60 protein-coding genes and 1 pseudogene (1 of these 61 running past the window's edge) are annotated in these 54,455 nt (G+C 62.3%); 33 read left to right on the top strand and 28 right to left on the bottom strand.

Going from position 1 to position 54,455, the window contains the following annotated elements; genetic code table 11:
* The 3 genes and pseudogenes from kce to NKI20_RS21780 all read left to right on the top strand — a co-directional run.
* Positions 1–355: pseudogene (kce, locus tag NKI20_RS21790) on the top strand (3,5-dioxohexanoate:acetyl-CoA acetone transferase); it begins 567 nt to the left of the window's first position.
* A gap of 205 nt (positions 356–560) precedes the next feature.
* Positions 561–1,073, top strand: a complete 513-nt coding sequence (locus NKI20_RS21785) for a GNAT family N-acetyltransferase (protein ID WP_352834089.1) — start codon at positions 561–563, stop codon at positions 1,071–1,073.
* The gene (locus NKI20_RS21780) at positions 1,070–2,098 is read left to right on the top strand and encodes a histone deacetylase family protein (RefSeq protein ID WP_352834086.1); all 1,029 of its coding nucleotides are present in this window, start codon (positions 1,070–1,072) and stop codon (positions 2,096–2,098) included. The genes NKI20_RS21785 and NKI20_RS21780 overlap by 4 nt, the downstream gene beginning before the upstream one ends.
* 18 nt (positions 2,099–2,116) lie before the next feature.
* Here NKI20_RS21780 and NKI20_RS21775 read toward each other — a convergent pair whose 3' ends face one another.
* The 3 genes from NKI20_RS21775 to NKI20_RS21765 form a co-directional block, all read right to left on the bottom strand.
* Positions 2,117–3,382: a cysteine desulfurase-like protein gene (locus tag NKI20_RS21775; RefSeq protein ID WP_352834083.1), complete on the bottom strand. Its 1,266-nt coding sequence runs from the start codon at positions 3,380–3,382 to the stop codon at positions 2,117–2,119.
* Between the two features lie 51 nt (positions 3,383–3,433).
* Positions 3,434–4,501 carry an aldo/keto reductase gene (locus NKI20_RS21770; RefSeq protein ID WP_352834080.1) on the bottom strand — a complete coding sequence of 356 codons (1,068 nt, stop codon included), beginning with the start codon at positions 4,499–4,501 and terminating at the stop codon, positions 3,434–3,436.
* 117 nt (positions 4,502–4,618) lie between these two features.
* Positions 4,619–5,080, bottom strand: coding sequence for a hypothetical protein (locus tag NKI20_RS21765; RefSeq protein WP_352834077.1), 462 nt, complete (start codon positions 5,078–5,080; stop codon positions 4,619–4,621).
* 385 nt (positions 5,081–5,465) lie between these two features.
* On the opposite strand from NKI20_RS21765, the gene NKI20_RS21760 reads away from it, so the two are divergent.
* Positions 5,466–5,630: a DUF1127 domain-containing protein gene (locus NKI20_RS21760; RefSeq protein WP_023759496.1), complete on the top strand. Its 165-nt coding sequence runs from the start codon at positions 5,466–5,468 to the stop codon at positions 5,628–5,630.
* Positions 5,631–5,689: 59 nt separating this feature from the next.
* Here the strand turns inward: NKI20_RS21760 and NKI20_RS21755 are convergent, their stop codons facing one another.
* A complete protein-coding gene (locus tag NKI20_RS21755) occupies positions 5,690–6,196 on the bottom strand; it encodes a DUF1993 domain-containing protein (protein WP_352834075.1) in 507 nt (168 codons plus the stop codon).
* A gap of 134 nt (positions 6,197–6,330) precedes the next feature.
* Between NKI20_RS21755 and NKI20_RS21750 the strand changes: the two genes are divergently transcribed.
* Positions 6,331–7,383, top strand: coding sequence for a DUF1176 domain-containing protein (locus NKI20_RS21750; RefSeq protein ID WP_352834072.1), 1,053 nt, complete (start codon positions 6,331–6,333; stop codon positions 7,381–7,383).
* 31 nt (positions 7,384–7,414) lie between these two features.
* Here NKI20_RS21750 and NKI20_RS21745 read toward each other — a convergent pair whose 3' ends face one another.
* From NKI20_RS21745 to NKI20_RS21710, 8 genes are all read right to left on the bottom strand, one after another.
* On the bottom strand, positions 7,415–8,587 hold the full coding sequence (locus NKI20_RS21745; protein ID WP_352834069.1) for an epoxide hydrolase family protein: 1,173 nt from the start codon (positions 8,585–8,587) through the stop codon (positions 7,415–7,417).
* Between the two features lie 100 nt (positions 8,588–8,687).
* Positions 8,688–9,545, bottom strand: a complete 858-nt coding sequence (locus NKI20_RS21740) for an alpha/beta hydrolase (RefSeq protein WP_352726614.1) — start codon at positions 9,543–9,545, stop codon at positions 8,688–8,690.
* Between the two features lie 238 nt (positions 9,546–9,783).
* Positions 9,784–11,394 (bottom strand): NTP transferase domain-containing protein, encoded by a 1,611-nt coding sequence (locus NKI20_RS21735; RefSeq protein ID WP_352485710.1) that lies wholly within the window; start codon positions 11,392–11,394, stop codon positions 9,784–9,786.
* A 66-nt stretch (positions 11,395–11,460) separates the two neighbouring features.
* On the bottom strand, positions 11,461–12,198 hold the full coding sequence (locus NKI20_RS21730) for an XdhC family protein (RefSeq protein ID WP_352834064.1): 738 nt from the start codon (positions 12,196–12,198) through the stop codon (positions 11,461–11,463).
* 6 nt (positions 12,199–12,204) lie between these two features.
* Positions 12,205–12,543, bottom strand: coding sequence for an XdhC family protein (locus tag NKI20_RS21725; protein WP_352629110.1), 339 nt, complete (start codon positions 12,541–12,543; stop codon positions 12,205–12,207).
* Between the two features lie 61 nt (positions 12,544–12,604).
* Complete coding sequence (locus NKI20_RS21720) at positions 12,605–13,849, bottom strand: vWA domain-containing protein (protein ID WP_352834061.1); 1,245 nt, start codon at positions 13,847–13,849, stop codon at positions 12,605–12,607.
* 3 nt (positions 13,850–13,852) lie between these two features.
* A complete protein-coding gene (locus NKI20_RS21715) occupies positions 13,853–14,782 on the bottom strand; it encodes an AAA family ATPase (protein WP_352602640.1) in 930 nt (309 codons plus the stop codon).
* Positions 14,779–15,306, bottom strand: a complete 528-nt coding sequence (locus NKI20_RS21710; protein WP_023759506.1) for a flavin reductase — start codon at positions 15,304–15,306, stop codon at positions 14,779–14,781. Before NKI20_RS21710 ends, NKI20_RS21715 begins: the two co-directional genes overlap by 4 nt.
* A 181-nt stretch (positions 15,307–15,487) precedes the next feature.
* Between NKI20_RS21710 and NKI20_RS21705 the strand changes: the two genes are divergently transcribed.
* A complete protein-coding gene (locus NKI20_RS21705; RefSeq protein WP_352602643.1) occupies positions 15,488–16,561 on the top strand; it encodes a branched-chain amino acid ABC transporter substrate-binding protein in 1,074 nt (357 codons plus the stop codon).
* Positions 16,561–17,586 carry a P1 family peptidase gene (locus NKI20_RS21700; protein WP_352834056.1) on the top strand — a complete coding sequence of 342 codons (1,026 nt, stop codon included), beginning with the start codon at positions 16,561–16,563 and terminating at the stop codon, positions 17,584–17,586. The genes NKI20_RS21705 and NKI20_RS21700 overlap by 1 nt, the downstream gene beginning before the upstream one ends.
* Positions 17,587–17,600: 14 nt before the next feature.
* Here NKI20_RS21700 and NKI20_RS21695 read toward each other — a convergent pair whose 3' ends face one another.
* Positions 17,601–17,855 (bottom strand): DUF2171 domain-containing protein, encoded by a 255-nt coding sequence (locus NKI20_RS21695; RefSeq protein WP_023759509.1) that lies wholly within the window; start codon positions 17,853–17,855, stop codon positions 17,601–17,603.
* 135 nt (positions 17,856–17,990) lie between these two features.
* Here NKI20_RS21695 and NKI20_RS21690 point away from each other — a divergent pair, with 135 nt between their 5' ends.
* From NKI20_RS21690 to purB, 3 genes are read left to right on the top strand one after another with little or no spacing between them, the layout of a single operon-like run.
* Positions 17,991–18,716 (top strand): DUF2259 domain-containing protein, encoded by a 726-nt coding sequence (locus tag NKI20_RS21690; protein WP_352834052.1) that lies wholly within the window; start codon positions 17,991–17,993, stop codon positions 18,714–18,716.
* 56 nt (positions 18,717–18,772) lie between these two features.
* Positions 18,773–19,237, top strand: a complete 465-nt coding sequence (locus NKI20_RS21685; protein WP_352834049.1) for a hypothetical protein — start codon at positions 18,773–18,775, stop codon at positions 19,235–19,237.
* A 59-nt stretch (positions 19,238–19,296) separates the two neighbouring features.
* A complete protein-coding gene (purB, locus tag NKI20_RS21680; RefSeq protein WP_352834046.1) occupies positions 19,297–20,604 on the top strand; it encodes an adenylosuccinate lyase in 1,308 nt (435 codons plus the stop codon).
* Between the two features lie 55 nt (positions 20,605–20,659).
* Here the strand turns inward: purB and NKI20_RS21675 are convergent, their stop codons facing one another.
* Positions 20,660–21,472 (bottom strand): VOC family protein, encoded by an 813-nt coding sequence (locus NKI20_RS21675; RefSeq protein ID WP_352834043.1) that lies wholly within the window; start codon positions 21,470–21,472, stop codon positions 20,660–20,662.
* A gap of 252 nt (positions 21,473–21,724) precedes the next feature.
* Here NKI20_RS21675 and NKI20_RS21670 point away from each other — a divergent pair, with 252 nt between their 5' ends.
* Both NKI20_RS21670 and NKI20_RS21665 read left to right on the top strand, forming a co-directional pair.
* Positions 21,725–22,273 carry an RBBP9/YdeN family alpha/beta hydrolase gene (locus tag NKI20_RS21670; protein ID WP_352834040.1) on the top strand — a complete coding sequence of 183 codons (549 nt, stop codon included), beginning with the start codon at positions 21,725–21,727 and terminating at the stop codon, positions 22,271–22,273.
* A 242-nt stretch (positions 22,274–22,515) separates the two neighbouring features.
* Positions 22,516–23,622, top strand: coding sequence for an acyltransferase family protein (locus tag NKI20_RS21665; protein WP_502898145.1), 1,107 nt, complete (start codon positions 22,516–22,518; stop codon positions 23,620–23,622).
* A 55-nt stretch (positions 23,623–23,677) separates the two neighbouring features.
* Here the strand turns inward: NKI20_RS21665 and NKI20_RS21660 are convergent, their stop codons facing one another.
* Together NKI20_RS21660 and NKI20_RS21655 are read right to left on the bottom strand one after the other, a co-directional pair.
* Positions 23,678–24,451 carry an HpcH/HpaI aldolase family protein gene (locus tag NKI20_RS21660; protein ID WP_352834034.1) on the bottom strand — a complete coding sequence of 258 codons (774 nt, stop codon included), beginning with the start codon at positions 24,449–24,451 and terminating at the stop codon, positions 23,678–23,680.
* 170 nt (positions 24,452–24,621) lie between these two features.
* Entirely contained in the window at positions 24,622–24,942 is a 321-nt protein-coding gene (locus NKI20_RS21655; protein WP_023759518.1) for a DUF1476 domain-containing protein, read from the bottom strand.
* A 275-nt stretch (positions 24,943–25,217) separates the two neighbouring features.
* Here NKI20_RS21655 and purC point away from each other — a divergent pair, with 275 nt between their 5' ends.
* The 7 genes from purC to NKI20_RS21620 all read left to right on the top strand — a co-directional run bounded on the left by purC (position 25,218) and on the right by NKI20_RS21620 (position 29,039).
* Complete coding sequence (gene purC, locus NKI20_RS21650; RefSeq protein WP_023759520.1) at positions 25,218–26,012, top strand: phosphoribosylaminoimidazolesuccinocarboxamide synthase; 795 nt, start codon at positions 25,218–25,220, stop codon at positions 26,010–26,012.
* A gap of 44 nt (positions 26,013–26,056) precedes the next feature.
* Entirely contained in the window at positions 26,057–26,299 is a 243-nt protein-coding gene (purS, locus tag NKI20_RS21645; protein ID WP_023759521.1) for a phosphoribosylformylglycinamidine synthase subunit PurS, read from the top strand.
* 18 nt (positions 26,300–26,317) lie between these two features.
* Entirely contained in the window at positions 26,318–26,572 is a 255-nt protein-coding gene (locus NKI20_RS21640; RefSeq protein ID WP_352602661.1) for a hypothetical protein, read from the top strand.
* Positions 26,569–27,237: a phosphoribosylformylglycinamidine synthase subunit PurQ gene (gene purQ, locus NKI20_RS21635; protein ID WP_023759523.1), complete on the top strand. Its 669-nt coding sequence runs from the start codon at positions 26,569–26,571 to the stop codon at positions 27,235–27,237. Before NKI20_RS21640 ends, purQ begins: the two co-directional genes overlap by 4 nt.
* 87 nt (positions 27,238–27,324) lie before the next feature.
* Positions 27,325–27,990: a glutathione S-transferase family protein gene (locus NKI20_RS21630; RefSeq protein ID WP_352602663.1), complete on the top strand. Its 666-nt coding sequence runs from the start codon at positions 27,325–27,327 to the stop codon at positions 27,988–27,990.
* The gene (locus tag NKI20_RS21625; RefSeq protein ID WP_352834028.1) at positions 27,987–28,394 is read left to right on the top strand and encodes a hypothetical protein; all 408 of its coding nucleotides are present in this window, start codon (positions 27,987–27,989) and stop codon (positions 28,392–28,394) included. Before NKI20_RS21630 ends, NKI20_RS21625 begins: the two co-directional genes overlap by 4 nt.
* A gap of 3 nt (positions 28,395–28,397) precedes the next feature.
* On the top strand, positions 28,398–29,039 hold the full coding sequence (locus NKI20_RS21620) for a Pr6Pr family membrane protein (protein WP_352834025.1): 642 nt from the start codon (positions 28,398–28,400) through the stop codon (positions 29,037–29,039).
* Between the two features lie 65 nt (positions 29,040–29,104).
* On the opposite strand, the gene NKI20_RS21615 is transcribed toward NKI20_RS21620, so the two are convergent.
* On the bottom strand, positions 29,105–29,356 hold the full coding sequence (locus NKI20_RS21615) for a DUF1127 domain-containing protein (RefSeq protein WP_352834022.1): 252 nt from the start codon (positions 29,354–29,356) through the stop codon (positions 29,105–29,107).
* A 93-nt stretch (positions 29,357–29,449) separates the two neighbouring features.
* Between NKI20_RS21615 and NKI20_RS21610 the strand changes: the two genes are divergently transcribed.
* From NKI20_RS21610 to NKI20_RS21580, 7 genes are all read left to right on the top strand, one after another.
* Positions 29,450–30,868 (top strand): aminotransferase-like domain-containing protein, encoded by a 1,419-nt coding sequence (locus NKI20_RS21610; protein WP_352834019.1) that lies wholly within the window; start codon positions 29,450–29,452, stop codon positions 30,866–30,868.
* 120 nt (positions 30,869–30,988) lie between these two features.
* Positions 30,989–33,220 carry a phosphoribosylformylglycinamidine synthase subunit PurL gene (gene purL / locus NKI20_RS21605; protein ID WP_352834016.1) on the top strand — a complete coding sequence of 744 codons (2,232 nt, stop codon included), beginning with the start codon at positions 30,989–30,991 and terminating at the stop codon, positions 33,218–33,220.
* A complete protein-coding gene (locus NKI20_RS21600; RefSeq protein WP_352834013.1) occupies positions 33,217–33,729 on the top strand; it encodes a hypothetical protein in 513 nt (170 codons plus the stop codon). The genes purL and NKI20_RS21600 overlap by 4 nt, the downstream gene beginning before the upstream one ends.
* 133 nt (positions 33,730–33,862) lie before the next feature.
* On the top strand, positions 33,863–34,096 hold the full coding sequence (locus NKI20_RS21595) for a BolA/IbaG family iron-sulfur metabolism protein (RefSeq protein ID WP_023759532.1): 234 nt from the start codon (positions 33,863–33,865) through the stop codon (positions 34,094–34,096).
* Positions 34,097–34,123: 27 nt separating this feature from the next.
* Positions 34,124–34,858: a class I SAM-dependent DNA methyltransferase gene (locus NKI20_RS21590; RefSeq protein ID WP_352834010.1), complete on the top strand. Its 735-nt coding sequence runs from the start codon at positions 34,124–34,126 to the stop codon at positions 34,856–34,858.
* Positions 34,859–35,026: 168 nt separating this feature from the next.
* On the top strand, positions 35,027–35,362 hold the full coding sequence (gene grxD / locus NKI20_RS21585; protein ID WP_013532137.1) for a Grx4 family monothiol glutaredoxin: 336 nt from the start codon (positions 35,027–35,029) through the stop codon (positions 35,360–35,362).
* 152 nt (positions 35,363–35,514) lie between these two features.
* Positions 35,515–36,783 (top strand): multidrug effflux MFS transporter, encoded by a 1,269-nt coding sequence (locus tag NKI20_RS21580; RefSeq protein ID WP_352834006.1) that lies wholly within the window; start codon positions 35,515–35,517, stop codon positions 36,781–36,783.
* Here the strand turns inward: NKI20_RS21580 and NKI20_RS21575 are convergent.
* From NKI20_RS21575 to ttcA, 3 genes are all read right to left on the bottom strand, one after another.
* Entirely contained in the window at positions 36,780–37,187 is a 408-nt protein-coding gene (locus tag NKI20_RS21575; protein ID WP_352834003.1) for a UCP034077 family protein, read from the bottom strand. The two genes, NKI20_RS21580 and NKI20_RS21575, sit on opposite strands and share 4 nt — an antisense overlap.
* Before the next feature lie 83 nt (positions 37,188–37,270).
* Complete coding sequence (locus NKI20_RS21570) at positions 37,271–38,098, bottom strand: inositol monophosphatase family protein (protein ID WP_352726584.1); 828 nt, start codon at positions 38,096–38,098, stop codon at positions 37,271–37,273.
* Complete coding sequence (gene ttcA, locus NKI20_RS21565; RefSeq protein ID WP_352726583.1) at positions 38,088–38,975, bottom strand: tRNA 2-thiocytidine(32) synthetase TtcA; 888 nt, start codon at positions 38,973–38,975, stop codon at positions 38,088–38,090. Before ttcA ends, NKI20_RS21570 begins: the two co-directional genes overlap by 11 nt.
* A 66-nt stretch (positions 38,976–39,041) precedes the next feature.
* On the opposite strand from ttcA, the gene NKI20_RS21560 reads away from it, so the two are divergent.
* On the top strand, positions 39,042–39,170 hold the full coding sequence (locus tag NKI20_RS21560) for a hypothetical protein (protein ID WP_352833999.1): 129 nt from the start codon (positions 39,042–39,044) through the stop codon (positions 39,168–39,170).
* On the opposite strand, the gene rpsD is transcribed toward NKI20_RS21560, so the two are convergent.
* The gene (gene rpsD, locus NKI20_RS21555; protein WP_224664054.1) at positions 39,167–39,784 is read right to left on the bottom strand and encodes a 30S ribosomal protein S4; all 618 of its coding nucleotides are present in this window, start codon (positions 39,782–39,784) and stop codon (positions 39,167–39,169) included. The two genes, NKI20_RS21560 and rpsD, sit on opposite strands and share 4 nt — an antisense overlap.
* Positions 39,785–40,160: 376 nt before the next feature.
* On the opposite strand from rpsD, the gene NKI20_RS21550 reads away from it, so the two are divergent.
* Positions 40,161–40,370: a hypothetical protein gene (locus NKI20_RS21550; RefSeq protein WP_352833996.1), complete on the top strand. Its 210-nt coding sequence runs from the start codon at positions 40,161–40,163 to the stop codon at positions 40,368–40,370.
* 121 nt (positions 40,371–40,491) lie between these two features.
* Here the strand turns inward: NKI20_RS21550 and NKI20_RS21545 are convergent, their stop codons facing one another.
* From NKI20_RS21545 to NKI20_RS21535, 3 genes are read right to left on the bottom strand one after another with little or no spacing between them, the layout of a single operon-like run.
* Positions 40,492–40,680, bottom strand: a complete 189-nt coding sequence (locus NKI20_RS21545) for a DUF3008 family protein (protein WP_023759541.1) — start codon at positions 40,678–40,680, stop codon at positions 40,492–40,494.
* 60 nt (positions 40,681–40,740) lie between these two features.
* Positions 40,741–41,529: a glutamate racemase gene (gene murI / locus NKI20_RS21540; protein WP_352602689.1), complete on the bottom strand. Its 789-nt coding sequence runs from the start codon at positions 41,527–41,529 to the stop codon at positions 40,741–40,743.
* Entirely contained in the window at positions 41,522–42,436 is a 915-nt protein-coding gene (locus tag NKI20_RS21535; RefSeq protein ID WP_352602691.1) for an RNA methyltransferase, read from the bottom strand. Before NKI20_RS21535 ends, murI begins: the two co-directional genes overlap by 8 nt.
* Before the next feature lie 604 nt (positions 42,437–43,040).
* Here NKI20_RS21535 and NKI20_RS21530 point away from each other — a divergent pair.
* From NKI20_RS21530 to NKI20_RS21520, 3 genes are all read left to right on the top strand, one after another.
* Complete coding sequence (locus NKI20_RS21530; RefSeq protein ID WP_023759545.1) at positions 43,041–44,018, top strand: right-handed parallel beta-helix repeat-containing protein; 978 nt, start codon at positions 43,041–43,043, stop codon at positions 44,016–44,018.
* A gap of 216 nt (positions 44,019–44,234) precedes the next feature.
* A complete protein-coding gene (locus NKI20_RS21525) occupies positions 44,235–45,446 on the top strand; it encodes an NADP-dependent isocitrate dehydrogenase (RefSeq protein ID WP_352602693.1) in 1,212 nt (403 codons plus the stop codon).
* Between the two features lie 25 nt (positions 45,447–45,471).
* The gene (locus NKI20_RS21520; RefSeq protein ID WP_352602695.1) at positions 45,472–46,098 is read left to right on the top strand and encodes a glutathione S-transferase family protein; all 627 of its coding nucleotides are present in this window, start codon (positions 45,472–45,474) and stop codon (positions 46,096–46,098) included.
* 52 nt (positions 46,099–46,150) lie between these two features.
* On the opposite strand, the gene NKI20_RS21515 is transcribed toward NKI20_RS21520, so the two are convergent.
* The 4 genes from NKI20_RS21515 to recA form a co-directional block, all read right to left on the bottom strand.
* Positions 46,151–46,630, bottom strand: coding sequence for a DUF2269 family protein (locus tag NKI20_RS21515; RefSeq protein ID WP_352602697.1), 480 nt, complete (start codon positions 46,628–46,630; stop codon positions 46,151–46,153).
* Positions 46,627–47,940 carry an SDR family oxidoreductase gene (locus NKI20_RS21510; RefSeq protein WP_352602699.1) on the bottom strand — a complete coding sequence of 438 codons (1,314 nt, stop codon included), beginning with the start codon at positions 47,938–47,940 and terminating at the stop codon, positions 46,627–46,629. Before NKI20_RS21510 ends, NKI20_RS21515 begins: the two co-directional genes overlap by 4 nt.
* A 9-nt stretch (positions 47,941–47,949) precedes the next feature.
* The gene (gene alaS, locus NKI20_RS21505) at positions 47,950–50,616 is read right to left on the bottom strand and encodes an alanine--tRNA ligase (protein WP_352602701.1); all 2,667 of its coding nucleotides are present in this window, start codon (positions 50,614–50,616) and stop codon (positions 47,950–47,952) included.
* A 293-nt stretch (positions 50,617–50,909) separates the two neighbouring features.
* Positions 50,910–52,007, bottom strand: a complete 1,098-nt coding sequence (recA, locus tag NKI20_RS21500) for a recombinase RecA (protein WP_023759787.1) — start codon at positions 52,005–52,007, stop codon at positions 50,910–50,912.
* Positions 52,008–52,291: 284 nt separating this feature from the next.
* On the opposite strand from recA, the gene NKI20_RS21495 reads away from it, so the two are divergent.
* Both NKI20_RS21495 and NKI20_RS21490 read left to right on the top strand, forming a co-directional pair.
* Positions 52,292–53,236, top strand: a complete 945-nt coding sequence (locus tag NKI20_RS21495) for a carbohydrate kinase family protein (protein ID WP_352833986.1) — start codon at positions 52,292–52,294, stop codon at positions 53,234–53,236.
* 76 nt (positions 53,237–53,312) lie between these two features.
* The gene (locus NKI20_RS21490; protein WP_352726567.1) at positions 53,313–54,230 is read left to right on the top strand and encodes a pseudouridine-5'-phosphate glycosidase; all 918 of its coding nucleotides are present in this window, start codon (positions 53,313–53,315) and stop codon (positions 54,228–54,230) included.
* Positions 54,231–54,455 lie beyond the last annotated feature (225 nt).

The raw sequence follows: 54,455 nt of genomic DNA, 5'->3' as shown, positions 1-54,455 counted from the left end.
GTGTCGGGACCGCTGTTCATCCAGTTCGTGCTGGGCATTCTGGGCGGCATCGGCGCCGATCCCGACAATCTCGTCCATATGATGCGGATCGCCGACAAATTGTTCGGCGACGGCTACCAGTTCTCAGTGCTGGCCGCCGGCCGTCAGCAGATGCCGCTGATCTCGATCGCAGCAGCCATGGGCGGCAATGTCCGTGTCGGCCTGGAAGACAGTCTCTATGACGGCCGTCAGCTGGCGAAGTCCAATGCCGATCAAGTGCGCCGCATCCGTGGCATTCTCGTCGCTGGAGGTCGCCACCCCCGCCGAAGCGCGCGACATGCTGGCGCTGAAGGGTGGCGATCGGGTGGCGTTTTGAGAATCACTGAGATGGTTGCGTCCAGCCCGGCCCCCCTCTGTCCTGCCGGACATCTCCCCCTCAAGGGGGGAGATTGGCCGTCACAACGGCTTTCGCAAATCTCCAACGTCAGGGGATGGGCGGCAAGGCCAAAGCTGCGAATCTCCCCCCTGGAGGGGGAGATGTCCGGCAGGACAGAGGGGGGCGCCTGGGCGCCCTGCCTGTCGTGAGCAAACCATCAGAAGTCCGCCTTCGCCCCGGCCGCGTGGAGGACGTCGATACCATCCACGCATCGATCCTGAAACTTGGGACCCACATCGGGGCACCGGAAGAGATCATCTCCACCGCCGACGATCTCCGCCGCTATGGCTTTGGCGAAAAACCCGCCTTTTCGACCCTGATCGCCGAAGTCGGCGGCGAGTTCGCCGGTCTCTGCCTATATTTCCCGATCTTTTCGACCTGGATGGGGAGGCCTGGTGTCTATGTGCAGGACCTCTATGTCGAGGACCGTTTTCGCGGCCGCAAGATCGGCGAGCGGCTGCTGCGGCACGTTGCGGCGCAGTGCCGGAAAGACGGCGGCGCCTATCTCCGACTTTCCGTCGACGCCGACAATGAGGGCGCCAAGTCCTTTTATGAAAGGCTTGGCATCGCCTGGTCGAGCTACGAGCAGACGCAGAAGATCACCGGCGAGGCTTTTTTCGCCTTCGCCGATGCGACCGAAAACGGGGAGCAGGAATGAAAACCTTCTATGCCGAGGAACAGAAGCGCCACGATCCCAAGGCCTTTCTTTCGAGCGGTGCGGCGCAGCCCAATCCGGAACAGCCGGACCGCGTTGAGAGGTTATTAGCCGGCGCAAAAGCAGCCGGGTGCGAGATCGTGCGGCCGCGCAATCACGGGCTCGGACCGGTCGCAGCGGTGCATACACCGGAATATCTGGATTTCCTCGAGCATATCTACGCTCGCTGGCAGCGCATCGAGGGCGCGTCGGCCGAAGTGATCCCCAACATCCACCCGATCGCGCGCAACGGCTCCTATCCGGCCTCTGCGGTCGGCCAGGCCGGCTACCACATGGCCGACACCGCTTGCCCAATCTCGGGCGAGACATGGCAGAGCGCGCTGTGGAGCGCCTGGAGCGCGGTCGAAGCCGCCGAGGCGGTGATTTCAGGCGCGTCGGCCGCCTATGCTCTGTGCCGCCCGCCCGGCCACCATGCCTTTGCCGATGTCGCCGGCGGCTTCTGTTTCATCAACAACTCGGCCGTCGCCGCGCAGGTCTTGCGCAGGACGGCTTCGCGCGTCGCGATCCTCGATGTCGACCTGCATCACGGCAACGGCACGCAAGGGATCTTCTATGCACGGCCCGATGTTCTCACCGTCTCGCTGCATGCCGATCCGGTGCGCTTCTATCCGTTCTTCTGGGGCCACGCCGACGAGCGCGGCGAAGGGCCCGGCCTCGGCTACAATTTCAACCTGCCGCTGCCGCGCAAATCCACTGATGCGGCGTTTCTCGAAGCACTCGAGGTGACATTCCAGCGCATTCGAGCCTTTTCGCCCGACGCGCTGGTCGTGGCACTCGGCCTCGACGCGTTCGAGGGCGACCCGTTCGGCGGACTTTCTGTGACGACACCGGGTTTCGCGCGCATCGGCGAGGCCATTGCCAAGCTCGGCCTACCGACGGTGATCGTCCAGGAGGGCGGTTATCTCTGCGACGAACTCGGCGACAATCTCACCGCCTTCCTCACCGGCTTCGGCTGCACGTCGCGGTGACCTCGTTGCGAAAGCGCGTCAGGGTCGTTCCTGCCTGAGCATGGCGATGACCCGGTGCACGCTCTCCAGCGTCTCGTCGATTTCGGCCGCCGTATTGTAGTGGGCAATGCCGATGCGCACGACACCTTGCTCAGCCGGAATGCCGAGTTGGTGGACGATCTCCCAGGCATAGTTGTGGCCGGACCACAGGAAAATGTTTTCGGCGTTCATCTGCCGCACTATCGTCTCCGGCACGATGCCGTCGACGGTGAAGGAGACGGTCGGCACGCGCTCGCCAATCCGCTTCGGATCGGTGATGCCGTGGATGGTCAGACCCTCGATATCGGACAGACCTTCGATCAACCGTTGCGCCAGCGGGTTTTCGTAGGCGATCGAGACTTCAAATGCCTTGGCAATCTTCTGCCTTCGCGATCCACCCTCGCCCCATGCCGTGCCAAGGTCGGCAAAATAGTCGACCGCGGCCGTGAGACCGGCCATCAACTCGATTTGCGGCGTGCCCAGTTCGAACCGCTCCGGCAGCCCATTCGACGAGCAGCGGCATTTATAAGGTTTCAGGCCATCGATGACGTCGCGCCGCCCCCACAAAATGCCCATGTGCGGACCGAAGAACTTGTAGGCCGAGCAGATCAGGAAATCGCAGCCAAGCTGCTGCACGTCGATCAGGCCATGCGGCGCGAACTGGACGGCGTCGACATAGACCAGCGCACCGGTCTGTTTCGCAATGGCGGTCAGCGCCTTCACGCGATTGATGGAACCGGTCAGGTTGCTGGCATAGTTCAAGGCGACCAATCGCGTCCTGTCTGAAAGCAGGCTAGCGAGCGTTGCCTCTTCGACCTGCCAGCTCTTTTCGTCGAATGGCAGCCGGCGCACGACAAGACCGAGATCCTCGGCCAATTGCAGCCATGGCGAGACATTGCCCTCATGGTCCATGCGGGTGAGGATGATCTCGTCGCCGGGCTGCATCGCGCGGCCGAGCGTGCGCGACATGTGATAGGTCAGCGTCGTCATGTTGGCGCCGATGATGATTTCCTCGGAGCTCGCCGCACCGAGGAAATCGGCCATCGCCTGATGCGCGTCGTCGACGACAGCTTGCGCGGCAATCGTCGTTTCGAAATAGCCGCCAAGGTTGGCGTTGGTGGCCAAGAGACAGCGCGAAACGGCATCCGCTACTGCCTGTGGCACCTGCGTGCCGGCAGGGTTGTCGAGATAGATGCGGCGACGGCCCTTGTCGGTCAGGGACAGCGCCGGAAATCGTTCGCGGACCAGCTCTATCGGAAAATTCATTGTCGCCCGCTCCCTTGGAATTATCGAGTATTCGGCCACATCCAATCCCGTTCAGGGACAGGGATTGCCGACCCGCTGATGGATCGCATCCACCGCCTTCTGCATCTCTTCGGTCCAGACGATTTCCACGGAAGACAGCGCCATCTCGAGCTGCGAAAGGGTCGTCGCGCCGACGATGTTGGAGGTGACGAAGGGCCGGCTTGAGACATAGGCATTGGCAAACAATGCCGGCTCCAGGCCAAAGGAGCGCGCCAGCTCATTGTATTCGAGCTGCACTTGCGCCGCGTTGGGCGTCTCATAGCGCTGGCCACGATTGAACAGCTGCGAGCGCGACCCTTGCGGGCGCGCGCCATGATCGTATTTGCCGGTCAGATAACCCTGCGCCAGCGGCGAATAGGGAAGCAACGATACCTGCTCGCGTTCGCAGACCTCGGCGAGGTTCACCTCGAAAGTGCGGTTGACGAGATTGTAGGCGTTCTGGATCGACGCAACGCGCGGGCCGATCCCTTTGTCAGCCTCGGCAAGGAAACGCATCACGCCCCAGGAACTCTCGTTCGACAGGCCGAAATGGCGGATCTTTCCCGCCTTCACCAGATCGTTGAACACGGCAAGCGTCTCGGCGATCGGTGTTTCGTCGGCCGGTGCGCCGACAGAATCGGCGCGCGGCGATACAGCACCGATGCGTGTCGGATTGGCGCCCCAAGGGATGTCCCGTTCCGGCCAATGGATCTGGTAGAGGTCGATGTAGTCGGTGCCGAGCTTGGCCAGCGATTTTTCGATGGCGTCAAAGATATCGGCGCGCACCAGTCGCGACGGCCTGTCGCCGCGAAACCACCGGTTGGCCGTGCGACCGACGACCTTGGAGGCAAGGATCACCTTATCGCGGTTGCGGTTGGCCTTCATCCAGCTGCCGATGATCTTTTCGGTCCACCCTTGCGTCTCCGCCTTGGGCGGGATCGGATAAAGCTCGGCGGTGTCGATGAAATTGACGCCGCGCGAGAAGGCCAGGTCCATCTGCGCATGGCCCTCGGCCTCGCTGTTCTGCTGGCCCCAGGTCATGGAGCCCAGGCAGATCTGGGTAACAAGAAGATCGGTCCGACCGAGACGGCGTTTGTGCATGGAAATCTGCTCCGGAGGAAAAGGGTGCGGCAGCGCGGGGGAGGAAGCCCCATCCTACGGAAAGCAGAGGCACTCTCCAAGCCTCGCCAGACCGACTTTTGCGTGAGCCAGCCGCGTTCAGCGGCGAGCGGCGGCCACCGCGCGCCGCTTGGCCTCGTCGATCAGCATATTGGCGACCTGCATGCGGATCATGGCGCGCTGGCGCAGATGCGGCGCGACGCGGTCCGGATGATTGGCAAAGGCAAAACTGCGGCGCATACGGCTGAAATCGGCGATTTGCTTGGGCTGGTTGAGACCAAGTTCGACGGAGATGGATTCCGGATCGATCGGCGGCAGCTCCTCCTCGGGCTTTGGCTCTTCGCCTGCCAGAGCCAGCTTCGCATGATCGAGCAAGGCGGCGAATTCGGACGCCAGATCGGCGCCGGCCTCGCGATATTCGGTGGCGGAAACCTTGATGCGGCCGGAATGGAGTTCATCGGCCACCGAGAGATAATCGAACGGGATGGATGGACGAGCGCGGGCCTCGTCGCCCCCAATTCCGTCGCCCTTGTCGGAGGCGACGAAGAGGTCGTCGAGCAACGAAGCAAAATCACGCTTGGCGCCAGTGCCGATGTCTGCCTCCCCTTGCCCGACTGTGCAAGCTTCAGAGCATATAACCGGCTCGTTAAAATTGCATGCCGTCGATCTTAACGAAGATAGCCGTTGCGCGGGTGCGCCGCTTCAACTCCTCAAGCCCAGAAATGAAAAGCCGGACCGCACTTTCATGCGGTCCGGAATTCGCCAGGAGTGGCGAGGAAGAACGGCCATAGCCAGCATTACGATGCGGTCCGCCAAAAGTTTCGGTCGGTTCAGGAAATGGCGAAAAACTCCGCCAAGACATGGCAGGCATGCAAATGCTGCACTGCACAATCGTCACGATTCAGCTATACTGGTGGCCGTGGAGGACCAATTAGGGGCTTGAATCATGAGTTTCTTCACTGAAATGTTCGCCCGGCCGCGGCCGCAGGAGCATCTGAGATACCGTTCGGCGCTCGCACTGCTCGATGCGATGAGCAACGCCGACCGCGCCGACATCGGTATCAAGCCGGCCGATTTCCCCCGCATCGCCCGCGAAATGTCCGTTCGCTAAACGTATCGAGCCGCGAGATGTCCCGGATCAGTCCGGGACTTCTCGAAGACATCGATCCGTTAGCGCGATCCCAGGAACGTCGCCTTGCCCAGCGGCACGCCGTTGTGGCGAAGGATGTCGTAGGCGGTGGTGAGGTGGAAATAGAAGTTGGGCATGGCCACATGCAGCAGATACTGCAGGCCCGGCATCGAGCTTTCGCGTCCGCCAAGCTTCAATTCGATCATCTTGTCGTCCGAGCCGTCGAACTCGGCCGCCGAAAATGTCGCCAGTAGGTCCAGGGTCTTCGCGATGCGCGCCTGGACATCGGCGAAACTCGCCTCGTTGTCCTCGTATCTGGGCACCTCGCGCCCGGCGAGCCGTGACGGCGCGCCCTTGGCATGGTCGGTGGCGATCTGCACCTGCCGGGTCAAAGCATACATGTCGGGCGCCAACCGCGACGTCAAAAACACCTGCGGGTCGATCTTGCGGTCAATCGCATTCTGTTCGGCGGTCGCAAGCACATTGGAAAGTGCTTTCAGCCTGGCCGAAAACACAGGCACGGATGCCTCATACATCGATATTGCCACGTCAAATCTCCTGTCCGGCCGAACGCCGGCGGATGCGACGTAGCGCCTTCGCACACGATTCTTCAAGACCGCCGAACCAGCGTCACCACGTTGCCGCAATCGCCATGGAATCTCCCATCGAGCGGAGATACCCGATGAGACGCGCCCTTTTCGCAGCGACTGCCTTGCTCGCCCTTGCCCCGATCGGCCAGACGGCCCTGGCCGCCGAAGGTGCGCCGGAAACGCCCTATGTCGACGATCGGTCGAGCGCCGACGCGGTGGTCCGCTCGCTGTACAGCGCCATCAACCGGCATGAATTCGCCCGCGCCTGGGGCTATTTCGGAGATACGAAGCCGGCTAAGGATTTCGGCAGTTTCGTCAAGGGCTATGACGGCACCGACAAAGTCGAGGTCGAGACCGGGGCCGTTTCGAACGAGGGCGCCGCCGGCAGCATTTTCTACAACGTCCCCGTAGCCATCCGCGCCACCGACAAGAGCGGCGGCGAGAAGGTCTTTGCCGGCTGCTATACGCTGCGCCAGGTGAATGCCCAAATCCAGGCCGCGCCGCCCTTCGATCCGATCCACATCGAAAAAGGCGCGCTTAAGCCTTCCACCGCCGATTTCGAAGAGGCATTGCCGCCAAGCTGCGGCGACGGGCCGCCGCCGCCGAGGAAGGACATGGCACTGGAAAAGGCCAAGAAGGCCTTTCTGGCGACGTATGGCGACCAATGCGACAAGCAGTTCCTGGCCGATGAGCCGGAGGTCTTTTCGATCAAATACAAGGACAAGAATGCGCAGCCCGGCGATCCTGACAAGGAAACACGGCTGTTTCATTTTTCGTGTTCGGCCGCCGCTTACAATGAAAATTCGGTCTACTACATGACCGACGAGCTTTCGGCGGTGCAGCAATTGCAGTTCGCCGAACCGGAGACCGATATCCGCTACGAGAACAACGACAGTGACGGCAAGCTGTTGAGCGTGACGGTGATCGGCTTCCACACCACCGGATGGGCCACCAATTCCGACTATGGCCCGGACGCCCATACGATCACCACGTTCAACAAATGGCGCGGCATCGGCGATGCCTCCGACTCCGGCACGTATTTGTTCCGCAACGGTGATTTTTCGCTGGTCCAGTACGACGTCGATGCATCCTATGACGGCGAGGAAAATCCGCAGACAGTTGTCGACTACAACACCGCGCCGTAGGCAAGACTCGATTCAAGAACGCCGCGTTCGTTCACATTCTCGTTTCAGGCCGCGAACGCATTGGCCGAAAGAAGGCGCGAATGTCCTGGACCAGAAGATTCGGTTCCTCCAGCGCAGCGAAATGGCCGCCGCGCGGCATCGGCGTCCATCGCTGCACGTCGAAGACCCTCGCCACCCAGGAGCGCGGCGGCATTGGCAACTCGCGGGGGAAAAGCGCTACCCCAAGTGGCGGCGAAACGCGTTCCTGCGCCTTGAACGCAAGAGGGGAGAGCCGATTCTCCTTGTAGAGCCGCAAGGATGAGGTGAGCGCATTGGTGAACCAGTAGAGAGAAACGTCCGTAAGGAGCGCGTCCATGCCAAAGGCGCGTTCCACGTCACCGTCGCAATCGCTCCAGGAACGGAACTTCTCGATCATCCAGGCTGCGAGGCCGATCGGCGAGTCAGTCAGCGCATAAGTGAGCGTCTGAGGCTTCGTGCCCTGCAGATGGGCATAGGCACCCTCTGTTGCCGCCCAAGCCGCAGCCTTGTCCAGAAAGGCCTGTTCCTCAACGGTGACAGGCGGCTGATCTGCACCCAAGGGTGGCCGATAGCTCCCGGGAATGTAATTGACGTGGACGCCAAGCACGTTTTCAGGAAAGAGCCGTGCCATCCAGGCGGAGACGCCGGCGCCGATGTCGCCGCCCTGACAAGCGAAGCGCTCATAGCCGAGCCCGCACATCAACTGCACCCATAGCTCCGCGATGCGGCCGGAGTGGAAGCCGGGTTCCGTCGGCGCCTGCGAGAAGCCGTATCCGGGCAACGAGGGAACCACAACGTGGAAAGCGTCGGCCGGGTCACCACCATGGGCAGATGGATCCGTCAGCAATGGAATGATGTGTTCCATTTCGATGAAGGAACCGGGCCAGCCATGCGTGATGATCAGCGGCAGCGGCGCCGGTCCGGTGCCCAGCTGGTGGACAAAATGGACATCCAGGTTGTTCACCCTAGCCAGATATTGCGGCAGCCTGTTCAGCCGCGCCTCTTGCGCTCTCCAGTCGAAGCGATCTCGCCAGTAATCCGCAAGGCGCTCCATGAACGGCAGGTCGGCCCCATCGTTCCAGCCTGTTTCGATTAGCGGAACTGGCCATCGCGTTGCGTGAAGACGGTCCTGGAGCTCCTCAAGTTGTTCGTTCGGAATCTGGATATTGAAGGGGCGAGCGTCCATCGCCGTGCTTCCGAGTTGTTGGATCATGTCAGTCTACACCAGCAAGAGGATATCGGCCGAGCCATGATCGCCAAACCCACTGCACTTTGGCCGATATGCATCAAGGCGCCTTCGACAGCATCCAGTTGAGCGTGCCGCGCCAGTCGGTCATGCGGATCGGGGTGCCATGGGTGCCGGTCTCGAAACGGACGAAGCGGGTCGGATACGGATAGGCTTTCGATCTGGCGATGATCGAGCGGAAAAATGCTTCCTGCTTTTCGATCGGGAAAACCACGTCATGGCTGCCCTGGCCGAAGAAGACCGGGACGTGACGCTTGAAGGCGGGGCTTGCCAGGAAACTCTCGTCCCATAGCGAGCCGAGCAGCAGCAGCCCGTTGATGCGCCGGCCGGCATCATTGCGGGCGGCGAGCTTCCAACACAGGGCACCGCCCATCGAGCCACAGGCGACGAAGATCTTTGCGCCCGGTGATTGTTCGGCATAGTGATTGATCAGGGCCGCCACCTGCGCGGCGCCGGTGTCACCGAAATCGGAAAAATCCGGGCTGAGGTAGAGGCCGCCATTGCCGGCCATCAGGTTCTTGAGTCGGTTGAAATTGCCGCCGAAGGTGAAGTCGTCGACGCCTTGCTTGCGGCTGCCGCCCTGCCCGTGCAGATAAAGCACGATGATGCCGGCGCCCTCGGTCTTGCCGACGGCAATATGCCTGACATCGCCGGCATCGGTCTTCAAGAGCAGGTCCTGCTGCACCTTGCGAACGCCGGTGTCGGTGTATTGGGCGTTCACCCGGCGCTCCGGCACCTGGTCACGCTGGTTGATGTCGCGCATCTCGCGATAGTCGATGACGGTGTAAGCACCATTGGTGTCGGACGACAGCGTGGCCGGATAGGCGAAGAGATCGTCCTTGAAGGGTTTTAGTTCGAGCGCATTGGCGTGGGTGGCTGAAGAAACCAAGAAAAGCATTGCTGTGAGGAACGCGCGGCACGCCCCCCTCTGGCCTGCCGGCCATCTCCCCCTCAAGGGGGGAGATTGGATGCGCCTTCGGCTTTCGCCAATCTCCAAAGTTGCAGATCGAGCACCATCGGCGAAACTGCCGATCTCCCCCCTTGAGGGGGAGATGGCCGGCAGGCCAGAGGGGGGTAAAAGCGCCAACATGGAAGATGAAGTCATCCCCTGGCATGCGTAATTCGGCTCGGGTTTGTCAATCCTGCAGCACGCCGCCGGCGCTTTCCAGCGCCTCGCGGGTGTCGACATCGACAGACGCCGCCGCACCGATCTCGACATCGATGACATCGAGCCCTTCGGTCTCGACCAGATGGCGTGCGCCGGTGTCGCCTTCCAGATGGGCGATCGCCGGAAACAGCGAACGCGGCAAAAGCACCGGGTTGCCGCGCTTGCCATTATGTGTAGCGCGAACCACCGAATTGCCGCCGGCCTTGCGGAAGGCGTCGATCAACCTGTCGAGATCGTCGGACGCGACTCCCGGCATGTCGCCGAGAACGATCATCACACCGGCGGAGCTCTCGGGCAGATAGGCAATGCCGGCCTTCAGCGAGGTGGACAGGCCCTCGGCAAAATCGGGATTGTCGGCGAAGGTCACGTCGAGGCCCGCCAGAGCGGCGCGCACCCGCTCGCGCTGATGGCCGGTGACGACAATCGTGCCGGAAGCCTTCGAGCCGAGCGCCCGCTCGGCGGTGCGTTGCACCAGCGGCTTGCCGTCGAACAACGCCAGCAGCTTGTTGGGTCCGCCCATGCGGCTCGACCGACCAGCCGCCAGCAGCACGATGCCGACCTTGAGCTGGCTTTTCGCCGGCAGCGGTTCGCGCGGCTGCGGGCGTGTCGGGATCTCCATCAGCAGCCCGCCGACCCCCATGCCGGCAATATCCTTGGCAGTCACGTCAAGGCCGGCGATCAACCGATCCAGAACCCAGTCGAAGCCGTTCTCCTTGGGACTGCGGGCGCAACCGGGCGCGCCGATGACGCGCTTGCCGTCGAGCGTGCCGAGCACCAGCAGATTGCCGGGATCGACCGGCATGCCCGCGCGGATGACAGTCCCACCTGCCCTCTCGATGGCCGCCGGAACCACGTCGGCGAAATCGCTCATCGCCGAGGCGCCGAAGATCACCACCATGTCGTTGTCTCGCGCCAGCGAGGCCGTGGCTTCCGCCACCGGTGCGATCTCATGCGGCGTACGATGCTCCGCCGTCAGCCTGCCGCCCGTGCGCGCCAGCCGCGCTTCGGTAACGCGCAGCGTCTTGTCCAGCACACTTGGCTTGATGCCCGGCAGAACCGTCTGGATGACGCCGACACGCACCGGCTGGTAGGCATTGACGACAAAGATCTCGCCACCGGCGCAGATTTTTGTCGCAGCATCGACCAGGGCCGAACTGACCGCGAAGGGAATGATCTTCACCGTCGCGACCATCTGGCCTTTCTCGACCGGCGCATGCTGCGCCAGCGTGGCGATGGTGATGGCCGGATCGATGGCATTGAGGGCGTCAACCATCGCGGCATCGACCGTGAAGATACCCGACGCGTTGGCATGGAGATTGACCCGCCCGGTCGCGGCCGACCTGACCTCGATGCCGCGAAAGGCCATACCCTCGGAGATCGCCTGCGCGGCGGCATCCTCGCTGAGGTCGTCGGCAGCCAGCACAGCCGCAACGACCTCAGAAATACCGGCGGCCCGCAACAGCGCCACGTCTTCGGCGCTCAGCCTGTGCGCCTTGCGGAAGCGCCGTTCACCAGCGGTGGTGGCATGCGCCAGCACCGCGCCTTCAGCCGCCTCGATCGGGATAGGCCCGAATTTCACGCCGCCGCGCCCGTAGAGCGCCGCGCGTCCTTTTGGACGCGCAAAGGACGCTCTGCTATTTTGAATCTACGCATCGTGCTTTTCCAAAATCGATTTCGATTTTGGGGCCGATGCGGAGGCATCGAGACCACGCGAGCGAAAGGCGTGGATCGCTTGCGCCAGCACCGCAACCGCGATCTCAGCCGGACTGGCAGCACCAATATCGAGCCCGATCGGCGCGTGAATACGAGCGATCTGATCGGCGGTTGCGCCGAGCGCCAGCAGGCGTTCGACACGCTTGGCATGCGTCTTCCTGCTGCCGAGCGCTCCGACATAGAAGCAGTTCGCATCCAGCGCCGCCTTCAGCGCGAAATCATCGATCTTCGGGTCATGGGTGACGGCGGCAAGTGCGCTGTAGCTGTCGAGCGGCTGGCGCTTCAGAACATCCTCCGGCCATTCGGCATGGAGCGCCACGTCGGGAAAGCGGTCCGGCGTGGCGAAAGCGGTGCGGGGGTCGATGATCTCCACGGGGTAACCGGCGATTTTCGCCATCGGCGCCAGCGCCTGGCTGATGTGAACCGCGCCGATCACCAGGAGACGCGGCTGTGGCAGATGTGCATTGAGAAAGAAGGTTCGTCCTTCGGCCTCGACCGAACCGGAATTGCCTGTGCGAAACGCCCTGGCGATCGCGGCGCCGAGATCGCCTGCGACCTGATCGCCTTCGCGCACGATCCGGTCGCGGCCGTCACCGAGATCGGTGACCAGGATCGCTGCGCGGCGAGCGCGGCGTTCGGCGTTGAGCGTTTTCAGCGCATAGGGATCCATCCGAGATCAGCCCAGTCTTTCCACATAGACCTTGATACGGCCGCCACAGGACAGGCCGACCTGCCAGGCGGTTTCGTCGGCAACACCGAACTCCAGCATTTTTGCCTTGCCGCTGTCGATGACGTCGATCGCCTCGGTGACAACAGCGCCTTCGACACAGCCGCCCGAGACAGAACCGTGGAAATTGCCGTCGGCGTCGATGACCAGATGGCTGCCTGCAGGTCGGGGCGCGGAACCCCAGGTCTCGACCACTGTTGCGATGGCCACGTCCTTGCCGTCCTTCATCCAGCCTTCCGCGATGATCAAGGGGTCGCGGGCCTCATCCAGATAAATGCTGTTTTCCATGACCGTTTCTCCAGAAGTCTGTTTTTCTCGAGGATCTGTTTTTCGGATGAGAAAGATATGGTTATGCGGCATGCCTCGCGCCAGCGTGCATCCATCGGCGCGGATCAACGGATTGTGCCGACTTCTTGTCCAGCGACGCGCAGAGATCGGCCAGCGCATCGAGATTGTGCACCGAGCGGAACTCGTCGACATGCGGCAGCATCGCCTTGACGCCGCGGGCGCGCGCCTGGAAGCCGTCGAAACGCAGCAACGGGTTCAGCCAGATCAGCCGCCGGCAGGATTTGTGCAGGCGCTCTATTTCCTCCGACAGGCCGGCGACATCGTCGCGCTCCAGCCCGTCGGTGATCAAAAGCACGACCGCACCCTGCCCCAGCACGCGGCGCGACCATATCAGGTTGAACTCGGCCAGCGTGTCGCCAATGCGGGTGCCGCCCGACCAGTCCCTGACCGCAGTCGAACAATCGGCAAGGGCGGCATCGGGGTCGCGATGGCGCATCTGACGGGTCAGGTTGGTCAGCCGGGTGCCGAAAACGAACGTGTGCACGCGCCGGCGTTTTTCCGTCAGCGCATGCAGGAAATGCAGGAAGATGCGCGTGTACTGGCTCATCGAGCCGGAAATGTCGGCCAGCACAACCAGCGGCGGATGAACTTCGCGAGCTGAGCGGAATTTCGGCAGGATCAGTTCGCCGCCGGTGCGCGCGGCTGAACGCATCATGGCGCGCGGATCGACGCGGCGACCCTGCGCGTCGGCTTTGAAGCGCCGCGTTCGCACCATGTCGAAAGGCAGCCGCAGCTGCGCGATCGCCTTCTTTGCGTCGGCCATCTCGGTCGCGTTCATCTGGGCAAAATCCTTGCCTCGCAGCACCTCGTTGCCGGAAAAAGTGAACCGGGCGTCGACCTCGATCTCAGGGATTTCCTGGGCTGGCTGGCTCTTCTGGTGGCCTTCGAACATCGCCTGGCTGACGCGGTTCTCGGCTGCGCGGGGCTTCTGCTTTTCCCTGTTGTCAGGCGCCACCGGCGAAAACATCGCCAGCATCTTTTCGATCAGTTCACGCGATTTCCAGAACAGCCGGAAGGCTTCGTCGAAAATGGCGTGATCCTCATGCCTGGACACCAGCACGGCGTGCAGCGTCCAGTAGAAATCGTCACGCGAGCCGATGCCAGCGACGAGAACCGCCTCGATGGCATCCTTGACCGAGGCGGGCCCGACCCGCATGCCGGCCTTGCGCAGAGTGCGGGCGAAATAAACGATATTGTCGGCGATCCGCCCGTCGGCCTTCGCTTGTTTCGGCTCCTGGATCGGCATCGCTTACTCCGCCGCCGAAAGCTCGGCCTTCACCTCGTTGAGGATGCGCCGGCCTTCGCCCTGTTCGATGCGGGCAATGTCGTCCTGGTATTTCAACAGCACGCCGATCGTGTCGGATACGGTTTCCGGATCGAGCGCCACCTTGTCGAGCTCGGTCAGCGCGCCGGCCCAGTCGATGGTTTCGGCGACACCCGGCACCTTGAACAGCTCGATCTGGCGCAGCTTCTGGATGAAGGAGACCACTTCGGCCGAAAGCCGTTGATTTGCCTGCGGTACCTTGCGGCGCACGATTTCCAGCTCGCGCTCGGCATTGGGGTAGTCGACCCAGTGATAGAGGCAGCGCCGCTTCAGCGCATCGTGGATCTCGCGGGTGCGGTTGGTCGTGATGATCACGATCGGCGGCTCGTCCGCCTTGATGGTGCCGAGTTCAGGCACCGTGACCTGGAAGTCCGACAGGATTTCGAGCAGGAAGGCTTCGAACGCCTCGTCGGTGCGATCGAGCTCGTCGATCAGGAAGACCGGAGCAGCCCCCGCCTTGCCGGTCAGCGCATCGAGCACCGGGCGGCGGATAAGATATTTTTCGGAAAAGACGTTGCGCTCCATGGCGGAGCGCTCGACCTTGCCGACCGCCTCCTCCATGCGGATCTCGATCATCTGCGCGGCGTAGTTCCACTCATAGACGGCGGACGAGACGTCGAGGCCTTCATAGCACTGCAGGCGGATCAGCCGACGGCCGAGCGCCTGCGCCAACACCTTGGCGATTTCGGTCTTGCCGACGCCGGCCTCGCCCTCGAGGAACAGCGGCCGCTTCATGCGCAACGACAGGAACAGCACGGTCGCCAGCGACCGATCCGCCACATAATCCGCGCCGGTCAGGAGATCGAGCGTCTCGTCGATCGTCCGCGGCGCGGCGCGCGGTTTCAGCTCGGTCATTCTTTCTCCGTGAAAGCCGGCGCTCCGCTTTCCAGAACGTGGTAGCCGCGGGCGTGGTAGATCAGCGGCCGCAAATTATCGCCCATCCGAAGGCCTGTCACCTTGCCAAAAAGCACACGATGCGTGGCCAGGTCCTTGGTGTCGATCAATTCGCAGTCGAACACGGCGAGCGCACCCTTCAGAGTTGGCGCGCCGGTGGAGATCACGTCCCATTCGCCAAGCGCGAAGCGCTCCTCGACCGGCAGGCCGGTGATGCCGGAAAACCCGATCGACAGCGGCTCCTGGTGCGAGGCCAGGGTGTTCAAAGCAAATTTGCCGTTTTTCACGAACGGCTCATTCTTGGGATTTTCGCGGTTGAGACAGACCAGAATGGTCGGCGGGGTGTCGGAGACCGAACAGGCCGCAATCACCGTCGCACCGCGCTTGCCGGCCGGCCCATCGGTGGTGACAACATGGACGTGGCCGGCAAAATGGCTCATGGCGTCGCGGTAGGCCTGCGGCCCAATTTCGTTCTTCTTCAGCACCGTATATTTTCCATGGTCAGGATCCTACCGACATATATGGCCATACATAGCCTGCCACAAGCGAAGTGCTTGAGCCATATCCCGAAATTCGCGTGTTGCACCAAGGTCGGGCAGGCTTTAGGTCTTGGCGATAAATAGGTGCCAGCAGCATAAGACCGGCACAGAGGACCTCATCGCTAGAATGCGACCCAGGACAAGAACGATAGCGGCGCTGTTCTGGCTGTTTCTGGCCAGTGATGCGAATGCCCAGACGCTGGTGGTCGGCGTCTCAGCGCCTCTCTCTGGACCATCGGCCATTCTCGGCAAGCAGATCGAGGCCGGCACTGGTCAGGCGGCCCTAGCGAACGGCATAGAACTCAAGATCGTGGATGACGCCTGCACTGCGGACGGAGGCGCTGCCGCGGCCAGGGAATTCGTCGCAGCCAAGGTCAATGTCGTGGTCGGATTCCTTTGCACCGAGGCGATCGAGGCGGCGATGCCGATCCTCAGGGATGCCAACATTCCAGTCATTACCGTTGGCGTGCGAACCGAAAGCCTGACCGACCGCCGCGCCAAGACAGGCTGGCCGGTCTTTCGCCTCGGGCCACGCGGCGACGATGAGCGCAACGCCGTCGCCTCCACCCTCACTCATCTGTGGCAAGGCGAGTTGTTCGCCGTCATCGACGACGGCACCATCTATGGCCGCGAAATCGCCGAGACGTTGCGGGCGGCCGCCGAGCAGGCAGCGCTGAAACCGGTATTCGTCGACACGTTCCGGCCGCAGCTCGACAATCAGATTGGCATGATCGGCCGGCTGAAGAAGGCCGGCGCCACGCATGTGTTTGCCGGCGGCGACGGCGACGACATAGCCATCATGGGCCGCGATGCCGCACAGCTCCAGGCCGGCATCGTCTTTGCCGGCGGGGAGAACCTCCGCACACCGACCGGCGACGTACCCTATGCCGTGGGAACATTGATGATCGCACCGCCGGAATGGGCCGATGTCGCCGACCCCAAATTATTGTCGGCCTTTGCCACGCAGAAGGTCGTGCCCGACGGTTATACGCTGCCCGCCTACGCGGCGATCGAGATCGCCAAAACGGCGTCAACCTTGTCCGAGGGCTCGGGCAAGCCACTGACCGAGGCCCTGACCGGACAGGATTTCACCACTGCGATCGGGCAGATCCGATTTGACGCAAAAGGCGACCTCAGCCAGAGCCCCTACCGCGTTTTCCGGTTCGACGGCACGCGCTTTGCGCCTTTGGAAAGCAACTGATGTTTCGCACCGGCCCGCGCAACCTGATCACCGACGTTGCCGGACTGCGCGTCGGCAATGCGTCCGATGCCAAGCTGAAATCCGGCGTGACGACCGTGCTCTGCGACGAACCGACGGTGGCCGGCGTTCAGATCCTGGGCGGTGCGCCGGGCACCCGTGAGACCGACCTGCTCGAACCGCACAATTCGGTCGATGTGGTGCACGCCGTAGTGCTTTCGGGCGGTTCGGCTTTCGGCCTCGACGCTGCATCCGGCGTGCAGGCGGCGCTGCGCGAATGCGGCATCGGCCTGGAGGTCGGAGGCTTTCGCGTGCCGATCGTGCCGTCGGCGATCCTGTTCGACCTGCGCAATGGCGGCGACAAGGATTGGGGCCTTTATCCACCCTACCGCGAGCTTGGCTATGAAGCAGCGCAAAACGCCGCTGCCGATTTCGAGCTCGGCACCATTGGCGCCGGCACCGGTGCGCTGACTTCGGGGCTGAAGGGCGGCCTCGGCTCGGCTTCGACGCTGCTGGACAACGGCATCACCATCGGTGCGCTGGCCGCCGTCAATCCGACCGGCTCGGCAACCATCAGCCGAACTCGCCATTTCTGGGCAGCACCGTTCGAAATCGGCGACGAATTCGGCGGCCTTGGTTATCCCTCGCCGATGCCGGACGACGCGAAGCGGATCCTGCTGAAATACCGCGACAAGCACATGGGTAGACAGATGGAGACCGGCGGCAACACCACCATCGCTATCATCGCCACCGACGCGGTTCTCACCAAGGCTGCCGCAAAGCGCCTGGCAATCTCGGCGCATGACGGCTTCGTGCGCGCCATCTGGCCGACGCACACGCCGGCCGATGGCGACCTGGTATTCGCGCTGGCAACTGGCACGAGTGGCATCGAACTCACGGCCGACGCGGCAATCGACCTCTATGCCGCAGCCGGCGCCACAATGGCGCGCGCCATCAGCCGCGGCGTGTTTGCCGCGACGCCGGCCGAAAACGATCTGTTTCCGGTCTGGTCATCGCGCCTGAGATAAACAGAGGCCCTCGATCATACCCGATCGGATTTTTCTTCCTCGAAGGTCACCGCGACATCGGAATTCGCGGACAGCCACACCTTGTTGCCGTCGACCTCGGCAATGAGGCTCACGGGAACATAATGGTGATGGCCCTTGTGAGCGCCCTTGCCGCTATCGGCCTTAATCAGCTTGATGCGCTGACCATCGACCTTGTCGACGGTGCCGACATGCACGCCATCGGCGCCGACGACTTCCATATGCTCACGAATTTTGCTGGTGTCGGTCATGGTGGTTCTCCATTGGGACTGCCGACGATAACAAATGACGGGCCGATTGGATGCATCGGGCTTTGGCACTGCGCGACGTTTTGATTCCGTCGTGGTAGTGGATGGAGGCGATCACGGCCGAGGGGTGAAGAACCGATGCGAATGCTCTTTCTGTTTGCCGTTGCCCTGCTTGGACAGTTTGTGACATCGATGGCTGCCCGTGCCGGCGACGTTGCCCAACTTGAAATCCTGGGCTTCACCAAGGACGGCAGTGTCTTCGCTTTCGAGGAATATGGCGTGCAGGACGGATCGGGCTTTCCCTATGCCAACCGCTATTATATCGACACCAGCACCGACAGCTTTCTCAAGGGCACGCCGATCCGGGTACGGCTCGAGGACGAGAACGCCAAACTGGAAGCAGTGCGCCTTCAGGCCCGGCAAAAGGGCGAAGCCATTGTCGGTGAGGCGGAACTGAGCGCCAACCGCGGCATAACAGCTGGTTTCAACCCGGTGACCGAGCTTTCGGCCGATCCGCACCGGATAGCGGTCAACCCGCGCCCGATCTTCTCCCCGGTCGATCAGCCGCTCGAGTTCCGCCTCGATGAGCTGGGCATGAACAACACCGAAGGCTGCCAGAGCCAGGGCGAGATCAACGGTTTTCGCTTGCTGCGTATCGAGGCACAGGATGGTGGCACCACCAAGCTGCTGCACGAGGACAAGGCGGTACCGAAAAGCCGGGGCTGCCCGAACGGCTATCGCATTGGCGCCGTGCAAACCTTTTCAATGGACAGTCTCAGCGCCTATGCGGTGCTGATCGCGGTGCGCCAATACGGCTTCGAGGGGCCGGACTTTCGCTGGATCGCGGTGACCGGCCGCCTGTGACATCCCCTGTTCAAACTGCCAGGCGCAATCGCGCCCTGAATCGCCTTCGCCACGCGATGCCGGAACTTCGCATCGCGTTTTTCGGCGCCTTGTTGTGGGCGGTGACGATGGGTGCCAGCGCGCTCGTCAACTTGTTCTTGGACAACTGGGAGACCCCGGCGAAAATCCGCATTGTCACCCTCCTGTTTGCTGTGGGAGCTGCGCTGGCCTTTCCGATCGGCCTGTTTGCCGCGAAGCTGGTCTCGCAGGGCAGGCGCTGGGAAGTCGCCTTCGCAGCAGCCTTCGTGTGCCTTGCCGCAGCAACGGTCGGCCTGACCTCTGGGTTGTTTGCCCTGCAGTACCGCTCCTACTATGCCGAGTGGCATGCACCTGCCTTCACCCACACCTGGGCCCTCCAGTTCGTCTTCACGACCTTGATTGCGCTCTACCAGTTCGTGGTGCTGGGCATCCGGCTTTATTTTCCGCTTGGTTTCGTGGCCTTGTTTGCCGCGAGCGTCTGGTTTGCGCGCCAGCAGCGTTGAGCATTTTGCTCGCCTCTGTTAGGACGCGGGCAAACCTCTCGATACGTCAGGACTGACCGATGATCCCTCGCTATTCCCGGCCGGAAATGGTCGCCATCTGGTCGCCCGAAACCCGGTTTCGCATCTGGTTCGAAATCGAAGCCTATGCGTGCGATGCGCTGGCCGAACTCGGCGTCATCCCCAGGGAAGCGGCCAAAACCATCTGGGAAAAGGGCAGTGCTGCAAAATTCGATGTCGAGGCGATCGACGAGATCGAGCGCGTCACCAAGCACGACGTCATCGCCTTCCTGACCCATCTTGCCGAATTCGTCGGGCCGGACGCCCGTTTCATCCACCAGGGAATGACCTCGTCGGACGTGCTCGACACCTGCTTTGCCGTGCAGCTTACCCGCGCCAGCGACATCCTGCTCGCCGACATCGATGGCCTGCTCGCAGCGCTCAAGCGCCGTGCGTTCGAGCACAAGGACACCGTCACCATCGGCCGCAGCCACGGCATCCATGCCGAGCCGACCACCTTTGGCGTCAAGCTGGCGCAGGCCTATGCCGAATTCTCGCGCTGCCGCGAGCGCCTGGTGCATGCGCGCGAAGACATTGCCACCTGCGCGATTTCGGGCGCGGTCGGCACCTTCGCCAACATCGACCCCTATGTCGAGGAACATGTGGCGGCAAAGCTCGGCCTGAAGCCCGAGCCGGTCTCGACGCAAGTGATCCCGCGCGACCGCCACGCCATGTTCTTCGCCACGCTCGGCGTCATTGCCTCGTCGATCGAACGGCTGTCGATCGAGATCCGGCATCTGCAGCGCACCGAAGTGCTGGAGGCGGAAGAGTATTTTTCGCCGGGCCAGAAGGGCTCGTCGGCAATGCCGCACAAGCGCAACCCGGTGCTGACCGAAAATCTCACTGGTCTTGCCCGCATGGTCCGGTCGATGGCGCTGCCGGCGATGGAGAATGTGGCGCTCTGGCACGAGCGCGACATCTCGCACTCCTCCGTCGAGCGCATGATCGGGCCGGACGCCACGGTGACGCTCGATTTCGCGCTGTCACGGCTGACCAGCGTCGTCGACAAGCTGCTGGTCTATCCCGACAACATGCTGAAGAACATGAACAAGTTCCGCGGTCTCGTGCATTCGCAGCGCGTCATGCTGGCACTGACGCAGGCCGGCCTGTCGCGAGAAGACTCCTACCGGCTGGTGCAACGCAACGCCATGAAAGTGTGGGAGCAAGGCGCTGATTTTCTTGAGGAACTGCTCGCCGACAAGGAAGTGACCGCAGCGCTGCCGGAAGCTGAAATCCGCGAGAAATTCGACCTCGGCTATCACACCAAGCATGTCGACACGATCTTCAAGCGGGTGTTCGGAGAAGCCTGAGACGCGCTTTCTACCCGCACGATACGGGAGAAAGACGCTCTCGCCAAAATAGCAATCAGGCTTTGCCGGGAACAGTCCTGATCACCGTGCCCCAAGGATCTTCGCGGGTAATCGGGCTGGTCACATTGTCTGAACGCATTTCGACCCAAGCCAGACCGGACCTGCTTGGATCGCGGCGACCGGCGCCCGAACTCCGCCAGGCGTTGGCGCCGATGTGGTGGTGGTAGCCGCCGGACGACAGGAACACCGCCTGGCCGCCATATTTGGCCACCGTGTCGAAGCCGAACTCCTGGTTCCACCAGGCCTCGGCGTCTTCCGGTCGGCCGACCCGCAGGTGGACATGGCCGATAATGCTGTTTTCCGGCGCTCCCTGCCAGCCGGCGTCACCCGTCGGCACTTCGGCAACGACCGACGGAATGTTCAATCGCTCTGTCGCCATGGCAATCTTGTCGCCATTCCACTTCCAGTCCTGCGGACGGCGGTCGGCATAGATCTCGATGCCGTTGCCTTCGGGATCGGTCAGATACAGCGCTTCGCTGACCAGATGGTCGGAGGCACCCTCGATAGCGATCTTGTCGGCGATGGCGTGGTTGATCCAGCGGCCGAGATCGGCGCGGCTGGGCAGCAGGAAGGCCGTGTGGAACAGGCCGGCGCTGCGCGGATCATCCGGCTTGGCAGAAGCATCGGCCTCGATGACCAGCAAGGGACGGTTGGCGGCGCCCAACGTAATCGCACCGTCGGCACGGCTCAATTCCTGCAGACCGACGACGCTGCGGTAATATGCGGCAAGACTTTCGGCATCGCGCGCTTTCAACCCAACGCGGGCAACGCTGACCGGCGTGGTGGCGGCAAAGGGCAGTTCACTCATCAAATGCTCCGATCGACCGGCCTGCGGTGAAGCTCCCAAGGCAAGAAGCCCCGCACCGCCAATCATCATACGTCGTGTCAGTTCCAAAAGTGAGGGCTTCCGCACACGGCTGTTTCTTTTCCTGGCCACCTTTCCTCCATCGGTATCGTTCACACAAGACGCGAAGAAGCGAACATCCTGTTCACTATTGTGATCAAGAGCCCTGTTCATGACCCGTTGCACGAAGCGACTTGGCTCGCTATTTCAGGCGCCATGAAGGTCAAGGAAGCAGATATTCTCATCGTGCCGGGCTACACCAATTCCGGGCCCGACCATTGGCAGAGCCGCTGGCAATCGAAGCTGTCGACGGCGCGCAGGGTCGAGCAGGCCGAGTGGTCGAAGCCGGTGCGCGACGACTGGACAACCAGCGTAGCCAAGGCGGTCAACGAAGCCGAGAGGCCGGTCGTACTGATCGCGCACTCACTCGGCGTGGCCACGGCCGTGCAAGCCATCCCGCAGTTCCGCAAGCCGGTTGCCGGGGCCTTCTTCGTGGCGCCGCCCGATGTCGCCAATCCCGAGATCAGGCCGAGGCACCTGATGACCTTCGGCCCCTACCCGCGCGAGCCGCTGCCCTTTCCGTCCATCGTGATCGCCAGCCGCAACGATCCGTTCTGCGCCTTCGATGTGGCCGAGGATATTGCCGGAGCCTGGGGCTCGCTGTTCGTCGATGCCGGCGAGACCGGTCATCTCAACGCGGATTCGGGCTTTGGTCCCTGGCCCGAAGGGTCGATGACCTTCGCCAAATTCCTGACGGACCTGTAATACGTCGCTGTCAAAGCTTCCGCACGGACCCGCCCGGATTGGCCCGGCTGTGCTTGTGTGAACAATAATTTAATGCACATCGGGGTAAGATCTTCGGTGACGGCACACGCTGTTCACCTGGAAGATTATTCTCGTGCGCTAAACGGGCAATTTTCCAAGAAAAAAGGCCCTACTTGCACAAGGATGCTTCACTCGAATTGTTGAGAGGTGTCGCGGCACTCATTGTTCTGAATGGGCACTGTTTGCGTGCTTTTGCGCCGTTGGCGATAGGAGAGGGAGACAAGGCGGCGCAATCGCTCAAGACAAGTCCGGCTTTCATCGCCTTCAATGGCGGCTCCGCCGTCTACTTGTTTTTCGTGCTCTCTTCCTATGTGCTTGTGAAGCGTTATTTTCAGACCCGCGAGGCGCAAGACCTGTGGCTGGGTGCCATAAGACGTTTGCCTCGTCTGGCTGGACCCGTGCTTGTCGTGGTTCTCTTGTCCTGTGTCCTCTTCAAGCTCGACCTGTATTTCTTCGAGGATGCGGCGGCGGTCACCCAATCTGAGTGGCTCGGCAGATTCGGCAATGCTCCAAAGGTGCTGTCGCGGGAGACAGCGAGTTTCTCCGATGCGTTCCTGCAAGGGGCCTGGCGGTCGTTCATTTACGGCGACAAATATTATGACAGCAGCCTGTGGACCATGACGGTCGAGTTCTGGGGCAGCATGCTGACCTTCGCGCTCGCCCCGATCGTCTTTTTCTTCCATGGCCGCGGGACGCTGGTATCCTGGTTTTGCATAGCGACAGGCGCATTCCTGGCGGTACAAGTCAGCTACTTCTTTTGTGCCTTTCCGGCCAGCCTCCTGCTCTATCCGCTTCTCGCCATGGGATTTCGTCCGAATCCCTGGGTGAGAGGCGCCATGGCGATGATTTCCCTGACGCTGCTGGGTTATGCGGGGGATCCGGTAGGCATATATCGGCCCTTTGCACTGCTTGAGGCTATGGTGTCCGATGATGTAGGCCTGCGGCAATCCTGCGTGGCCATTCCGGCCAGCATCATGTTGGTCTATGCCGTGCTGAGTAGGGATGAGCCGCCATCATGGTCTTCGGGCAAGGCAGCACGTTTCCTGGGCGATCTGTCCTTCCCACTCTATCTCGTGCATGTACCCGTCATCTGCTCGCTCGGGTCATGGGTCCTGCTGGCCAGCGGCTCCGCCGCGCTCGGCGCCGCCGCCGCCATACTGGGTTCGATCCTCGCGGCATTGCCGCTGATGGCCTTCAACAATTGGTGGGTCCGTGCACTCGGCGTCCTGTTCAACAAATTCAGACGCAGCACACCGGCCGCGGCGATGACCGCGGCAGCGCGGGCCTGACGACACGATGCTGCAGCGACAATTGGGCTTGTAGCGACAATTGGTCCGTTCGGGTTCAGGACCCGATCGAATCCCTGACGCTGTTGATCAGGGCTTTTGCACCGAGTCCGATCAGCGCGTGTTCCGATCCCATGGCCAGCAGCCGGTAGCCCATCGATACGACACGACCGGCAATTGTCGGGTCGACAACATAGATCGCCGCATATTTGCCGGCCTTGCGGGTGCGCTCGGCGACCGACGCCACTGTCTCCATCATGCTTTCCAGTGTGGAATCGACCGTGGCGCCATTGCTCCAGGCGATCGAGAAATCCGATGGGCCGAGGAAGATGCCGTCGATGCCAGGCGTGTCGAGAATGCCATCGAGCGCATCGAGGGCGGCGCGCGTTTCGACCATGGCGAAGGCCAGCACGCGCCGGTTGGTGTCGCGCAGCCATTCGGCCTGGTCGCCCTTGCCGTGGCGTGGAAAGGCGTAGGTCGGGCCCCAGGAACGCTCGCCGACCGGCGGGTATTTCATGGCGGCGGCGAACAGTTTGGCGTCAGCCACCGAATTCACCATCGGCGCAATGACCGCCTCGGCGCCAAAATCGAGCGCACGGCTCGCCATGTCGAAACGTCCGACCGGAATGCGCACCAGCGCCGGCTTTCCGGCAGCGAGCACCGGCACCAGCCCACGCAGCACGCTATCCTCGTGATGGCCGCCATGCTGCATGTCGAGCGTGACGGCATCAAAGCCCTGCTTGGCGACGATTTCGACGGTCAGGGCATCCGGCACGCCGGACCATGCGGTGAACAGCGTTTCATCGGCTGCAAGACGGGACTTCAGGGACATCTAATCGCTTCCTTGTTAACGACAGCAGTTTCAGCCGGAAACCGCGGCAAAGGCAAAGAAAAACCGCCCGGATAGGCCGGGCGGTCGATTGGTCCAGTCATTCTTTGGTCTGTCGCAGGTTTTCTGTCGCAAAGCCGTTGGCCACTTTTGCGGAACCTGCTTCGGCCGGATCAGGTGTTCTTGATCTCTTCGATCGCCTGCGCCATCAACTCGTCCATGGTGCGGCGGATCTGATGGTCCGACTGATCTACGCCGGCGGCATCGAAATCCTTTCGGATCTTGCGGAACACGTCGTGATCGCCGGCTTCCTCGATGTCGGAAACGACCACTTCCCTGGCATAAGCGTCGGCGTCGGTGCCGGACTTTCCAAGCTTTTCGGCGGCCCACAGGCCGAGCGCCTTGTTGCGGCGCGCCGAGGCCTTGAACCGAAGCTCCTCGTCGAAAGCAAATTTGCGCTCGAAGCCCTCTTCGCGGTCTTTCATGCTGCTCATGGCGTCCCTCCGGGTCAAATTCGATTCGTTGGCGGTGGATATGTGTGTTGCCAAAGCACAAACCAAAAGGTCGCGGGCCGGTCAATACGCTTCGTCGCATGCTGCGCTGCGGCATTTCGGTCCCGAAAGCGGTTGATTGGAAGGATTTGCCGATTGAGCAAACGATGTGATTGGGATAGACCCGGCATTGAACCCTACCGTAAGCCGCACTATTTCAGGCAGACGGACAGGAAATGGCCAATTGCCGCTGTCCGGAACCCCAGAGAAAAAATCAGATGAAAAATCGCCGCCGCATTTATGAAGGCAAGGCCAAGATCCTCTATGAGGGACCCGAGCCGGGTACGCTCATCCAGTTCTTCAAGGACGACGCCACCGCGTTCAACAAGAAGAAGCATGAAGTCGTCGACGGCAAGGGCGTGCTCAACAACCGTATTTCGGAGCACATTTTCAACCACCTCAACCGCATGGGCATCCCGACCCATTTCATCCGCCGGCTCAACATGCGCGAGCAGCTGATCAAGGAAGTCGAGATCATTCCGCTCGAGGTGGTCGTGCGCAACGTCGCCGCCGGTTCGCTGTCCAAGCGCCTCGGTATCGATGAAGGCACCGTTCTGCCGCGCTCGATCATCGAATTCTATTACAAGGCCGACGCGCTCGACGATCCGATGGTATCCGAAGAGCACATCACCGCGTTCGGCTGGGCGAGCCCGCAGGAGATCGACGACGTCATGGCGCTGGCCATCCGCGTCAACGACTTCCTCTCCGGCCTGTTCATGGGCGTCGGCATCCAGCTCGTCGATTTCAAGATCGAATGCGGCCGCCTGTTCGAGGGCGACATGATGCGCATCGTTGTCGCCGACGAGATTTCGCCGGATTCCTGCCGCCTGTGGGACGTGGCGACGCATGACAAGCTCGACAAGGACCGCTTCCGCCGCGACATGGGCGGCCTCGTCGAAGCCTACCAGGAAGTTGCCCGCCGCCTCGGCATCATGAACGAGAACGAGCCGCCGCGCCCCACCGGCCCGGTGCTTGTCGCCTCGACCGACGGCCTCAAAGGCAAGCCGCACTGAATAGTGGCTTGCAACCCGATAGTCAGAACAGGAGCACGTCCAGCGTGATCAAGGCCCGCATTACCGTCACACTCAAGAACGGCGTGCTCGACCCGCAAGGCAAGGCGATCGAACACGCGCTGTCCGGACTGGGTTTTGGCGGCGTCGGCGCGGTACGGCAGGGCAAGGTGTTCGACGTCGAGCTGGCGGAAAGCGACAAGGCCAAAGCCGAGGCGGACCTCAAGGCGATGTGCGACAAGCTGCTGGCGAATACGGTGATTGAGAATTATAGTGTAGCGATTACCTGAGGTTGCGCCGGAGGCACTATGCCGGAAGTCACGAATGAGCTGATGTACGAGCTTCTTAAGCGCGTGCATCATGAAATTGGTGAACTTCGTCAGGATGGTTCCGAGACGAAGCGGGAATTGAATGTGATGCGGGGTCACATGGTGGCGACGCAAAGCGATATCCATAACATTTATGGCATTCTCGCCCGTCAGGACGAGCGCCTCGAACGCATAGAACGACGCCTCGACTTACGCGAACTCGCCGAAAACCAAAGGCCTTTCGAACCGAAATGAAATCAGCTGTCGTCCTTCTGCCTGGCCTCAACCGCGACCGTGACATGATCGCGGCGCTGACCAAGATTTCGGGAAAGCCGCCGATCACTGTCTGGCAGACCGACACTGAAATCCCCGATGTCGACCTGATCGCCATTCCCGGCGGTTTTTCCTTTGGCGATTATCTGCGCTGCGGGGCGATTGCCGCGCGCATGCCGGTCATGCGGGCGGTGGCCGAAAAGGCAGCCGCGGGCGTGACAGTCATCGGCGTTTGCAACGGTTTCCAGATCCTGGTCGAGGCCGGCCTGCTGCCGGGCGCCTTGATGCGCAACACATCGCTGAAATTCGTCTGCCGGCAAGTGAAGCTTGAGATCACCAACGCCAACACCATGTTCACCCGCCGCTACCAGCCAGGCCAGATCATCCGCACGCCGGTTGCGCATCATGACGGCAATTACTTCGCCGACGCCGACACGCTTGCCCGCCTCGAAGGCGAAGGCCAGGTGGTGTTCCGCTATGCGGACGGCACCAACCCCAACGGCTCGATCAACGACATTGCCGGCATCATCAACGACCGCGGCAATGTGCTCGGCCTGATGCCGCACCCGGAAAACCTGATCGAAGCAGCCCATGGCGGTACCGACGGCCGTGGACTGTTCGAAAGTGCGCTTGGCATCGCCGCCTGACCTCTTCGAGGCAAGCGTCTTGAAAACATCCGGACATTCCTGTCTCTTTGTCGAGGCAAGTCCAGTTCATGGGGGAGAAAAACGGTCATGAAACTCTATTCGCGGCCGTTGTCGCCCTACTCGTCGATCGTGCGGGCGCTGGCCTACATCAAGGACGTGCCGCTCAAGATCATCGCGCCGCCGCCCGGCTTTCCCATCCCGGAAGGATTTCGCGCCATCTCGCCGATGAACCGGATTCCGGTGCTGATCACCGGCTCTGGCGAAACGATCGTCGAATCTGTGGTCATTGCCGAGTATCTCGAAGAGCGGTTTCCGGAACCGGCTCTGCTGCCGCCCGATTCCAAGGACCGCGCGCTGGTGCGCATGTTCGCCCGCATCACCGATCTCGATGTGCTGACCCCGATGATGAAGCTTTTCGAGCTTCATTCCATGCCGAAGCGAAACAGTGCCGAGATCGACGCCCAGTTCATCCGCTTGCACCACGGGCTGGCAGCGATCGAGGAGCGCATGGCGCACGGGCCCTTCGCGCTCGGTGACGATATCAGTTTCGCCGATGCCTGGCTGACGCCGACGCGGTTCATCTTCAACAATTTCCGCGCCATGACAGGACGCCGCGACCTGCTCGACGCCTACCCGAAATTCGACGCCTATGAGCAGATCGCCTCGCAGCACCCGGCATTGTCGCGGGTGTGGGGCGAGATGACCGACGGCCAGAAGATATTTCTGTCCGAGCTTGAGATGGGTGCCGCTTGACCAGGAGCCAGACGATCGCGCTGGTTGCCGCGGCGGCTTTCGCTCTCACATCCTGCCAATCGACCCCGAAGAGCACGCCTGTGCCCTCGGGCAAGAGTGCAGCGCTGCTGGCCATGGAACAGGTGGCGATATCGGCCCATAAATGCTGGATCGCCAGCAAGGACCCAGCCTTCAAACAGTATCAGATGGCCAATGAACTGAATTCGTTCAGCGGCACACCGCGTTTCCTGCTGGTGCCGGCCAAACACTATGGCGGCAAACCGTTGCTGGTCGTTCAGGCGCAAGGCAACTCAAGCCGCGTCGACGTGTTCGGACCGCTGATGAACGGTCCGCTCGGCGCGCGCATCGGTTCGGACATTGCCCGCTGGCAAGCCGGCAATCCGGCCTGCGCCGCGACCGCCTAGCCCATGGGCCGCTTCCTGCAGATGACGGGGCTGGCCATCGGTCTGGCCGGGCTCGTCCTGCAGTTCTGCATCAGCATTCCGGCGTCGATGGAAGCGGGCCGCAGCCTGCTCGGCTCCATCGTTTTCGTTTTTAGCTTCTTCACCATCCTGACCAACATCGGTGCGGTGCTGGTGTACGCGTCGCTGCTGTCGCCCGCCGGCTATGCTTGGCTGCCGGCCTTCGCCGGGACGCGCATACGGGCCGGCGTTGCCGTTTCGATCACGTTGGTCTTCATCATCTACGCCACGGTGCTGGCACAGCTCTGGCAGCCGCAGGGACTGTTCCTGCTCTGCGACGTCCTGCTGCACTATGTGACGCCGGTGCTGTTCGTGTTGTGGTGGCTGACATCAGGCGCCGACGGTCGGACGCGCTGGAGCGACATCTCCTGGTGGGTGCTCTATCCCGTCGCCTATCTGATCTATGCGCTGATGCGGGCGCCGTTTGCAGGCGAGGTGCCCTACCCGTTCCTGGACGTCGCCAGGAACGGCCCGGCCAGCGTTGCCATCTCGGCGGCCGCCATCACCGGACTTTTTATCGTGCTGTGCGTGGTCGCCGTCCTTGCGGACCATGGCGTTGCGCGCACCCGGCTATCGAGTGTCCGCTGAAGCGGCATGCATTGGCACCTCTGCGACGCCAAGCGATTCCGCTTGGCTGCAAAATGCCTTGGCTTTCAGTCCCAGAAGGGTCTGATACCCTCGCGGTGGGCATCGCAGCGCGAGACCCCGATATCCTTGAGTTGGTCATCGGTCATTTCCAGAAGCGCCAGCCTGCTGCGCCGACGCTCCAGCAGATGGCCGATCCATCTCGCCAGCGACCTGACCAAGCGCACCAGACGGGTGACAAAGCCACTTTGGCTCGATGGGCGTGCCGATTGACCTGATAGCTCGACTCTCGAAGAGCGGATTGTAGCGATTGTGCTCATTTTCTTTCGACCCGAATTCCAAATTGCACCCTTTTTGGTGCAACTCCGATATGTATTGACTCACAATTCGGTGCAATATAGAAAATTGTCACCATGACAAATTGGCTTCCAGATGTCACTGACGGCTCCGGCCCGCTGTATCAGCGCCTGGCGGATTCAATCGAAACGGATATCGATCGGGGTGTGATCGAAGCCGGAGCAAAGCTGCCGCCGCAACGCGACCTCGCCTACGACATCGGCACTACGGTCGGCACGGTCGGCCGGGCCTATCAATTGCTGCGCGAGCGCGGCCTAGTAAGCGGCGAAGTCGGGCGTGGAACCTATGTACTCGGTCAGCGCGCCGACGGCGCGAAACCGAACCTGCCGGCGCCGGTCACCAGTGGCGAAGGCACTCGCCATATCGATGCACCGCGCGGCAAATTGCGTTTCGACAGCACGGCAGCGCCAGACATCGGCCAGGGCGCTGATATCGCCGATATCCTGTCGCGCACGACGCAGGACCACCCGCATGAGATTTCAAGCTATACCAGGGATTTCCCCGACCGCTGGTTCGAAGCCGGCGCCCGCTGGCTATCGCGCAATTCGTTCAGACCTAATGGCGAGACCATCGTCCCCACACTCGGCACCCACGCCGCGGTGATGGCGGCGATCGCGGCGCTCACCACCCCTGGCGACTATGTCGCCTTCGAGCACCTCACCTACTCGCAGATTTCCCGTAGCGCCGGCCTGATCGGCCGACGCACCGCACTGGTGGCATCGGACGACCAAGGTATCGACCCCCAGGATTTCGAGCGCGTCTGCGCGCAAAAGCATCCCAGGATGATCTTCCTGATGCCGACGGCGCAGAATCCCACGCTGGCGACCTTGTCGGCGGCGCGCCGCGAGGCAATCGCGCGTGTCGCGCGCGAATACAACGTCATCCTCATCGAGGACGATCTCTACGGCAATTTGACCGACGATCCGACACCGTTGCTGGCCGAATACGCGCCAGAACGCACCATTGTGGCGGGTGGCCTGTCCAAGTCGGTCGCGGCCGGTGTGCGCGGCGGCTGGCTTTCCTGCCCGCCTGCCTATCGCCATCGCATCCGCGTCGCCCACAAGATGATGACCGGCGGCATGCCTTTCCTGCTGGCCGAGGTGAATACAAGGCTGGTGCTGTCGGGCCAGGCGGATGAGATACGCAAGCGCAGTATCGGCGAAATCAGCGCCCGCATCGCGATCGTGCGGGAGACTTTGGCCGGCTTCGCGTTCAAGGCACACGACAGGGTGCCTTTTGTCTGGATGACCCTACCCGATCCCTGGCTTTCCGGCACCTTCAAGAACGCCTGCCTGGAGCATGGCGTGCTGATCGACGACGAGGACGAGTTCAAGGCCGGCCGTTCCGAGCAGGTTTTCCACGGCGTCCGCTTCGGCATTTCGCAGCCACGGCAGCGCAAGGACATCGCCGAGGGTGTCGCGGTGATCCGGCGACTTCTCGATGAAGGCAGTGCCGGCTACGACAGCTTCTCCTGACGCCCTGTGGTTTTGTCCGGTTTTCCGTCGTTTTCGTCGAACCATGGGTGTATCGACCTTAAAGCTTGCGATAAGACGTGACTCAAAATCCCAACGCGCCCCGGACAAAAATCGCTGCCCATGACCATTTCCAATTCCGTGCCGATCACCCCCGAGCTTATCGCCGCGCACGGGCTGAAGCCCGACGAGTATCAGCGCATTCTCGATCTTGTCGGGCGCGAACCGAGCTTCACCGAACTCGGCATCTTCTCAGCGATGTGGAACGAGCATTGTTCGTACAAATCGTCGAAGAAGTGGCTGCGCACGCTGCCGACTACGGGCCCGCAGGTCATCCAGGGCCCAGGCGAGAATGCCGGCGTGGTCGACATCGGCGACGGCGACTGCGTCGTCTTCAAGATGGAGAGCCACAACCACCCGTCCTACATCGAGCCCTATCAGGGTGCGGCGACCGGCGTCGGAGGGATATTGCGCGACGTCTTCACCATGGGCGCGCGGCCGATCGCTGCGATGAATGCACTGCGCTTCGGCGCGCCTGACCACCCCAAGACCAGGCATCTCGTTTCGGGCGTGGTTTCCGGGGTCGGCGGCTATGGCAACGCCTTCGGCGTGCCGACGGTCGGCGGCGAGGTCAATTTCGACGCCCGCTACAACGGCAACATCCTGGTCAACGCTTTTGCGGCAGGCATTGCCAAGACCGACGCGATCTTCCTGTCGGAAGCCAAGGGCGTCGGCCTGCCTGTCGTCTATCTCGGCGCCAAGACTGGCCGCGACGGCGTCGGCGGCGCCACCATGGCTTCGGCTGAATTCGACGACAAGATCGACGAGAAGCGCCCGACCGTGCAGGTCGGCGATCCCTTCACCGAAAAGTGCCTGCTGGAGGCTTGCCTCGAACTGATGGCCTCGGGCGCCGTCATCGCCATCCAGGACATGGGTGCCGCCGGCCTGACCTGCTCGGCGGTCGAGATGGGCGCCAAGGGCGACCTCGGCATCGAGCTCGATCTCGACAAGGTGCCGGTGCGTGAAGAGCGCATGAGCGCCTATGAAATGATGCTTTCGGAAAGCCAGGAGCGCATGCTGATGGTGCTGCGCCCCGAGAAGGAACAGGAAGCCGAGGCGATCTTCCACAAATGGGGGCTCGACTTCGCCATCGTCGGCAGGACCACCGACGATCTGCGTTTTCGCGTGCTGCACCAAGGGGATCAGGTCGCCGACCTGCCGATCAAGGATCTCGGCGACAAAGCACCGGAATATGACCGGCCGTGGGTCGAGCCGAAGAAGCCGGCGCCGCTGGCCGCCGATGACGTGCCGCAAGCCGACGTGGCCGATGCGCTGTTGAAGCTGCTCGGCGGACCGGATCTTTCCTCGCGCCGTTGGGTCTGGGAGCAATACGACACGTTGATCCAGGGCAATTCTCTGCAGCTTCCCGGCGGCGATGCCGGCGTGGTGCGCGTCGATGGCCATCCCACCAAGGCGCTCGCCTTCTCGTCGGACGTGACGCCGCGCTATTGCGAGGCCGACCCGTATGAGGGCGGCAAACAAGCGGTGGCCGAATGCTGGCGCAATTTGACCGCCACCGGCGCCCTGCCGCTGGCTGCCACCGACAATCTCAATTTCGGCAACCCTGAGCGGCCCGAGATCATGGGTCAGCTGGTCGGCGCGGTGAAAGGCATTGGCGAGGCCTGCCGCGCACTCGGCTTCCCGATCGTCTCCGGCAATGTCTCGCTCTACAACGAAACCAATGGCCAGGGCATTTTGCCGACACCGACGATCGGCGGCGTCGGACTGATCGCCGACTGGTCGAAGATGGTGCGGACCGGCTTTGCCGCGCAAGGCCAGATGATCCTGCTGGTCGGCGCGCCGGCCTCCTGGGGAACGCATCTCGGCCAGTCGGTCTATTTCAGGGACATCCACGGCCGCACCGATGGCCCGCCGCCACCGGTCGATCTGGACCATGAAAAACGCGTCGGCGACCATGTGCGCGCACTGATCGCATCCGGCATCGTCACGGCGGCACATGACGTATCCGATGGCGGTATCGCGGTGGCTTTGGCCGAAATGGCGATGGCCTCCGGCATCGGCGCGACCGTTCCCGGGCTTGTCGGCACCGATCCGATCCCGGTCTGGTTCGGTGAGGATCAGGGCCGTTATCTGCTGACGCTGTCGATCGACCCGCATGGCGATGAATGGGACGCCATCCGCAAGCAGCAGGGCGAACTCGGCATCTTCGCACCGTGGATCGGCTCTACCGGCGGCAGCGCGCTGAAGCTTGGCGAGGCGCGGGCAATCCCGGTCAGCGAACTGTCGGGGGCGCACGAGGGCTGGTTCCCGCGCTTCATGGGTCAGGCCAGTTGAGCAAACTGGCTGCCAGGGCGCTGCTTGCAGTCGTCTTCTGGCCGTCGCTGTTCTTCTTCTGGTTCCTTGGGCCGTTCGTCTTCTTCCTGCTGTCGACGACCTCAAGCGAGGTTTGCGCCCGGCTGGAAACACGCGCGCAGTTTCTTGCCGCGGCCAACGGCGCCATCCCGATGCTCATCGCGCAGAACCTCATCTACGCGGTTCCGATCATCTGCCTGGTGCTTTGGGGCCGCCTTTTCCCGGATCCGGAACGGGCAAGACATATCGTCACCTGCATCAAGCTTTTCGCCTGCGCGGTGGTCATAGGGGCGCTGTGGGAGTACGGCTCTTCGCTCGTCTGCGACGGTTACGGTCAACCGTTCTTCTCGCCAGCCTGGCAGATGACGAGTTATCTCCCCATAATCAGCCTGATTATCAACATTCCCCTTTATGTGCTGACTTTCAGCCTTGGCCGTGCTTTTTCGACACGTGAGGACGTCGCCGAGGATGAAGCAAGCCCACGGGCCTAAATCTTCCCTGATGTTCCCGGATCGTCTTGCCCTTGATGGGACAGAACGGCTTCAATCCGGACCGGAAAGGCTTTAGGCTCGCCCGACTCTCATCTAATGGCCGGCTACCGGCCGCTCGAAACAGGATTCTGCCATGGCAATGGATGCCCGCGACATCGAAAAACTGATCAAGGACGGCATTCCGGACGCCAAGGTGACGATTCGCGATCTCGCCGGCGACGGCGACCATTATGCGGCCGAGGTGGTGGCCGAGAGCTTTCGGGGAAAAACCCGCGTGCAGCAGCACCAGATGGTCTACGACGCGCTGAAGGGCAATATGGGCGGCGTGCTGCACGCGCTTGCGCTGCAGACCAGCGTTCCCGACTAAAACGCACAAGAAACGAAGACGGCAACCATGACCAGCAGCAGCGATACGCCAATCGCTAGGCGAGCTTACGCCTCGTTTGCCGATCGCTATGATGCGTTTGCTCCAGGCAAGCCGCACAATGCCCTCTATGAGCGCCCGGCGTCGCTGGCACTTGTTGGCGACGTCGCCGGGCTCGACCTTCTCGATGCCGGCTGCGGGTCCGGCATCTGCTCGGAAAAGCTGGCACAGGCCGGTGCGCGCGTCAGGGCATTCGATGTAACGCCGGAGATGGCGGCAATCGCCAGCCAACGATGCGCCGGGCTCGATATCGAGATCCGTGTCGGCGACATGACGAAACCTCTGGACTGGCTCGCCGATCAGAGTGTCGACGGCGTGCTGTGTGCGCTGGCGCTCGACTATGTCGAGACCCTCAAGCCGGTTTTCTCGGAATTCCATCGCGTCGCACGACCAGGCGGCTGGCTGGTCTTCTCGATGGGTCATCCGATGCGCGACTGGGCGGATGCCCGCAGTCGGGGCGAGAAGAGCTATTTCGAGACCAATCGCTGGGGCATGCACTGGGGCGGTTTCGGGGAACCCAATCCCTATGTCGAATCCTACCGCAGGCCACTCGGCGACATTCTCAACGGCCTTGTCGACACCGGCTGGACACTCGACCGCCTTGTCGAACCACTTCCCTTGCCCGAAATGGAAACCGTCGATCCCCGCCACTTTGCCGAACTGAGCCTGGCGCCGGCGTTCATCTGTGTGCGTGCGCGCAAATAACATTGCCCGACCGACAACAGAGGCCGCAACGACCGCTTGGCCCAACACAGCCCATCCTTTGCGCCATTTCAGCCACGGCACGGCTAAAGTCTTGTTTCGAGCAATCGTTGGGTTTATTTGAATGGAAATGTTTCGAGCCTGACTCCCACAGGCGGGAAAGGATATTCAATGAGCGGCATCAACGACTACATCGACAACGAAGTGAAGGGCAACGACGTCGTCCTTTTCATGAAGGGCACGCCCGGTTTCCCGCAATGTGGGTTTTCCGGCCAGGTCGTCCAGATTCTTGACTATATCGGCGCGGACTACAAAGGCGTGAATGTTCTGGACTCCGCAGAACTGCGCCAGGGCATCAAGGAATATTCCAACTGGCCGACGATCCCGCAGCTTTACGTCAAGGGCGAATTCGTGGGCGGCTGCGATATCGTGCGTGAGATGTTCCAGGCGGGCGAACTTCAGACATTCCTTGTCGAAAAGGGCGTCAGCGTCAAAGGCGCCGCCTGACTTTTGTTTTCGTGCATGTCGGCCGCCTAACCGCCGCAAACATGCATGAAACGCCAGGGCACCTCGGCAATTTTCATGTCCTGAACTAGGGACCAAGACGAGCCAATGCGCCGGCCCGCCGGCGCATTTTCGTTTGAAAGATCGGACTTGCCGTGGACCAGCAAAAATCAGCGCCGCAATCGGCAAGCATACTGCCCATTCCTCGCTGGGAATTCATTGCGCTGTGCGCCGCGCTGATGGCGCTGAACTCGCTGGCCATCGACATCATGCTGCCTGCTCTGCAGCAGATCGGCGCCTCGCTTGGCGTCGAGAACGAAAACCACCGGCAATATGTGATCACCGCCTATATTCTGGGCTTCGGTGGCGGCCAGCTGTTCTTCGGGCCGATCTCGGATCGCTTCGGCCGTCGCGCGCCGCTGGTCGCTGGGCTGGTGGTCTATGTCGCCGCGGCTGCGGCGGCCGCCGTTGCACCGAGTTTTGAAACACTGCTCTTGTGCCGGGCCGTGCAAGGCATTGGTGCTGCCGCGACCCGCGTCATCGCCGTCTCGATCGTGCGCGATACGTTCGACGGCCGACGCATGGCCGAAGTGATGTCGCTGATCTTCATGGTGTTCATGGCGATACCGGTCATTGCCCCCGGCATCGGCCAATTCATCATGCTGTTAGCGACATGGCACTGGATCTTCGTCACCATGGCCGTCGGTGCACTCATTGTCTCGGCCTGGTCGCTGCTGCGCCTGCCCGAAACATTGCATCCCGAACATCGCCGGCTGATGACCGTCAACTCCATTGTCGGCGGGTTTCGCATCGTGCTCACCAACCGCGTTGCGATCTGCTATGCCTTCGCCAGCACCTTCATTTTCGGCGCCATGTTCGGCTTCATCGCCTCGGCGCAGCAGATCTATGTCGACATATTCAATGTCGGCGAGATGTTCCCGGTCATCTTCGCCGGGGTTGCCGGCGTGCTTGCTTTCTCCAACTTCCTGAACTCGCGCCTTGTCGGCCGCATCGGCATGCGCCGCCTGTCGCAGAGTGCGCTGCTGCTGTTCCTGGTCATCAGCCTTGCCTGGCTGGTCGTTTCGCTGGAAATGAAGATGCCGCTCTGGCTGTTCATCACCTTCTTTGCCTGCGCCATGCTACCGTTCGGCGCCCTCGGCGCGAATTTCAACGCGCTGGCCATGGAGCCGCTCGGCCAACTGGCGGGCACGGCGTCATCCATCCTGGGTTTCATGCAGACTTTTTTGGGCGGCATTCTCGGCACGCTGATCGGCCAGGCGTTCAACGGCACGGTGACGCCGCTGGCCGCCGGCTTCTGCAGCGTCTCGGTCGCAGCGCTGCTGATGATTTTCATCGCCGAGCGCGGCAAGATGTTCCAGCCGCAGAACCCGCCCGTCTCTGGGCACATCACCGACTTGCATTAGGACGCACCCTCAAGGGCTGCCGTGAAGCGAGGGGCAAGCATACGCCCCGCGATGGCTTCGCCCATGCTGTCCGAAAAGGGCAATGGCAGGGCGTCGTCGAGTGCCCTGAGGATTGAAGCCACGAAGGCCCGGCTGAGCTGGGCATCGGTCCCCAGATCGGAATAGGTGGCGCGAGGCTTGCCAATCAGTGTGCCGTTGCGACGAAGCGAGAACCGCAGCGTCAGGGACATGCCGGCGGTTCCGGGCGGCGGCTTCCAACAGGCGTAGATTGCGTCGGACATCTCCTTTATCGTGTCGACGGGATCGGTACTGCGACAGGTGCGCTCTTGGGATCTTGCCTCGTTGGAGCTGGCAAACAAGGCGGCGGCAAGTGCCGCCGCGACAATTGCGAACCGAGGTTTCATTCGAGAGCCTCCGGATTTGCGTGAGATTGCACCGCTCCTTCAGCCGGACACCGGCGGTTCGGACACTGGCCGCAGGATTGATCCTATTGCGCCCAGAGTTCGCGGCGCAATTCCTGCCAGCTTTCCCGATCGGGCGCGACAAGCAGGCCGCCGCCGAGATGCGAGGGCAGATAGGCGCTGCCATCGAAACGTGCGGCATGACCACCGGCTTCGGCATGGATCAGCACACCGGCCAGATGGTCCCACGGCATCAGCTTGTTATAGACGACGAAGTGGGCATGGCCGCTGGCCAGCAGGCGGTATTCGTGCGCCGCGCAGCGATAGGCGAATTGCGACAGGATCTTGGTCTGGTTGCGCGCCAGCCGCGACCGCTCCGGCTCGGGCATATATTGCCAGGAGACAGAGCCGGTCATTTCCGAGATCGGCGAGGGTGCCGCGACATGGACCTTCTCGATGCTGCCATGCGCATGCCGGATATGGCTGCCGGCGCCTTTGGCACCGATCAGCCAGTCCTTGCCGACGGGATCGTGGATGATGCCGGCAACGGTCTCGCCCTTGACCACGACCGCCAGCATGACGCCGAACAAGGGCACGCCGGAGGCGAAGTTGAAAGTGCCATCCACCGGGTCGATGACGAACGCCAGATCGGCATCAACGAGGCCATCAAGCAGTGCCGGATTGTCGGAACAGGCCTCCTCGCCGACGACCATCGCCGAGGGGTAACGCTCACGCAGCCGCTCGGTGATGAGCCGCTCGGCATCGACGTCGGCTTCCGTCACCAGGTCGGCGGCCGAGGTCTTCTGGCGGATGTCGCCCTCGCCCAACCGGCGAAAGCGCGGCATGATTTCGGCTTTCGCGGCATCGGATAGAAGGCCAGCGAGCCAGTCGATCGCAGTATCGTCAAATGTCATCGGCTTGCCTTGTGCCGACGGTCTCATTGAGCGCCGCGAAATCGAACAGCTTTCTATCGAGCAAATGCGATGGCCTGCTGTTCGACAGCGCGCGCAGCATCGTGTCCTTGCGGCCGGGCATGCGCTTTTCCAGGTCCTCGAGCATGGCCTTCATGGCGTTGCGCTGGAGACCCTCCTGGCTGCCGCAGAGATCGCAGGGAATGATCGGGAATCGCATCGCGGTGGCAAATTTTTCGAGATCGCCCTCGGCGCAATAGCTCAGCGGCCGCAGCACCATGACGTCGCCGTCGTCGTTGAGCAGCTTTGGCGGCATGGCGGCGAGACGGCCGCCGTGGAACAGGTTCATGAAGAAGGTCTCGAGAATGTCCTCGCGATGGTGGCCGAGCACCAGCGCCGAGCACCCCTCCTCACGCGCTATACGGTAGAGATGGCCGCGCCTGAGCCGCGAACAGAGCGAGCAATAGGTGCTGCCCGCAGGCAGCTTGTCGGTGACGACGGAATAAGTGTCCTGATATTCGATGCGATGCGGGATGGCGTATCTGTCGAGATAATCGGGCAGAATGTGCTTGGGGAAATTCGGTTGGCCCTGGTCGAGATTGCAGGCTAGCAATTCGACCGGCAGCAGCCCGCGCCATTTGAGATCAAGCAGCACGGCGAGCAGCCCGTAGGAATCCTTGCCGCCCGACAGCGCGACCAGCCAGCGTTGGCCGGGCTTCACCATCGAAAAATCCTCGATCGCCTGCCGGGTCAGCCGCAACAGCCGCTTGCGCAATTTGTTGAACTCGACCGAGGACGGCGCATCGGCGAAAAGCGGATGGAAGCCGCCCGCGATGTCGGCTGCTGGTTCAAGCGATTCGGCGTCTGGCAACATGTTCATCGCGTCAGTTCCAAAACCCGGGAGCAACGACGGTTCGGCACTTCGTTGCGCCCGGGAGTAGCGGACATGGCCGAGAAAGAAAAGGCAGACAAAGAAAAGGCCGCCTCGACGGCGGCCTTTGAATGGTATCGCAAATGCGTTTCGCTCAGCGCGAATGGAATTCGTCGCTCAGCGCGAACGGAATTCGTCGCTTAGCGCGAATAGAATTCGACGACCAGGTTCGGTTCCATCTGCACGGCGAACGGAACATCCGCCAGGCCGGGGATGCGCGAGAAGGTCGCGACCATCTTGTTGTGATCGGCTTCGATGTAGTCCGGCACGTCGCGCTCAGCGAGACCGACCGCTTCCAGGACGATGACCAGCTGCTTCGACTTTTCGCGGACTTCGATGACGTCGCCCGGCTTGCAGCGGTACGAGCCGATGTTGACGCGCTTGCCGTTGACGTTGACGTGGCCATGGTTGACGAACTGACGGGCGGCGAAAATGGTCGGCACGAACTTGGCGCGGTAGACGACCGCGTCGAGACGCGACTCGAGCAGGCCGATCAGGTTCTCCGAGGTGTCGCCCTTGCGGCGGTCCGCCTCTTCATAGACCTTGCGGAACTGCTTTTCCGAAACGTCGCCATAGTGACCCTTCAGCTTCTGCTTGGCGCGCAGCTGCAGGCCGAAATCGGAAAGCTTGCCCTTGCGGCGCTGGCCATGCTGGCCGGGGCCGTATTCACGCTTGTTGACCGGGGACTTCGGGCGGCCCCAGATGTTTTCGCCAAGACGGCGGTCGATCTTGTACTTCGCGGATTCGCGCTTGCTCATCGCATTCCCTTTTCAAAACAACGCACCCGGAACCTCATGGTCCGGGTGAAGGAAACGCGCCCTCCTCTGGCCTCCGTTTTCGAGACCTGACAGGGTTTTCCCACGCAACGCGGCGGAAAACCCACGGGACACGTCAGTTCAAACAAGATAGCAGAATTGAGTTTCCACGCATCTTGCGCACATAAAGAAAACCACCGGGCGTTGCGGCCCGGTGTTGGCGCGCTGATTAAACGGAGATTTAACCGGTGTCAAGCTTGCTGCTGGCCTTGGGTTTGGCGGCGATATAGCGTCTCTGGGTTGAGTGCGGTGCCGGACGTGGCGGGAGGTTGCGCCAACGGCATTAGGAAGGGACTTGAGCAAAGGAGCCACAATTCGCATGAAGAAGTTCTTCCTTACCCTGACGGGAGCCGCGGTGTTGGCGGGATCCATGGCGGTCATGACGCCGGAGCCGGCAGAGGCCAGGCATTGGCAAGGACATCGGCACCACGAGGTTTGCCGCATCGTGGTGAAGAAAAGGGTGGTCTGGCGGCACGGCCACAGGCACGTCGTTCGTTACAAGGTGAGGCACTGCCGGGGGCGCTGGTAAGTTCTCAGGCGGCCGACATATCGCTTCAAAGCCCGCGGTCTTGGCCGCGGGCTTTTTCATTCCAGCTCATGTTCTTATGGACGAGCTTGTTATCGATGGCGAAACGCGGATGCCCTGATCCCTAATGTTTCGATTTCTTCTCCGGCAGGCTTTTGCGCTTCGTCTCGGCGAATTCCTCAAGTTGCTTCTCGCTCATCGATTCGTACATTCCCTTGGAAGCGCCCTTGAGTTCGCCCTTCTTCATCTCGCCGCGCTTGGCCGACAAGGCGGCGCCAGCGGCTTTCTGCTGGGCTTTCGAGGTGGCTGGCATGGCTGATTCTCCCTTCATTGCCTGAGAGAAAACGCGACAAGCCAGCCAATGTTCCGGATATCAGGCGACCGTCAGGCCAAAGCCCTGCATGAGCCGGCTGGTAGCGAAGTCCACCTTGCCGGAGGTGAAGACTGCAATGTCGGGCTCACCCACCGGCAGCGGTCCGTCGACCGGTGCAAGCAGCGACATGGCGCGGCGGGCGATCGCTTCGGCCGGGTCGATCCAGTCGACCGGCCAGGGTGCGGTCTTGCGCATGCGGTTGGCCAGGAACGGATAGTGCGTGCAGCCGAGCACGACGATGTCGGTGCGGGCGCCGTCCTTCTCGACAAAGCATGGTGCGATCTCCTGACGCACGATCTCCTCGTCGACGAACCCCTCGCGCATGTAAATCTCGGCCAGCGGGGCGAGCCGGTCCGAGCCGACGAGCCGCACATGGCATTTCTGCGCCCATTTGCCGATCAGGTCGCGCGTGTATTGACGCTTGACCGTGCCGGGCGTCGCCAGCACCGAGACCAGCCCGGAGCGCGTGCGCTCCGCCGCCGGCTTGATCGCCGGCACCGTGCCGACAAAGGGATGGCCCGGGAATTTCGCGCGCAGCGCATCGATCACCAGCGTCGACGCGGTGTTGCAGGGGATGACCGAAATCTCGGGCCGAAATTTTTCCAGCAGCGCGCCGAACAGGCCAAGGATATGGGCGTTGAGGGCCGGTTCCTCCCAGGCGCCATAGGGGAACGCGGCGTCATCGGCGATATACACAAAGCGGCGATCGGGCATCAGCACGCGCGCCTCGCGCAGCACGGTGAGCCCGCCGATGCCCGAATCGAACATCAGGATCGGCCGCTCAGTCATTGTCGGTGCCCTTTCCGCCGAATGGCGGTACGTCGTCGTCCTTGCCGGTGTCGGCAAGGCGATTGCCTTCCGCTTTGCGGGCGCGCGCGGCGGCCGCGGGCAACCGCCTTGGATCGTCGCCCGGGGAACCATCGCCGCGCGGCATCGCCGGCGAAAATCGGTCGAGCGACGAGATGATGCCGCGCAGCACCTTGAGCTCCGGTTCGGCAAATCCGGGGCGTGTCAGTACGGCGCGCAGATTGTCGACCATCTTCGGCTTCTTCGGGGCCGGCCGGAAATAGCCGCGCGCTTCCAAGGCACCTTCGAGATAGGCGAACAGGCCGTGCAGTTCTTCCTTGCTTGCCGGCTTCATATCCGGGCCGGAAAAATTGGTCTTGGTCTCGTCCTCAAGGCCGGACTTCATCCATTCGTAGGACATCAGCAGCGCCGCCTGGGCGATGTTGAGCGAGGAGAAATCGGGATCGACCGGAAAAGTGACGATCTCGTCGGCTAGGCCAACCTCGTCATTGTAGAGGCCGAAGCGCTCGCGTCCGAACAGGATGCCGGTTCGCTGCCCCATTGCGTGACGGGCCCGAAGCATCCTGCCCGCTTCCACCGGACCCCGCACGGCTTTGAAGCCGTCGCGCTGCCTGGCCGTGGTGGCAAAAACGAAGTTCAAATCGGCGAGCGCCGAGGTCAGATCGCCGAAGACGGTGACTGCGTCTATGACATGATCGGCGCGGCTGGCCGCCGCGCGTGCCTTCTCGCTCGGCCAGCCGTCACGCGGGTTGACCAGGCGCAGCTCGACCAAGCCGAAATTGGCCATGGCGCGCGCGACCATGCCGATGTTCTCGCCAAGCTGCGGTTCGACGAGGATGATCGCCGGGCCGGTGGTCACGAGGCCGCGCTGAAAGTCCGTTCCTGCCATGTGTTCCAGATGATTGCGCTACGAAGTCTCCGCGTCCTGCCATATCGATACGGCTTTTTGAAGAGCGGTCGGTCGCCCGACTGAGAAATTGCTGTAGCGCGTACCTGCCGCTTCCCTTGGTTGCGTTAAGAAATCCGATGGTCGCACTCTTGATGCACGCGACCGTCGGGCTCGCGAAAGTCGCCACACGTGTCTGGGCAAGCCAGTCGTCGCACGGCGTATGAAAAAATGACGAGACTAGCTCCTCGGTGTTTATAACGGAATAAATCCGATCTCATTTACTGCCTTGTCCCACCAACCCGCATCCCAAATCGCCGACAGATGTACCGTCTCATGCTCGCTGCCGGCATCGACGATGTTTTGCATTCTTAGAAATCATCTACGATCAGGGTGCATATTTGTTTACGATGACGCAGCGCGTCACTGGAAAATTAGATTAGAACACTATAATATCCGACCCGCTTGGGGTTCAATGTGTATCGACGAATGGTATTTGGAAGGCGGAGTGCGCCTTGCATACTCCCGTCATTTTATCTGCGCCCCAGCATTTCGACACGGGTTTCAGCGGCCGACGAGGGCGTTGGCCATAATCTAGGAGGGGCAAATGAAATTGGTACGGTTTTTCCTTTCACTCGCTGTGTTGTTTGTGGCGTCAGTTTTCCTGATCGCGCCAGCTTCCGCGCAGGCGACACGGACGTGGGTTTCCGGTGTTGGTGACGACGCCAATCCTTGCAGCAGAACGGCGCCTTGCAAGACCTTTGCCGGCGCTATCTCGAAGACGGCGACGAGCGGCGAGATCAATTGTCTCGACCCGGGCGGCTTCGGCACGGTCACCATCACCAAATCCATCACCATCGACTGCAAGACGACTGAAGGTGGTGTGCTCTCCTCCCTTGTAAACGGCGTCGTCGTCAACACGCCTGCCGGCTCCGTGGTGCATCTTCGCGGCCTTGATATAGACGGCGCAGGCAACGGCTTGGACGGAGTGCGTATGATTGGCCAAGGCCAACTGCATATTGAGGATTCCAACATAGAGAGGGTAACCAGCAACGGCGTCGAATTTCTCGCCAACGGGAACAGCGAACTCTACATAAGCAACACTCGGATAGCCGAGGCAGGCGCTGAAGGTGTTCTCATCAAAACGTCTGGGGCCATTGGAATTAATGCCATCCTTTCGAAGGTGGAAATTACCAACAGCGGCAGCGGCATTCTTGTCGACGGCACCGGCAACACCCTTGCCATGAACATGACGCTGACCAACAGCCTGGTCAGCGGCAACACCGGCAACGGGGTGACGGTCAAATCCGTCGCCGCGGCATCGTCGGTGCGTGCGACGATTGTCGGCACCACAATCAGCGCCAATGCCGGCGTCGGCGTCAACGCGAACGGTGCCGCGGCCAGCGGCAGCGGAAGCGCCATCGCCTTTCTCGGCGGATCGGCGGTGTTCGGCAATGTCACCGGGGTCAGCAACACCGGTAGCGGCGCTGTCCAGTCGTTCAAGAACAACATGATCTCCGGCAACATAACCGACGGCACGCCGATCACGGCATTCCCGGGCCCGGGCGGGACACCGTTGCAATAAGCCCTGTCGTCTCCGCAGCAGCACGAAACAAAGGCGATGCCGGCTGCCTCTCAAGAGGTGGTGCCGGCATCGCTTTTTTGTTCCCGCTTGCTACAGCAGCAGCCTGTGTCTTCGGCTGCCCCGTTTGCACCGCTCGGATCGCTTTGCTATAGGCGAGGTCCCTGTCCCTGCGGGGCCGACCGCAATCAATCAACATTCGAACGAGGCATTTTTTCCATGGCGAAGATCAAGGTGGCGAACCCGGTCGTCGAGCTCGACGGCGACGAGATGACCCGCATCATCTGGCAGTTCATCAAGGACAAGCTGATCCACCCATATCTCGACCTGAAGCTCGAATATTACGACCTCGGCATCGAGCATCGCGACGCGACCAACGACCAGGTGACTATCGATTCGGCCAACGCCATCAAGAAATACGGCGTCGGCGTGAAATGCGCGACCATCACCCCCGACGAGCAGCGCGTCGAGGAATTCAAGCTGAAGAAGATGTGGAAGTCGCCGAACGGCACCATCCGCAACATCCTCGGCGGCACGATCTTCCGCGAGCCGATCATCATGAAGAACGTGCCGCGGCTGGTGCCCGGCTGGACCAAGCCGATCATCGTCGGCCGTCACGCCTTCGGCGACCAGTACCGCGCCACCGATTTCCGCTTTCCCGGCAAGGGCAAGCTGACGATCAAGTTCGTCGGCGAGGATGGCAAGGTGATCGAGCACGATGTCTACGACGCGCCCGGCGCCGGCGTCGCCATGGCCATGTACAATCTCGACGAGTCGATCCGCGAATTCGCCCGCGCCTCGCTCAACTACGGCCTGCTGCGCAACTATCCGGTCTATCTGTCGACCAAGAACACCATCCTCAAGGCCTATGATGGCCGCTTCAAGGACATTTTTCAGGAAGTCTACGAGGCTGAATTCGAGGCCGAGTTCAAGTCGAAGAAGCTATGGTACGAGCACCGGCTGATCGACGACATGGTGGCTTCCAGCCTGAAATGGTCGGGCGGCTATGTCTGGGCCTGCAAGAACTATGACGGCGACGTCCAGTCCGACACGGTGGCGCAGGGTTTCGGCTCGCTCGGCCTGATGACCTCGGTGCTGATGACGCCGGACGGCAACACGGTGGAAGCCGAAGCCGCGCACGGCACCGTCACACGCCATTATCGCCAGTACCAGAAGGGCGAAGAAACCTCGACCAATTCGATCGCCTCGATCTTCGCCTGGACGCGCGGCCTCGCCCATCGCGCCAAGCTCGACGACAATGCAGAGCTGAAACGCTTTGCCGAGACGCTGGAACGGGTCTGCATCCAGACCGTCGAATCCGGCTTCATGACCAAGGACCTGTCGCTGCTGATCGGCCCCGACCAGCCCTGGCTTTCGACCACCGGCTTCCTCGACAAGATCGACGAGAACCTGCAGAAGGCGATGGCCTGACCTCTCGAGGTTCGGGAGGGCCAGCATGGGCAAGCCCATCGTCTACGGGGCGAATTACAGCGTCTATGTGCGCATTGTCCGCCTCGTGCTTACGGAAAAAGGCATCGACTACGAGCTTGTGCCGGTCGATGTCTTTGCCGTCGAGGGTATTCCCGCCTGGTATTTCGAGCACCACCCGTTCGCCCGCATCCCGGCTTTCGAGCATGATGGATTTCGGCTGTTCGAGACGAGCGCGATTGCCAGATATATCGACGAGGCGTTTGACGGGCCGAGCCTTCAGCCCGCGAGACTCCGCGTCCGCGCAACGATGAACCAAATCCTCGGCATGCTCGACGCTTATGCATACAGATCCATGGTCTGGGATGTCGCCGTCGAGCGGCTGGAGAAGGAAGCCCCTGACGAAGCACTGATCGCCAACGGGCTTTCGCAGGCAAGCAAGGCGCTTCAGACGCTTTCCTCGCTGATATTGCCAGGGCCGTGGCTGCTGGGCGACCAGCTGACCCTGGCCGATCTCCACGCGGCGCCGATCGTGGGTTATTTCGTCAAGGTCGCCGAAGGACAAAGCCTGCTAGCTGAATTTCCGACGATCCAGGCTTGGTGGGAGCGGATTTCAGCTCGTCCAAGCTTTGTCGCGAGTGCCCCGACGAGCTGATCGGCCTGAGCACGCCGGCGAACTCGCATCGCGGCAATCGCACCGGAGATGGCTAAAGACTGATTGCCGGCCGTGTGACCATCAGCCATAGAATGGCAAGCACGGCAGCGAAAGCAGGAAAGCCGCAGGCAAACCAGATCCGAAAAAGGCGCTTCTCTTCGGCGGGCAGCGGTCCATTCTCGATGGCCGCCTGTCGCGCCAGATTCCGGATCCGGATTTGTATCCAGACCACCGGCAGCCAGAACAGGCCTGTCACGACATAGAGCAGCAAGGACAGCACAATCCAGCCTTCGGACAGTGGCCAGCCCATGGTCCGCGCCAGCAGCGCACCCGTGATCGGCTGCGCGACAACGGCGGTCGCCGTGAAGATGGTGTCGGCGATGACCACCGTTCCGGCGACATGGGCGACGATATCGGCGCGGCCGGTGCGCTGCGCCATCAGCATGAAGAAGGCGATGCCGGCGCCGGTGCCGAACAGAACCGTGGCGCCGATGATATGCGCCCAGCGCAGTATGTCGGCCCAGAGGCTCATCGCTCGTCCAAAATCGCCAGCGCCACCAGGGCAAGGCAAAGTGCAGGTACAGACTTGACCATTGCTCCCAGAGGATCGAGCCACAGGTCGGGCGCAAGTGCGGCTGCCACGCTGAGGTAAGCCAAGGTGATGGCAATCATCCCCATCAGCGCGAGGCGCGCAAAGGACCGAACGATAACAGCGGCGCCGACAACGAGGTCGGCGGCACTTCCGGCAAGAACCATCCCGAACGCCAGCGCGGGCGACAGGCCATGCGAAACCAGAATGTCGGCAGCCGCGTCGTACCGGGCGAAGCCGACAATGCCGGAGACCAGCCAGAATAGAGAGAGGACGCCCAATACGAGCGGTTTCAGAAGCCAAAGACGCGCGAACCAGCGCTCCTGAACATGCGCCGGAATGGTAGCCAGCGTTCCCTCCAGCGGCATTAGCGGGTGGCCGGAAACCTCGCTCCAAGGCACCGGGTTTCCGGTGACGCCGCGCCCAAGCGCGGCAAGGGCTGCGCTGCGCAATGGCGATCGCCAGCCAAGCAGCCCAAGGCCATCAGCAACAACAGCCGCGATACGGCCGAAAAAGGCCGGCATCGGCACAACTCGGGCGGGTGGCAACCCAAGCCATGCTCGAAAGGCGGCCAGCACTTCGGCGAGCGAGCGCGCCTCGGCTTCGACGAGATCGACGGAGAGGCGCGGCGGCAAGGATCCGGCGACCGCGCGCGACACCGCCTCGGCAACGTCGGAGACGGCCACTGTCTGGATCGGCTGGCGCGCCATGACGACAGGAACAAAACCGGGAAAGGCCGCAAGCGCGCGTAACAGTGCCGTCCCGCCATAGGCGGCGGGCGCGATCACCAGTCCTGGGCGCAGGATCGTCCATGCCAACGAGGAGGCCGCGACTGCCTCGTCGCCCCGTGCCTTGGTGCGGAAGAAAGCATCTGCCGAGGCCGGATCGGCACCGATGGCGGAGATCTGGACGAAGCGGCTGATACCGGCCTGTTCGCAGGCAGCGACCACCGCCGTCACCGCGGCACGATGGATGGCGTCGAGGCGATCGCGCGGGCCGTCCTGCAGCGCGCCCGCCGCATTGACCACTGCATCCATGCCGCCGACAACCGGCAGCCAGTCTTCAGCGGAAAGCAGTTGCGCAATGTCGGCCGCAATCCAGCGCACCGCTGGCCAGCGCCGCTCGGCATCGCTGACATCGCGGCCGAGGCCGGTTACCTGATGCCCGTCGCGCTGCAAGCGGCTGACGATGGCTTCGCCGACCAAACCGTATCCGCCAAGGACGAGCACTTTCTTGCCGGCGCTTTCGGGCATGGGCGGCTTTCAGGCGGCTTCGAGTGCAGCCTTTACCGCGGCGATCGCATCATTGGCCCTGGACGCATCTGGACCACCGGCCTGGGCCATGTCTGGCCGCCCGCCGCCGCCCTGCCCGCCCAATGCGGCGGAGGCCACGCGCACCAGATCGACGGCGCTGAAACGGCCGACGAGATCGTCGGTGACAGCGACCACAACGCTCGCCTTGTTGTCCTCACCGGCGCCGACGAAGACGACGACGCCCGAACCCAGCGAGGTCTTGCCGGCGTCAGCCAGCGGCTTCAAATCCTTTGGCGAGACGCCGGAGACCGCCTTGCCGAGGAAGCCGACACCCGCCACCGTCTCGTTCTCGGCCGGCGCACCAGCCGCCGCGCCGCCGCCCAGCGCCAGCTTCTTGCGCGCTTCGGTCAGCTCCTTTTCGAGCTTCTTGCGCTCGTCGAGCAGCGCCTCGACACGCGCCGGCACGTCGGCCGGCGAGATCTTCAGCGTCGCGGCGACCGATTTCAGGCGCCGGTCCTGCTCATCGAGATGTTTTCGCGCCGCCTCGCCGGTCAACGCCTCGATGCGGCGCACGCCGGCGGCGACCGCGCTGTCCGACACGACACGCACCAGGCCGATGTCGCCGGTCGCCCTGACATGCGTGCCGCCGCAGAGCTCGACCGAATAGGGCCGGTTGGCCTTGGCGCCATGCACGCCGGTGCCCATCGAAACAACGCGCACTTCGTCACCATACTTCTCGCCAAACAGCGCCATGGCGCCTTCGGCGATGGCATCGTCGACCGACATCAGGCGCGTGTTCACTGGGCCGTTCTGCACGACGATCTCGTTGGCCATGCGCTCGACCTCTTCGAGATCCTCCGGTGAAATCGGCTTGTTGTGCGAGATGTCGAAGCGCAGACGCTCCGGCGCCACCAGCGAGCCCTTCTGCGCGACATGGCTGCCCAGCACCTCACGCAGCGCCTCATGGATCAGATGCGTCGCGGAGTGGTTGGCGCGCAGCCGGGAGCGCCTGCTATGGTCGACCTTCAACTCGACTGCGGCGCCCGTCTTGACCGTGCCGCTGGCCACCTTGCCGATGTGCACGAACAAGCCATCAGCCTTTTTCTGCGTGTCGGAGACCTCGATCGAGAACCCCTCGCCTGAAATGATACCGGTGTCGCCCATCTGGCCGCCGGACTCTGCATAGAACGGCGTCTGGTTGACGACGATCGCCACCGCATCGCCCTTGCCGGCGCTGTCGATGGTCTTGCCGTCCCGGACAAGCGCCTGGATGATGCCTTCGGCCTGTTCGGTCTCGTACCCCAGGAACTCGGTGGCGCCCGCCTTCTCGCGCACCGAAAACCAGACGGTTTCGGTGGCCGCATCGCCGGAGCCAGCCCAATGCTTGCGCGCCTCGGCCTTCTGCTGCTCCATGGCATTGGTGAAGCCGGCAAGATCGACCGAGATGCTGCGCTGGCGCAGCGCGTCCTGCGTCAGATCGAGCGGGAAGCCGTAGGTGTCGTAGAGCTTGAAGGCCGTCTCGCCGTCCAGCATGTCGCCGGCATGCAGTGTTTCCGTCGCTTCCGAGAGCAGGCCGAGGCCACGCACCAGCGTCTTGCGAAACCTGGTCTCCTCGAGCTTCAGGGTCTCGGTGATCAACTGCTCGCCGCGCACCAGTTCCGGATAGGCCTGGCCCATCTCGCGCACCAGCGCCGGCACCAGGCGCCACATCAGGGGATCGCGGGCACCGAGCAGCTGCGCATGACGCATGGCGCGGCGCATGATGCGGCGCAGGACATAGCCGCGGCCTTCGTTCGACGGCAGCACGCCGTCTGCCACCAGGAAGGATGACGAGCGCAGGTGATCGGCAATGACGCGAAAGGACGCGACCGTCTCCTTGTCGGGACCCTGTCCAAGCGCTGACGACGCCGCCTCGATCAGATGACGGAAGAGGTCGGTCTCGAAGACGCTTTCCACCCCTTGCAGGACGGAGGCCATGCGCTCCAGGCCCATGCCGGTGTCGATCGACGGGCGCGGCAGATCGATGCGCTCCTCCTTCGTCACCTGTTCATACTGCATGAACACCAGGTTCCAGAATTCGAGGAAACGGTCGCCGTCCTCTTCCGGGCTGCCGGGAGGTCCGCCCCAGATGTGTTCACCGCGGTCGATGAATATCTCCGAGCACGGCCCGCAAGGTCCGGTGTCGCCCATCGCCCAGAAATTGTCCGAGGTCGCGATGCGGATGATGCGGTCATCGGAAAACCCGGCGATCTTCTTCCAGAAGCCGGCCGCCTCGTCATCCGTGTGATAGACGGTGACCAGCAGCTTGTCCTTGTCCAGGCCGAATTCCTTGGTGATCAGGTTCCAGGCTAGTTCGATGGCGCGCTCCTTGAAGTAGTCGCCAAAGGAGAAATTGCCGAGCATCTCGAAGAAGGTCAGATGGCGCGCGGTATAGCCGACATTGTCGAGGTCGTTGTGCTTGCCGCCGGCGCGAACGCTCTTCTGGGCGGTCGAGGCGCGCGAATAGGGCCGCTTCTCCAACCCGGTGAAGACGTTCTTGAACTGCACCATGCCGGCGTTGGTGAACATCAGCGTCGGATCGTTGCGCGGCACCAGTGGGCTCGACGCGACGATCTCGTGACCTTCCTTGCGAAAGTAGTCGAGAAATGTCGACCGGATTTCGTTCACGCCACTCATGAATGCTGCCTTTTCGAGAGAGCCGCCGGCAAACCGGCGGAAATGGGCTCTGCGTTTCCAGAGATAGAGTTGGCCTTTTAGCCGCCGCGCTTCACCCTGTCCAGAAACACGGAATTGGTCCATTCCACGACCTTTGCCGGCTGTCCGAGCCAGGCCCCGTTTCCCTGCCAAGACGCAAAAAACCGCCGGCGCTAGGCCGGCGGTTCGAAACGCAATTAACACGGAACTCGATTACATAAGCCTGAGATAATAGAGCGAGATTATGGCCGAACTCCGGCCATCGCGCGAGGCTCTCACATCGCGCCGGATTCCTCCTCGAAACCGTCGTCGCTACCTTCGGAGCCGCCATTCTCAAGGAATTTCTCGGCGATCAGCCCGGCATTTTGCCTGAGCGCGAGTTCGATCTCGCGCGCGGTGTCGGGGTTGTCGCGCAGGAACAGCTTGGCGTTTTCGCGGCCCTGGCCGAGACGCTGCGAATTGTAGGAGAACCAGGCGCCCGACTTCTCGACCACGCCGGCTTTGACGCCGAGATCGACCAGTTCGCCGGTCTTGGACACGCCTTCACCATACATGATGTCGAACTCGACCACCTTGAAGGGCGGCGCCAGCTTGTTCTTGACCACCTTGACGCGGGTCTGGTTGCCGACGACCTCGTCGCGGTCCTTGACCGAGCCGATGCGGCGGATGTCGAGGCGCACCGAGGCGTAGAATTTCAGCGCGTTGCCGCCTGTGGTGGTTTCGGGCGAACCGAACATGACGCCAATCTTCATGCGGATCTGGTTGATGAAGATGACCATGGTGTTGGAACGCGAGATCGAGGCGGTCAGCTTGCGCAGCGCCTGGCTCATCAGGCGAGCTTGCAGGCCGGGCAGCGAATCGCCCATCTCGCCTTCGATTTCGGCGCGTGGCGTCAGCGCAGCGACCGAATCGACCACCAGCACGTCGATGGCGCCGGAGCGCACCAGCGTGTCGCAGATTTCCAGCGCCTGCTCACCGGTATCGGGCTGCGAGATCAGGAGGTTTTCCAGATCGACGCCAAGCTTGCGGGCATAGACCGGATCGAGCGCGTGTTCGGCATCGACGAAGGCGCAGATGCCGCCCTTCTTCTGGGCTTCGGCCACCGTGTGCAGGGCCAGCGTCGTCTTGCCCGAGCTTTCCGGCCCGTAGATCTCGACGATGCGGCCGCGCGGCAGGCCACCGACGCCAAGCGCGATGTCGAGGCCAAGCGAGCCGGTCGGCACCGTTTCGATCTCGACGACCTGCTCGTTCGCGCCGAGCCGCATGATCGAGCCCTTGCCGAAAGCCCGCTCGATTTGCGACAGCGCCGCATCCAGAGCCTTTGATTTGTCCACCGCTTTGTCCTCTACCAGCCGCAAAGAATTCTGAGCCATGATACATCACCCCTTGGTCGTCAATGAAGGCCGGACAATCCGTAATCCCTGCCCCAATTTGTACCTTTTTTGTTCTCGTTTGGCAAGAGGGGTCAAATATCTGAAAAACAATAAATATCCAGATCTGTTCTTTTTTTGTCTCACGATTTGGCTTCACGATGTCTAACGCATTGGGCCAGGCGGCTCGATTGTTTCGATCCGCCGAATCGCTACCTTCGCGCGCGAAGCTCCGTCACGCAGCCTAGCGCTTGTGCGACTGGAATAACAAAGGTCATATCGCCTGCATGCTGAAATCCGCGAGAATACTGGCCGTAGGTGGCGCCCATATCGACCGGCGCGGCCAAGTGTCGGGCCCGTATGTGCCCGCCGCCTCCAACCCGGGCACTATGCACGAGGATGTCGGCGGCGGCGTTTTCAACGCGCTGCGCAGCGCGGTTCGCCGTGGCGTCTCCGCGTCGTTGCTGTCCGTGCGCGGCGGCGATGCCGCTGCCGATACCGTTTCACGGGCCATCGCCGCGGCAGGCATTGCCGACCTGTCCGCGGTGTTCCTCGACCGCACCACGCCGAGCTATACGGCGCTGATCGACAGCGAGGGCGAATTGATCGTCGGCTTTGCCGACATGGCGCTCTATGACCTGGCCTTTCCCAAGCAGATCAGGCGCTCCAGGGTCCGCGAGGTGGTCGCGGCGGCCGATGCCATCTTCTGCGATGCCAACCTGCCGACGGCGGCACTGGAGCGGCTGGTTTCGCTTGCCGCCGGCAAACCCGTCTTCGCCATTGCCATTTCGCCGGCCAAGATCGTGCGTTTGAAGCCGGTGCTTGGCAATCTGACCGTCGTCTTCATGAACCGGCGCGAAGCGATCGCACTGGCGGACCTGGACGCGGCGGCTTCCCCGCAAGACATCGTCGCCGGGCTGAGACGCGCAGGGCTCAAGAGCGGCGTGGTGACGGCGGGCGGCAGTGCCATGCTGGGCTTCGATGAAGCCGGCGTCTTCTCGATCCTGCCGCCGCCGCCAAGAAGGGTGGCTGACGTCACCGGCGCCGGCGATGCGCTGGCCGGCGCAACGGTCGCTGCCTTGCTGCACGGCCTGCCGCTACGGGTGGCCCTGCGCGAGGGCATTGCCGCGGCGACGCTTGCCATTGAAAGCGCCGACGCCGTGCCGGATTTCACCGCGGCGACCTTCGCGGAGGCCTTGGCTCTTGTGCCGGACGCGCAGGAAGTGGCATGAGACCGGCAAATTCACAGTGCCGGAATCTTTTCGCAGGCCCCTTGTGGATGCGCTTCATTCCGGGTTGGAGATCCAGATGACCCCAGAAACCGCCCGCCCCTTCATCGATATCCACGCGCCGGTGGCGCAAGCCCTGGCCGCCAGCCGGCCGGTGGTGGCGCTGGAAAGCACCATCATCACCCATGGCATGCCCTACCCCGACAATGGCGCCATGGCGGCCGATGTCGAAAAGATCATCATCGATGGCGGCGCCGTGCCGGCGACGATCGCCGTGGTCGGCGGCCGAATCAAGATCGGGCTGTCGGACGGCGAGCGTGAGTCCCTCGCCATGACCGGCGACGCCATGAAGCTGTCGCGCGCCGACCTCGGTTTTGCGGTGGCGCAAGGGCGCACCGGCGGCACCACGGTCGCCGCCACCATGATCGCGGCGCATATGGTCGGCATAAAAGTGTTCGCCACCGGCGGCATCGGCGGTGTGCACAAGGGTGCCGAAAAGAGCTTTGACATTTCTGCCGACCTCGACGAACTGGCGCGCACGCCGGTCATCGTCGTGTCGGCCGGCGCCAAGGCCATCCTCGACATCGAAAAGACGCTGGAAGTGCTGGAAACGCGCGGCGTGCCGGTGATCGGCCATGGCTGCGAGACGATGCCGGCCTTCTGGTCGCGGCATTCGCCGTTCCGCGCGCCGCTGACCCTACACAAACCGGAAGAGATCGCGCATTTCTACCAGACTCGGGCTTCGCTGGGGCTCGCCGGCGGCATGCTGATCGCCAATCCGGTGCCCGAGAACCACGAAATTCCGGCCGAAGAGATGGCCGGCTACATCGAAGCCGCGCAGAAGGCCGCCGAGGCGCTCAACGTCACCGGCAAGGCGGTGACGCCGTTCCTGCTGTCGAAAATCCTCGAACTGACCGGCGGCCGGAGCCTGAAGACCAACATCGCGCTGGTGGAGAACAATGCGCGGCTTGCGGCAAGGATTGCGAAGGCGCTGTAGCCGCCAATGTCGGCGGGACAGCACCCCCTCTGGCCTGCCGGCCATCTCCCCCGCAAGCGGGGAGATCGAATGTCATCGACGCCTCCGCCAATCTTCAACGTTGAAAAAAGCAGGCAGACGCTGAAACTGCCAATCTCCCTCCTTGCGCAGGGCTGTCCGGGGAAAGTTTTGAGTGAATCGAAATGCCGCATGTGCATGCCCCGTAAAACGGGGTTTGTCCGTCTT

Source organism: Mesorhizobium sp. M0830, assembly GCF_040319965.1.
Classification (GTDB): domain Bacteria; phylum Pseudomonadota; class Alphaproteobacteria; order Rhizobiales; family Rhizobiaceae; genus Mesorhizobium.
The sequence above is the reverse complement of the archived record's forward strand: the minus strand, read 5'-3'. Positions and strand labels throughout refer to the sequence as shown.

Excerpts from the sequence above, each read along its gene's own strand:
- NKI20_RS21780 (WP_352834086.1), top strand. The coding sequence starts at position 1,070 with ATGAAAACCTTCTATGCCGAGGAACAGAAGCGCCACGATCCCAAGGCC.
- NKI20_RS21775 (WP_352834083.1), bottom strand. The coding sequence starts at position 3,382 with ATGAATTTTCCGATAGAGCTGGTCCGCGAACGATTTCCGGCGCTGTCC.
- NKI20_RS21770 (WP_352834080.1), bottom strand. The coding sequence starts at position 4,501 with ATGCACAAACGCCGTCTCGGTCGGACCGATCTTCTTGTTACCCAGATC.
- NKI20_RS21760 (WP_023759496.1), top strand. The coding sequence starts at position 5,466 with ATGAGTTTCTTCACTGAAATGTTCGCCCGGCCGCGGCCGCAGGAGCAT.
- NKI20_RS21750 (WP_352834072.1), top strand. The coding sequence starts at position 6,331 with ATGAGACGCGCCCTTTTCGCAGCGACTGCCTTGCTCGCCCTTGCCCCG.
- NKI20_RS21745 (WP_352834069.1), bottom strand. The coding sequence starts at position 8,587 with ATGGACGCTCGCCCCTTCAATATCCAGATTCCGAACGAACAACTTGAG.
- NKI20_RS21740 (WP_352726614.1), bottom strand. The coding sequence starts at position 9,545 with ATGCTTTTCTTGGTTTCTTCAGCCACCCACGCCAATGCGCTCGAACTA.
- NKI20_RS21730 (WP_352834064.1), bottom strand. The coding sequence starts at position 12,198 with ATGGATCCCTATGCGCTGAAAACGCTCAACGCCGAACGCCGCGCTCGC.
- NKI20_RS21725 (WP_352629110.1), bottom strand. The coding sequence starts at position 12,543 with ATGGAAAACAGCATTTATCTGGATGAGGCCCGCGACCCCTTGATCATC.
- NKI20_RS21720 (WP_352834061.1), bottom strand. The coding sequence starts at position 13,849 with ATGCCGATCCAGGAGCCGAAACAAGCGAAGGCCGACGGGCGGATCGCC.
- NKI20_RS21715 (WP_352602640.1), bottom strand. The coding sequence starts at position 14,782 with ATGACCGAGCTGAAACCGCGCGCCGCGCCGCGGACGATCGACGAGACG.
- NKI20_RS21705 (WP_352602643.1), top strand. The coding sequence starts at position 15,488 with ATGCGACCCAGGACAAGAACGATAGCGGCGCTGTTCTGGCTGTTTCTG.
- NKI20_RS21700 (WP_352834056.1), top strand. The coding sequence starts at position 16,561 with ATGTTTCGCACCGGCCCGCGCAACCTGATCACCGACGTTGCCGGACTG.
- NKI20_RS21695 (WP_023759509.1), bottom strand. The coding sequence starts at position 17,855 with ATGACCGACACCAGCAAAATTCGTGAGCATATGGAAGTCGTCGGCGCC.
- NKI20_RS21690 (WP_352834052.1), top strand. The coding sequence starts at position 17,991 with ATGCGAATGCTCTTTCTGTTTGCCGTTGCCCTGCTTGGACAGTTTGTG.
- NKI20_RS21685 (WP_352834049.1), top strand. The coding sequence starts at position 18,773 with ATGCCGGAACTTCGCATCGCGTTTTTCGGCGCCTTGTTGTGGGCGGTG.
- purB (WP_352834046.1), top strand. The coding sequence starts at position 19,297 with ATGATCCCTCGCTATTCCCGGCCGGAAATGGTCGCCATCTGGTCGCCC.
- NKI20_RS21675 (WP_352834043.1), bottom strand. The coding sequence starts at position 21,472 with ATGAGTGAACTGCCCTTTGCCGCCACCACGCCGGTCAGCGTTGCCCGC.
- NKI20_RS21670 (WP_352834040.1), top strand. The coding sequence starts at position 21,725 with ATGAAGGTCAAGGAAGCAGATATTCTCATCGTGCCGGGCTACACCAAT.
- NKI20_RS21660 (WP_352834034.1), bottom strand. The coding sequence starts at position 24,451 with ATGTCCCTGAAGTCCCGTCTTGCAGCCGATGAAACGCTGTTCACCGCA.
- NKI20_RS21655 (WP_023759518.1), bottom strand. The coding sequence starts at position 24,942 with ATGAGCAGCATGAAAGACCGCGAAGAGGGCTTCGAGCGCAAATTTGCT.
- purC (WP_023759520.1), top strand. The coding sequence starts at position 25,218 with ATGAAAAATCGCCGCCGCATTTATGAAGGCAAGGCCAAGATCCTCTAT.
- NKI20_RS21640 (WP_352602661.1), top strand. The coding sequence starts at position 26,318 with ATGCCGGAAGTCACGAATGAGCTGATGTACGAGCTTCTTAAGCGCGTG.
- purQ (WP_023759523.1), top strand. The coding sequence starts at position 26,569 with ATGAAATCAGCTGTCGTCCTTCTGCCTGGCCTCAACCGCGACCGTGAC.
- NKI20_RS21630 (WP_352602663.1), top strand. The coding sequence starts at position 27,325 with ATGAAACTCTATTCGCGGCCGTTGTCGCCCTACTCGTCGATCGTGCGG.
- NKI20_RS21620 (WP_352834025.1), top strand. The coding sequence starts at position 28,398 with ATGGGCCGCTTCCTGCAGATGACGGGGCTGGCCATCGGTCTGGCCGGG.
- NKI20_RS21615 (WP_352834022.1), bottom strand. The coding sequence starts at position 29,356 with ATGAGCACAATCGCTACAATCCGCTCTTCGAGAGTCGAGCTATCAGGT.
- NKI20_RS21610 (WP_352834019.1), top strand. The coding sequence starts at position 29,450 with ATGACAAATTGGCTTCCAGATGTCACTGACGGCTCCGGCCCGCTGTAT.
- purL (WP_352834016.1), top strand. The coding sequence starts at position 30,989 with ATGACCATTTCCAATTCCGTGCCGATCACCCCCGAGCTTATCGCCGCG.
- NKI20_RS21595 (WP_023759532.1), top strand. The coding sequence starts at position 33,863 with ATGGCAATGGATGCCCGCGACATCGAAAAACTGATCAAGGACGGCATT.
- NKI20_RS21590 (WP_352834010.1), top strand. The coding sequence starts at position 34,124 with ATGACCAGCAGCAGCGATACGCCAATCGCTAGGCGAGCTTACGCCTCG.
- grxD (WP_013532137.1), top strand. The coding sequence starts at position 35,027 with ATGAGCGGCATCAACGACTACATCGACAACGAAGTGAAGGGCAACGAC.
- NKI20_RS21575 (WP_352834003.1), bottom strand. The coding sequence starts at position 37,187 with ATGAAACCTCGGTTCGCAATTGTCGCGGCGGCACTTGCCGCCGCCTTG.
- NKI20_RS21570 (WP_352726584.1), bottom strand. The coding sequence starts at position 38,098 with ATGACATTTGACGATACTGCGATCGACTGGCTCGCTGGCCTTCTATCC.
- ttcA (WP_352726583.1), bottom strand. The coding sequence starts at position 38,975 with ATGAACATGTTGCCAGACGCCGAATCGCTTGAACCAGCAGCCGACATC.
- NKI20_RS21560 (WP_352833999.1), top strand. The coding sequence starts at position 39,042 with ATGGCCGAGAAAGAAAAGGCAGACAAAGAAAAGGCCGCCTCGACGGCG.
- rpsD (WP_224664054.1), bottom strand. The coding sequence starts at position 39,784 with ATGAGCAAGCGCGAATCCGCGAAGTACAAGATCGACCGCCGTCTTGGC.
- NKI20_RS21550 (WP_352833996.1), top strand. The coding sequence starts at position 40,161 with ATGAAGAAGTTCTTCCTTACCCTGACGGGAGCCGCGGTGTTGGCGGGA.
- NKI20_RS21545 (WP_023759541.1), bottom strand. The coding sequence starts at position 40,680 with ATGCCAGCCACCTCGAAAGCCCAGCAGAAAGCCGCTGGCGCCGCCTTG.
- murI (WP_352602689.1), bottom strand. The coding sequence starts at position 41,529 with ATGACTGAGCGGCCGATCCTGATGTTCGATTCGGGCATCGGCGGGCTC.
- NKI20_RS21535 (WP_352602691.1), bottom strand. The coding sequence starts at position 42,436 with ATGGCAGGAACGGACTTTCAGCGCGGCCTCGTGACCACCGGCCCGGCG.
- NKI20_RS21530 (WP_023759545.1), top strand. The coding sequence starts at position 43,041 with ATGAAATTGGTACGGTTTTTCCTTTCACTCGCTGTGTTGTTTGTGGCG.
- NKI20_RS21525 (WP_352602693.1), top strand. The coding sequence starts at position 44,235 with ATGGCGAAGATCAAGGTGGCGAACCCGGTCGTCGAGCTCGACGGCGAC.
- NKI20_RS21520 (WP_352602695.1), top strand. The coding sequence starts at position 45,472 with ATGGGCAAGCCCATCGTCTACGGGGCGAATTACAGCGTCTATGTGCGC.
- NKI20_RS21515 (WP_352602697.1), bottom strand. The coding sequence starts at position 46,630 with ATGAGCCTCTGGGCCGACATACTGCGCTGGGCGCATATCATCGGCGCC.
- NKI20_RS21510 (WP_352602699.1), bottom strand. The coding sequence starts at position 47,940 with ATGCCCGAAAGCGCCGGCAAGAAAGTGCTCGTCCTTGGCGGATACGGT.
- alaS (WP_352602701.1), bottom strand. The coding sequence starts at position 50,616 with ATGAGTGGCGTGAACGAAATCCGGTCGACATTTCTCGACTACTTTCGC.
- recA (WP_023759787.1), bottom strand. The coding sequence starts at position 52,007 with ATGGCTCAGAATTCTTTGCGGCTGGTAGAGGACAAAGCGGTGGACAAA.
- NKI20_RS21495 (WP_352833986.1), top strand. The coding sequence starts at position 52,292 with ATGCTGAAATCCGCGAGAATACTGGCCGTAGGTGGCGCCCATATCGAC.
- NKI20_RS21490 (WP_352726567.1), top strand. The coding sequence starts at position 53,313 with ATGACCCCAGAAACCGCCCGCCCCTTCATCGATATCCACGCGCCGGTG.